General features: G+C 73.4%; 45 protein-coding genes, 2 tRNA genes and 1 riboswitch. Of the genes, 8 read left to right on the top strand and 39 right to left on the bottom strand.

Annotated elements, in window-relative coordinates:
- Nucleotides 1–290 precede the first annotated feature (290 nt).
- The 5 genes from J4709_RS50780 to J4709_RS50760 all read right to left on the bottom strand — a co-directional run bounded on the left by J4709_RS50780 (nucleotide 291) and on the right by J4709_RS50760 (nucleotide 2,656).
- Nucleotides 291–363: transfer RNA gene (locus tag J4709_RS50780), tRNA-Lys, on the bottom strand.
- A gap of 84 nt (nucleotides 364–447) precedes the next feature.
- Nucleotides 448–1,020, bottom strand: coding sequence for a response regulator transcription factor (locus J4709_RS50775; protein ID WP_208252724.1), 573 nt, complete (start codon nucleotides 1,018–1,020; stop codon nucleotides 448–450).
- Between the two features lie 211 nt (nucleotides 1,021–1,231).
- Nucleotides 1,232–1,307, bottom strand: a tRNA-His gene (locus J4709_RS50770).
- A 70-nt stretch (nucleotides 1,308–1,377) separates the two neighbouring features.
- The gene (gene orn, locus J4709_RS50765) at nucleotides 1,378–1,974 is read right to left on the bottom strand and encodes an oligoribonuclease (protein WP_208252723.1); all 597 of its coding nucleotides are present in this window, start codon (nucleotides 1,972–1,974) and stop codon (nucleotides 1,378–1,380) included.
- A 43-nt stretch (nucleotides 1,975–2,017) separates the two neighbouring features.
- Nucleotides 2,018–2,656, bottom strand: a complete 639-nt coding sequence (locus tag J4709_RS50760; RefSeq protein ID WP_208252722.1) for a pyridoxamine 5'-phosphate oxidase family protein — start codon at nucleotides 2,654–2,656, stop codon at nucleotides 2,018–2,020.
- 69 nt (nucleotides 2,657–2,725) lie between these two features.
- Here J4709_RS50760 and pdxR point away from each other — a divergent pair, with 69 nt between their 5' ends.
- A complete protein-coding gene (pdxR, locus tag J4709_RS50755) occupies nucleotides 2,726–4,156 on the top strand; it encodes a MocR-like pyridoxine biosynthesis transcription factor PdxR (RefSeq protein WP_232385329.1) in 1,431 nt (476 codons plus the stop codon).
- Between the two features lie 24 nt (nucleotides 4,157–4,180).
- Here pdxR and J4709_RS50750 read toward each other — a convergent pair whose 3' ends face one another.
- Nucleotides 4,181–4,834, bottom strand: a complete 654-nt coding sequence (locus J4709_RS50750) for a hypothetical protein (protein ID WP_307802156.1) — start codon at nucleotides 4,832–4,834, stop codon at nucleotides 4,181–4,183.
- A 541-nt stretch (nucleotides 4,835–5,375) separates the two neighbouring features.
- Here J4709_RS50750 and J4709_RS50745 point away from each other — a divergent pair.
- The gene (locus tag J4709_RS50745; RefSeq protein ID WP_208252721.1) at nucleotides 5,376–6,461 is read left to right on the top strand and encodes a phosphotransferase family protein; all 1,086 of its coding nucleotides are present in this window, start codon (nucleotides 5,376–5,378) and stop codon (nucleotides 6,459–6,461) included.
- A 37-nt stretch (nucleotides 6,462–6,498) separates the two neighbouring features.
- Here J4709_RS50745 and J4709_RS50740 read toward each other — a convergent pair whose 3' ends face one another.
- The 3 genes from J4709_RS50740 to J4709_RS50730 all read right to left on the bottom strand — a co-directional run bounded on the left by J4709_RS50740 (nucleotide 6,499) and on the right by J4709_RS50730 (nucleotide 12,319).
- Nucleotides 6,499–7,980: an RNA polymerase sigma factor gene (locus tag J4709_RS50740; protein WP_208252720.1), complete on the bottom strand. Its 1,482-nt coding sequence runs from the start codon at nucleotides 7,978–7,980 to the stop codon at nucleotides 6,499–6,501.
- 208 nt (nucleotides 7,981–8,188) lie between these two features.
- The gene (locus tag J4709_RS50735; RefSeq protein WP_208252719.1) at nucleotides 8,189–9,694 is read right to left on the bottom strand and encodes an RNA polymerase sigma factor; all 1,506 of its coding nucleotides are present in this window, start codon (nucleotides 9,692–9,694) and stop codon (nucleotides 8,189–8,191) included.
- A gap of 267 nt (nucleotides 9,695–9,961) precedes the next feature.
- Nucleotides 9,962–12,319 (bottom strand): substrate-binding domain-containing protein, encoded by a 2,358-nt coding sequence (locus J4709_RS50730; RefSeq protein ID WP_208252718.1) that lies wholly within the window; start codon nucleotides 12,317–12,319, stop codon nucleotides 9,962–9,964.
- Between the two features lie 340 nt (nucleotides 12,320–12,659).
- On the opposite strand from J4709_RS50730, the gene J4709_RS50725 reads away from it, so the two are divergent.
- A complete protein-coding gene (locus J4709_RS50725) occupies nucleotides 12,660–13,475 on the top strand; it encodes a TrmH family RNA methyltransferase (RefSeq protein ID WP_208252717.1) in 816 nt (271 codons plus the stop codon).
- A gap of 143 nt (nucleotides 13,476–13,618) precedes the next feature.
- Nucleotides 13,619–14,260: a hypothetical protein gene (locus J4709_RS50720; protein WP_208252716.1), complete on the top strand. Its 642-nt coding sequence runs from the start codon at nucleotides 13,619–13,621 to the stop codon at nucleotides 14,258–14,260.
- An 18-nt stretch (nucleotides 14,261–14,278) separates the two neighbouring features.
- Here the strand turns inward: J4709_RS50720 and J4709_RS50715 are convergent, their stop codons facing one another.
- The 4 genes from J4709_RS50715 to J4709_RS50700 all read right to left on the bottom strand — a co-directional run bounded on the left by J4709_RS50715 (nucleotide 14,279) and on the right by J4709_RS50700 (nucleotide 21,416).
- On the bottom strand, nucleotides 14,279–15,295 hold the full coding sequence (locus J4709_RS50715) for a hypothetical protein (RefSeq protein ID WP_208252715.1): 1,017 nt from the start codon (nucleotides 15,293–15,295) through the stop codon (nucleotides 14,279–14,281).
- A 111-nt stretch (nucleotides 15,296–15,406) separates the two neighbouring features.
- Nucleotides 15,407–15,775: a UCP033725 family protein gene (locus tag J4709_RS50710; protein ID WP_173095910.1), complete on the bottom strand. Its 369-nt coding sequence runs from the start codon at nucleotides 15,773–15,775 to the stop codon at nucleotides 15,407–15,409.
- Nucleotides 15,772–19,968, bottom strand: coding sequence for an SseB family protein (locus J4709_RS50705; RefSeq protein ID WP_208252714.1), 4,197 nt, complete (start codon nucleotides 19,966–19,968; stop codon nucleotides 15,772–15,774). The genes J4709_RS50710 and J4709_RS50705 overlap by 4 nt, the downstream gene beginning before the upstream one ends.
- A 149-nt stretch (nucleotides 19,969–20,117) precedes the next feature.
- Nucleotides 20,118–21,416 carry an aminotransferase class V-fold PLP-dependent enzyme gene (locus J4709_RS50700; RefSeq protein ID WP_208252713.1) on the bottom strand — a complete coding sequence of 433 codons (1,299 nt, stop codon included), beginning with the start codon at nucleotides 21,414–21,416 and terminating at the stop codon, nucleotides 20,118–20,120.
- Between the two features lie 43 nt (nucleotides 21,417–21,459).
- Nucleotides 21,460–21,576: riboswitch (SAM riboswitch) on the bottom strand.
- Between the two features lie 14 nt (nucleotides 21,577–21,590).
- On the opposite strand from J4709_RS50700, the gene J4709_RS50695 reads away from it, so the two are divergent.
- On the top strand, nucleotides 21,591–22,007 hold the full coding sequence (locus J4709_RS50695; protein WP_208252712.1) for a DUF8711 family protein: 417 nt from the start codon (nucleotides 21,591–21,593) through the stop codon (nucleotides 22,005–22,007).
- Nucleotides 22,008–22,072: 65 nt separating this feature from the next.
- On the opposite strand, the gene J4709_RS50690 is transcribed toward J4709_RS50695, so the two are convergent.
- The 24 genes from J4709_RS50690 to lipB all read right to left on the bottom strand — a co-directional run bounded on the left by J4709_RS50690 (nucleotide 22,073) and on the right by lipB (nucleotide 51,997).
- Entirely contained in the window at nucleotides 22,073–24,325 is a 2,253-nt protein-coding gene (locus J4709_RS50690) for a transglycosylase domain-containing protein (protein ID WP_208252711.1), read from the bottom strand.
- Between the two features lie 739 nt (nucleotides 24,326–25,064).
- Nucleotides 25,065–26,186: an FKBP-type peptidyl-prolyl cis-trans isomerase gene (locus J4709_RS50685; protein ID WP_208252710.1), complete on the bottom strand. Its 1,122-nt coding sequence runs from the start codon at nucleotides 26,184–26,186 to the stop codon at nucleotides 25,065–25,067.
- 184 nt (nucleotides 26,187–26,370) lie between these two features.
- The gene (locus tag J4709_RS50680) at nucleotides 26,371–26,982 is read right to left on the bottom strand and encodes a methyltransferase domain-containing protein (protein ID WP_208252709.1); all 612 of its coding nucleotides are present in this window, start codon (nucleotides 26,980–26,982) and stop codon (nucleotides 26,371–26,373) included.
- A 9-nt stretch (nucleotides 26,983–26,991) separates the two neighbouring features.
- Nucleotides 26,992–27,759, bottom strand: coding sequence for a class I SAM-dependent methyltransferase (locus J4709_RS50675; RefSeq protein ID WP_208252708.1), 768 nt, complete (start codon nucleotides 27,757–27,759; stop codon nucleotides 26,992–26,994).
- 99 nt (nucleotides 27,760–27,858) lie between these two features.
- The gene (locus tag J4709_RS50670; RefSeq protein WP_208252707.1) at nucleotides 27,859–28,905 is read right to left on the bottom strand and encodes a hypothetical protein; all 1,047 of its coding nucleotides are present in this window, start codon (nucleotides 28,903–28,905) and stop codon (nucleotides 27,859–27,861) included.
- A gap of 146 nt (nucleotides 28,906–29,051) precedes the next feature.
- Complete coding sequence (locus J4709_RS50665) at nucleotides 29,052–29,873, bottom strand: SAM-dependent methyltransferase (RefSeq protein WP_208252706.1); 822 nt, start codon at nucleotides 29,871–29,873, stop codon at nucleotides 29,052–29,054.
- Nucleotides 29,873–30,391 (bottom strand): ATP-binding protein, encoded by a 519-nt coding sequence (locus tag J4709_RS50660; RefSeq protein WP_208252705.1) that lies wholly within the window; start codon nucleotides 30,389–30,391, stop codon nucleotides 29,873–29,875. The genes J4709_RS50665 and J4709_RS50660 overlap by 1 nt, the downstream gene beginning before the upstream one ends.
- Nucleotides 30,392–30,703: 312 nt before the next feature.
- Nucleotides 30,704–33,490: a DUF5682 family protein gene (locus J4709_RS50655; protein ID WP_208252704.1), complete on the bottom strand. Its 2,787-nt coding sequence runs from the start codon at nucleotides 33,488–33,490 to the stop codon at nucleotides 30,704–30,706.
- Entirely contained in the window at nucleotides 33,487–34,608 is a 1,122-nt protein-coding gene (locus J4709_RS50650; protein WP_208252703.1) for an ATP-binding protein, read from the bottom strand. The genes J4709_RS50655 and J4709_RS50650 overlap by 4 nt, the downstream gene beginning before the upstream one ends.
- 107 nt (nucleotides 34,609–34,715) lie before the next feature.
- Nucleotides 34,716–36,128: a VWA domain-containing protein gene (locus J4709_RS50645; protein WP_208252702.1), complete on the bottom strand. Its 1,413-nt coding sequence runs from the start codon at nucleotides 36,126–36,128 to the stop codon at nucleotides 34,716–34,718.
- Complete coding sequence (locus J4709_RS50640) at nucleotides 36,125–37,507, bottom strand: hypothetical protein (RefSeq protein WP_208252701.1); 1,383 nt, start codon at nucleotides 37,505–37,507, stop codon at nucleotides 36,125–36,127. The genes J4709_RS50645 and J4709_RS50640 overlap by 4 nt, the downstream gene beginning before the upstream one ends.
- The gene (locus J4709_RS50635) at nucleotides 37,507–37,956 is read right to left on the bottom strand and encodes a hypothetical protein (RefSeq protein ID WP_208252726.1); all 450 of its coding nucleotides are present in this window, start codon (nucleotides 37,954–37,956) and stop codon (nucleotides 37,507–37,509) included. Before J4709_RS50635 ends, J4709_RS50640 begins: the two co-directional genes overlap by 1 nt.
- 189 nt (nucleotides 37,957–38,145) lie before the next feature.
- Nucleotides 38,146–40,371 carry a transcriptional regulator gene (locus J4709_RS50630; RefSeq protein ID WP_208252700.1) on the bottom strand — a complete coding sequence of 742 codons (2,226 nt, stop codon included), beginning with the start codon at nucleotides 40,369–40,371 and terminating at the stop codon, nucleotides 38,146–38,148.
- Nucleotides 40,372–40,500: 129 nt separating this feature from the next.
- On the bottom strand, nucleotides 40,501–40,713 hold the full coding sequence (locus J4709_RS50625) for a hypothetical protein (RefSeq protein WP_208252699.1): 213 nt from the start codon (nucleotides 40,711–40,713) through the stop codon (nucleotides 40,501–40,503).
- 133 nt (nucleotides 40,714–40,846) lie between these two features.
- Nucleotides 40,847–41,899, bottom strand: coding sequence for a restriction endonuclease subunit S (locus tag J4709_RS50620; protein WP_208252698.1), 1,053 nt, complete (start codon nucleotides 41,897–41,899; stop codon nucleotides 40,847–40,849).
- Nucleotides 41,896–43,398: an N-6 DNA methylase gene (locus J4709_RS50615; RefSeq protein WP_307802155.1), complete on the bottom strand. Its 1,503-nt coding sequence runs from the start codon at nucleotides 43,396–43,398 to the stop codon at nucleotides 41,896–41,898. Before J4709_RS50615 ends, J4709_RS50620 begins: the two co-directional genes overlap by 4 nt.
- A gap of 54 nt (nucleotides 43,399–43,452) precedes the next feature.
- Nucleotides 43,453–43,827 (bottom strand): hypothetical protein, encoded by a 375-nt coding sequence (locus J4709_RS50610; protein WP_208252697.1) that lies wholly within the window; start codon nucleotides 43,825–43,827, stop codon nucleotides 43,453–43,455.
- Between the two features lie 97 nt (nucleotides 43,828–43,924).
- Nucleotides 43,925–44,338 (bottom strand): DUF1257 domain-containing protein, encoded by a 414-nt coding sequence (locus tag J4709_RS50605; protein ID WP_208252696.1) that lies wholly within the window; start codon nucleotides 44,336–44,338, stop codon nucleotides 43,925–43,927.
- A gap of 13 nt (nucleotides 44,339–44,351) precedes the next feature.
- Nucleotides 44,352–45,944, bottom strand: a complete 1,593-nt coding sequence (locus tag J4709_RS50600; RefSeq protein WP_208252695.1) for an Hsp70 family protein — start codon at nucleotides 45,942–45,944, stop codon at nucleotides 44,352–44,354.
- Nucleotides 45,945–45,969: 25 nt separating this feature from the next.
- Complete coding sequence (locus J4709_RS50595) at nucleotides 45,970–48,861, bottom strand: WD40 repeat domain-containing protein (RefSeq protein ID WP_208252694.1); 2,892 nt, start codon at nucleotides 48,859–48,861, stop codon at nucleotides 45,970–45,972.
- Nucleotides 48,858–50,405, bottom strand: coding sequence for a Ycf46 family AAA ATPase (locus J4709_RS50590; protein WP_208252693.1), 1,548 nt, complete (start codon nucleotides 50,403–50,405; stop codon nucleotides 48,858–48,860). Before J4709_RS50590 ends, J4709_RS50595 begins: the two co-directional genes overlap by 4 nt.
- A 29-nt stretch (nucleotides 50,406–50,434) precedes the next feature.
- A complete protein-coding gene (locus J4709_RS50585) occupies nucleotides 50,435–50,998 on the bottom strand; it encodes a 4Fe-4S single cluster domain-containing protein (RefSeq protein ID WP_208252692.1) in 564 nt (187 codons plus the stop codon).
- Nucleotides 50,989–51,186 (bottom strand): DUF2997 domain-containing protein, encoded by a 198-nt coding sequence (locus tag J4709_RS55310; RefSeq protein ID WP_208252691.1) that lies wholly within the window; start codon nucleotides 51,184–51,186, stop codon nucleotides 50,989–50,991. Before J4709_RS55310 ends, J4709_RS50585 begins: the two co-directional genes overlap by 10 nt.
- 106 nt (nucleotides 51,187–51,292) lie before the next feature.
- A complete protein-coding gene (lipB, locus tag J4709_RS50575; RefSeq protein ID WP_232385326.1) occupies nucleotides 51,293–51,997 on the bottom strand; it encodes a lipoyl(octanoyl) transferase LipB in 705 nt (234 codons plus the stop codon).
- A gap of 69 nt (nucleotides 51,998–52,066) precedes the next feature.
- On the opposite strand from lipB, the gene J4709_RS50570 reads away from it, so the two are divergent.
- Nucleotides 52,067–52,444 carry a DUF6221 family protein gene (locus tag J4709_RS50570; protein WP_208252689.1) on the top strand — a complete coding sequence of 126 codons (378 nt, stop codon included), beginning with the start codon at nucleotides 52,067–52,069 and terminating at the stop codon, nucleotides 52,442–52,444.
- Here J4709_RS50570 and J4709_RS50565 read toward each other — a convergent pair.
- A complete protein-coding gene (locus J4709_RS50565) occupies nucleotides 52,441–53,070 on the bottom strand; it encodes a nucleoside/nucleotide kinase family protein (RefSeq protein ID WP_208252688.1) in 630 nt (209 codons plus the stop codon). The genes J4709_RS50570 and J4709_RS50565 overlap by 4 nt on opposite strands.
- Before the next feature lie 89 nt (nucleotides 53,071–53,159).
- Here J4709_RS50565 and J4709_RS50560 point away from each other — a divergent pair, with 89 nt between their 5' ends.
- Complete coding sequence (locus J4709_RS50560) at nucleotides 53,160–54,344, top strand: PQQ-binding-like beta-propeller repeat protein (RefSeq protein WP_208252687.1); 1,185 nt, start codon at nucleotides 53,160–53,162, stop codon at nucleotides 54,342–54,344.
- Between the two features lie 487 nt (nucleotides 54,345–54,831).
- On the top strand, nucleotides 54,832–55,455 hold the full coding sequence (locus J4709_RS50555; protein WP_208252686.1) for a TetR/AcrR family transcriptional regulator: 624 nt from the start codon (nucleotides 54,832–54,834) through the stop codon (nucleotides 55,453–55,455).
- A gap of 316 nt (nucleotides 55,456–55,771) precedes the next feature.
- On the opposite strand, the gene J4709_RS50550 is transcribed toward J4709_RS50555, so the two are convergent.
- On the bottom strand, nucleotides 55,772–57,132 hold a 1,361-nt coding region (locus tag J4709_RS50550), incomplete at its 5' end, for an HNH endonuclease signature motif containing protein (protein WP_208252685.1).

Below are 57,132 nucleotides of genomic sequence, written 5' to 3'. Positions count from 1 at the left end.
GGCAAGAAGCCCGCCAGCAACTACGACACCGGCACCTCCGTCGGCCACCTCAAGGGCGTCAAGTACCAGGTCATCTCCTGGGGCCACGGCGCCGGCACCAAGGGCACCCCCAAACCCCTCGGCTAACCCAAACCCACCCCACACCCCCCAAGCACGGACCCCGCTCCCGCCCCCAGACGAGAGCGGGGTTCCGTCGCTTTATGAGAGGCCCCCGCCCCAGCGGGCGCCCGTCCGGCGGGCATGAGAAAAGGCGTACACCGATCTACGGTGTACGCCTCGTTCATTGCGGGTGCGCCGTCAGGGACTTGAACCCCGAACCCGCGGATTAAGAGTCCGCTGCTCTGCCAATTGAGCTAACGGCGCTTGCCTCTCAGGGGCTCCGGCCTCGGCCGGTGTCCCTGGCGACAGGAAGAACAGTAGCAGGACCCGCGGACCAGTGCGAATCGGTTAGTCCCTGCCCGGCAGGACGCTCACGATGCCGCGCCAGAGCGCGATCGCGGTGGCGCGGGAGCTGACGCCGAGCTTGCCGTAGATGCGGTTGACGTGGTTCTTCACCGTCTTCTCGCTGAGGAACAGCTGCCGGGCGATCTCGCCGTTGGAGCGGCCCGTGGCGATCAGGTCCATCACCTCGGCCTCGCGCGCGGACAGCCCCAGCGACACCCGGTTGGCGTCGCGGACGCTGCGGATCACGTCGTGGACGGTGAACGCGCCGGGCACCAGGTGCCCGCAGGCGCCGCCGCGGATCGCCGTCTCGACGGCGGGGCCGTCGTCGGCGGCGGCCAGCACGAAGACCCGGGACGAGCGGCTGAGCGGGGACGCGTGCTGCGCGGCGCCGGCGTCCAGCAGCACGATGTCGGGCCGCAGCCGTTCCGCGAGCGGCACCGCCGCCGCCGCGTCGTGGGTCTCGGCCACGACCTGCAGCTCGCTGCTGCCGTCGAGCAGGGAGATCACATCCGCCCGCACGTGGGCGTCGCCGTCCACCACAAGTACGCGCAGTGGGGCGGTCTCATCGACACTCATCCGTCGCCCTTGGGGTGTCATTGGCGTTTATAAGGACGGAGCATAACCGTCCGATCATCCAGAGCCAACGAATGAACACGCGTGCCGCGGCGCCGGACCCGCCCGGAACGCGCCGATCCGCACCCGCCGGGCGCCCCGCCCCGCGGCTTCCGGAACACCCCGCACATGGAAGAAGCCCTGGCCATCTCCGCGATGACCAGGGCTTTTCGCCTGGGGTGAGTGAGGGGACTTGAACCCCCGACATCTTGGACCACAACCAAGTGCTCTGCCAGCTGAGCTACACCCACCGCGGCCGGAATCGCTTCCGGCTCCAAGTAGTGTAGCGGCTCCCGGGGAGTGGGTCAGCCGCGGAGCGCGTCAGCGGGCGGAGATGTCCGCGGCGAGGGCGCGGGCGGTCTCGGAGTCGGGGCCGGGCTGGGGGACGAACACGGCGGCGCGGTAGTAGCGCAGTTCCTGGATGCTCTCGGTGATGTCGGCGAGGGCGCGGTGCCCGCCCTTCTTCTCCGGGCTGGCGAAGTAGACGCGGGGGTACCAGCGCCGGGCCAGCTCCTTGATGGAGGAGACGTCGACCATGCGGTAGTGCAGGTGGGAGTCCAGGGCGGGCATGTCGCGGGCGAGGAAGGAGCGGTCGGTGGCGATGGAGTTGCCGCACAGGGGGGCCTTCTTGGCGTCCTTGACGTGCGAGCGGACGTAGTCGAGGACGGTCTCCTCGGCCTCGGGGAGCGTGATGCCGCCGGGGAGCTCCTCCAGCAGGCCGGACGTGGTGTGCATGTCACGGACGATCTTGGTCATCTGCGCCACCGACTCGGGCGGCGGCTTGATGATCACGTCGACGCCCTCGTCCAGGATGTTCAGCTCGCTGTCGGTGACCAGGGCGGCTATCTCGATGAGCGCGTCGGCGCGCAGGTCGAGTCCGGTCATTTCGCAGTCGATCCACACGAGCCGCTCGTTCATGGGTTTCACCCTACGACCATGGACGACTGCGCGGGGCATCGAGTTACCGGCCGGCCAGGTGCGGGGGGACGGAAATGCCCGGGCGCAGCGCCGGGTCGGGGACGGGGGCGCCGAACGCCTGCCGGACGGGCAGGACGCCGGCCCAGACCGGCAGGGCGTAGTCCTCGTCGTCGTCGCCGGGCGGGCCCTGGCGGACCTTGACGGACGCCTCGTCGAGGGGGAGGGCGAGGACGGCGACGCCGGCGAGCTCCTTGCGGGTGGGCTGCCGGGCGGCGTCCCACTGGCCGGGGGCGAGCTGCTCGGTGATGACGCGGAGCGCGTCGGACTTGCCGTCGTCGGGGACCAGGGACGGCACGCCGTAGATCATCGCGCTGCGGTAGTTGATCGAGTGGTGGAACAGGGACCGGGCGAGGACGATGCCGTCGAGGTGGGTGACGGTGACGCAGATCTCCTGCGACGGGGCGGTCATCATGCTGGACGCGCCGGTGGAGCCGTGCACGTAGAGGGTGTCGCCGAGGCGGCCGTAGCAGGTGGGGACCACGCGCGGCGTGCCGTTGACGACGATGCCGAGGTGGCAGATGAGGCCGGCGTCGAGGATCTCGTAGAGCGCGGCGCGGTCGTCGGTGGAGCGTTCCGGGTAGCGGCCGAGGCTGGTGCGGGGCGTTGCGGAGAGCGGCTTCATGTCCGTTTACGCTAGAGCGCGAGTGGCCTGGTCAGTAGGGCCACTTGGACGGGAAAGCCGGAGACCACTTTGTCGATCGATCTGCCGCTCAGCATTGACCGGGACGCCGCGGAGCCGATGAACGCCCAGCTCGTAGCGCAGTTGCGGGCCGCGATGCGGGAGGGGCGGCTGGCTGCGGGCGAGCGGCTGCCCGCGAGCCGGGCGCTCGCGGGGCTGCTGGGCGTCAGCCGGACGGTGGTGACGGAGGCGTACGAGCAGCTGTACGCGGAGGGCTGGCTGGAGGGCCGGCACGGGTCCGGGACGTACGTGACGGACGGCGTCGCTGCGGACCCGGCGCCGCGGCCGGAGGAGCCTCGGAGCCTGCCGGGGAGCACGCGCCGGCCCGCGCGGCCGGGGGAGATCGACCTGCGGCCCGGGATGGCGTGGGTCGGTGCGCTGGACACCCCGGCGTGGCGGCGGGCGTGGCGGCTCGCGGCGGGCATGCCGCCGCAGCAGCGGCAGGAGCCGCACGGGGTGCCGGGGCTGCGGGTGGCGCTCGCCGACTACATCCGGCGCAGCCGCGGCGTGGCCTGCCCGGTGGACGGCCTGCTGATCACGCGCGGCGCGACGAACGGCCTGGACCTGCTCGCGGCGACGATGCTGCGGCCCGGCGACCGGGTCGGTGTGGAGGAGCCCGGGTACCGGCGCGCGCGCTCGGTGCTGGCGGGGCGCGGCGCGGAGATCGTGCCGTGCCCGGTGGACGAGCATGGCCTGATCGCCGACGACCTGCCGGACGATCTGCGCCTGGTGTACGCCACGCCGTCGCACCAGTACCCGATGGGCGGGGTGCTGCCGGTGCCGCGGCGGCAGGCGCTGCTGGCGTGGGCGCGGCGGACCGGCGCGCTGATCGCCGAGGACGACTACGACGGCGAGTTCCGCTACGACGTCGCGCCGCTGCCCGCCCTGTACGGGCTGGACCCGGACGTCGTCGTCTACCTCGGCACGTCGGCGAAGATCCTGACCGCGGACATGGGCGTCGGCTGGCTGGTGGGGCGTCCCGACCTGGTGGCGGCGATCGCGCTGCGGCGCGAGGAGCTGAACGACCGGACGGCGGTCGTCCCGCAGCACGCGCTCCGGCTGTTCCTCGAACGCGGCGACCTGGACCGGCACGTCCGGCGGATGCGCGGGGAGTACGCGCGGCGCCGCGAGGTGGTGGTGCGGGCGCTGGACGGGCTGCGGCTGCGGGGCGACACCGCCGGGCTGCACCTGGTCGTCGACCTGCCGCACGCGGTGGCGGAGCGGGTCGCGCGGGACGCGGCGGACCGCGGCGTCCTGGTGGACCCGATGGAGCGCCACCACGCGGGGCCCCGGTCGTTCGGCGGGCTCGTCGTCGGCTACGGCTCGGCGGGCAGCGCCGCCGAGCTGCGGGCGGGGTGCGCGATCGTCCGCGAGCTGGCGTGCGCGGCGCTGTCCGAGGACGCGGCGCGGTCCGGGGACGCGGCGTCCGGCGCCGCGCGCTGAACCGGGCGCCGGAGGTCCGGCCGGCTAGTTCGACAGGGCCGACGAGCCGACCGGGACCGGGTCGCCCTGCGGCGGCGGATGGTCCGGGGTGGACGGGGCGGTGGGCAGCGGCGCGGTCCGCGCCGGACGCGCGGGCGCGTCGGCCGGATCCGCCCGGACCGGGTCGTGGGCGCGCGGCGGGCGCGCCAGCAGCAGCGGCGCGGCGGGCGGCTCGGGCAGCGGTGCGCGGGGCGCCGGGATCGGTGCGACCGGGGTGTCCGGGCCGGTGATGCGGCGGATGTCGATGCCGCCGGGGTCCGGACGCTCGGCCAGCGGCACCTGCGAGGCGCCGAAGTGGCCGCCGCGCGCCCATTCCCGCCGGGACCGCTCCGCGTGGTACGACTGCGGCGACGGCAGCGGGGGACCGGCGGGCCAGCGGCGCGCGACGCCCCAGGTGTCCAGCCACGCGACGATCGCCTCGACGCCGATCAGCAGCGAGCCCGTGAACGGCACCCGGGACTGCCCCACCACCATGATCTGCACGCAGGCGCGGCCCTCGCGGCCGGCCGGCATGCCGAGCAGGCGGGCCGCCCGGGTGACCGGCACGAGCTGGACGACGTCCCCGGAGCCGGGGTGCCAGACCAGGTGCGGCGGCCGTTCCTCCTTGAGCAGGTCGGCGGCCGCCGAGCGTGCCGACACGCTGCGGGGGTCGCACTCTCCGGACAGCCATACGGCTCGGGGCGCACCTCCCCGTAGCGCTCCACCGTCCTGTCGTGCCGGCATGCGGCCGGCTCCCGGCAGCCATGCGTCTGCCACGGTTGCGTCCCCCCAATCGGGCGGTCTAGCCCCGAATGGTCTAGTCCTCTTCTCTTAGCCCAGCGGGACCCAGAGGTCCAGCTCGCCGCCATGGGCTGGGAACAACGGCCGGCCCTGCCGACCACGGCGGAGCCCACTCTCCGCGGCAGTCGAAGCAGAGGCGTACCCAGGCGCTCTTGCGAATCCACCCGTGCAAACCCGTTTTCTCCGCAAGTTTCAGCCGCTCGGAGGTTTAGTGGCATTTCGGACATCATTCCCGCAGGTCACCACCGTGACGGGGGTCCGGTTTACCGCCTCCGGGTGGTGTCCGGATGTGGCCGAAGGGTTACCGAGCGCACAGACCGGCCCCGCCGGGACCCTCCCGCGGCCGCACTCCGGGGGTCGGCTGCGCGGCCCGCACCGAGCCGCGTTCTAATGGTGGGTCATGACCGCTGACGCTGACCTTCCGGCCGGGGTGCCCGGCATCGACGTCCCCCGCCTCGCGGCCTGGCTGGCCCGCGAACTGCCCGACGCCGGCCGCATCGGCGCGGTCGACCTGATCGCGGGCGGCCGCTCCAACCTGACCTACGGCATCACCCTCGCCGGCGGCCGCCGCATCGTGCTGCGCCGCCCGCCGCTCGGGCACGTCCTGCCGACCGCCCACGACATGGGCCGCGAGTACCGGGTGCTGTCCGCGCTCGGCGACGCCGGGTCCGTGCCCGTCCCGCGCACCCTCGCGTTCTGCGACGACGAGGACGTCATCGGCGCCCGCTTCTACCTCATGGACTTCGTCGACGGCCGCGTCCTGCGCACCCGCGAGGACGCCGACGACCTCACCCCCGAGCAGGCGCGCGGGCTCAGCGAGGCCCTCGCCGGCGCGCTCGCCGCCATCCACACCGTCGACGTGAAGGCCGCCGGCCTGGAGGACTTCGGCCGCCCCAGCGGCTACATGGCCCGCCAGCTCAAGCGCTGGGGCAAGCAGTGGGACAGCTCGCAGGAGGCCGTCAAGGCCACCGGCAACACCCACGACCTGCCCGAGTACGACCGGCTCGTCGCGCGGCTCGCCGAACGGCTCCCCGCCGACGCCCCCGCCCGGCTCGTGCACGGCGACTTCCGGCTCGACAACGCCCTCGCCCGGCTCGAGCCCCGCCCCGAGATCGCGGCCGTCGTCGACTGGGAGATGTCGACGCTCGGCGACCCGCTCTCCGATCTCGGCCTCACCCTCGTCTACTGGGCCGAGGCCGGCGACGCCGAGCAGCTCCCCGTCGGCGCCACGATCACCTCCGCGCCCGGCTTCTTCACCCGCCGCGAGTTCACCGAGCGCTACGCCGAGCTGACCGGCTTCGACCTCGCCGACCTCGACTTCTACGTCGCGTTCGCGTGCTTCAAGCTCGCCGTCATCCTCGAGGGCATCCACGCCCGCTTCCTGCAGAACGCGACCGTCGGCGAGGGCTTCGACCAGATCGGCGCCGCCGTCCCGCTGCTGCTCGGCCGCGCCCACACCCTCCTCGACACCGGCTCCCCCTGGTAGACCCGCCCGCGGCGGGCCGCGTCAGCAGTACCCGGCGTCAGCAGTACCCGACGGACGCGGACCCGCCCGGCGCGATCGAGACGGAGCCGTCCTGCGGCCACCAGCACGTCCCGTTCGTCCGCGACACCGTCACGCCACTGGACTGGCCGGCCGCCAGATGCCCGGATCCGCCCGCCCTCAGCTCGCCGGAGGTCCCGGTCACCCGCCAGTTCACCGGCCCGCCGACCGCCGTCACGGTGACCGTGCAGGAGCCGTGCCGGCCCATGTCGCACCCGCTCACCGTCAGGTGGCCGGGCCGCGGGGGCGCCTGCGTGGTCGGACGGGACGGCGGGCGGGTCGTCGGGTCCTTCGTCGCCGACTCCGTGGGGGACGGCGACTTCGACGGGGACTTCGACGGCGACGGGGACGAGGACGTGGGCGACGCGCTCGGGGACGGGTCGCTGGGCATCGGCTCGGTGGGAGTGCTCGGGTCGCCGGAGCCGCCGCTCGGACCGGTCGACGCCGAGGACGGCGTCCCCGCCGCGTCCGGCTCCGACTCGCCGCCGAACGCCGTCATCGCCCCGGCCACCACCACGATCGCGGCCACGGCCGCCGCGGCGGCGCCGATGATGGGGCCGCGCCGCCGGCCGCCGGTGCCGCGGTCCTTCGCCCGCGCCGGCGTCGGCTCGTAGGGCAGCGGCCAGCCGTACTCGTCGAACGGCTCGGTCCACGCCGCGATGGCGCGGCGGTTGCCGGCCCGGTCCTCGGCCGTCGCCGCCGTCAGCACGTCCAGCCGCAGGTCCGCGGGGATCGCCGCGATCGGCAGCACCGACAGCAGCCGGTCCGCGGGCAGCGGCGGCGTCTCCAGCTCCGCGCACACCGGGCAGCTCGCCACGTGCCGGACGAGCGAGGACGCGGTCTGCGGCGCCAGCGGCCACGACTCGGTGAGCGCCGAGACGCTCGGGCAGTCCTTCCAGTGGTTCTGCGCGATCAGCGCCGCCCGGATCGCGGCGTCCAGGCCGATCCGGGACCGCTCCACGATCTCGAGGGTCTCCTCGAGCGGGATGCCGAACACGCCGGACAGGTCGACCTCGTCCAGCTCGTGCCGGACCGACAGGTCGATCGCCTCGCGCTGGCGGCCGCTGAGCGCGGCGAGCGCGCTGTGCGCGAGGAGCCGGCGCTCCTCGCGGCGGGCCAGCTGCTCGGCGGACAGGTCGTCGTCGGCCTCCGGCGCCTCCTGCCCGACATGCCGGTTCGGGCTGTCGCGGCGCCGCATGCACTCCTTGCGGGCGATCGCGTACAGCCAGCCGCGCAGCCGGTCCGGCTCGCCGAGGCGCGCGGCGTGCTCGCGGGCCGCGATGATGCAGTTGCGCAGCGCCCCGGCCGCCTCCACGCGGTCGCGCAGCAGGCCGTGGCAGTAGTCGAAGAGGAATGGAGCGTAGGCGTCGTACACCTCGGTCAGCGCGATGACGTCCCCGGCCCGCAGCGACTCCGCCAGCCTCAGGTCGTCGTTGTGCCCGGACCCCGGCTCACCGGCCACGGAACCCTCCAGTCGAATCGGTGTCGTCGAACGTGCCCCCGGTGAGCGCAGGCGTCGTGACGCCCCATGGCGCGCTCTGGTTGCCCGATCTTGCCACCAACTTGCTGGAATTTCTCCCGTTGGTCCGAATTTTGTGACCGTGACGGTACGCGGCGTGGCCGTATCGCCTTGTGGATCGGTGTCTACACGATCGAATGTGATGTGGGTCTCACTGTGTGGACGCGCCGCTTCCGCCGTCCTGGGGAGCGCAGGTCAGGGTGACCGTGGCCACGCCGTTGGGCGAGAACCGGACGGTGCCGCTCCCGCCGTTCGGGTCGCAGGCGCCGGTGACCGTCGCCGTCCCCGCGCCGCCCTCGGCGAGGCTGCCGCCGCCGCTCGCGGTGACGCCGGAGGCGCCGGCCACGGACCAGGTGACGGGGCCGCCGACGGCGTGGACCGGGATGGAGCAGGTGCTTGAGCCGGGTGTCGAGATGCTGCACGAGCCGACCGACAGGGTGCCCTTGGCGGGCTTGCTGTGGGTCGGAGCGGGCTGGGTGCTGTGGGACGGCCGGCCGTGCGTGCGCGTGGGCGTCGGCGTGGCCGTGGTGTGCGTCGGCGTCGGAGTCGGAGACGTGCTCGTCGCCGTGGGCGACGGCGACTCCGAGGGCCGCAGGGACGTCGTCGACTCCGACGGGTCCGGCGCCGAGGACGACCCCGACGGCGTGGACTGCGCGCTCGTGTTCCCCGGCGACCCGCCCGGCATCAGGAAGAACGCCCCCGCGACGATCAGCACGACGGCCGCCGCGGCGGCGAGCGCCGGCCACAGGGCGCGCGGCGCCCCCCGCCGGCGCGGCTCCTCGGCCCCCTGGCCGGGATGCTCCGGCCAGCCCCACGCGTCGAACGGCCCGGCGCGGTGCGCGATGGCCGCCATGTCGGCGGCGAGCGCGGCGTCCGTCGCGGTCGCCATGACGTGCCCGCGCAGGTCCGTCGGCATCATCGCGACCGGCAGGACGTTCAGCAGCCGCGCCGCGGACACGTTCCGCTCGCGCCGCGCCGAGCAGACCGGGCAGCCCTGGATGTGGTGGACGAGCCGCCGGACGGCGGGCGGCGGCAGCGGCCGGTCGCCGTCGGCGGCGAGCCCGGCGACCTCCGGGCACTCGTCGCGGCCGGAGTGCGCGACGTGCGCGGCGGCGAGCGCGTCGTCGAGCCGGGCGAGGGCGGTGCCGGTGAGGTCGGTGGCCTCCTGGGCGTCCAGGCCGAGGACGGCGCCGATGTCGGCCGCGTCCAGGCCGTGCCGCAGCATGAGGTCGAGTGCCTCCCGCTCGCGACCCTTCAGCCCCGCGAGCGCGCCGTGCACCAGCCGCCGCGCCTCCAGCCGGCGAGTGAGCTCCTCGCCGTCCAGGAAGCCGTCCGCGACCTCCGGGGCCTCGTGCCGCTCGGTGGGGCGGTCGGGGTCGCGCAGCCGCCGCATGCACTCGTGCCGGACCAGCGCGTACAGCCAGCCGCGGAACCGCTCGGGCTCGCGCAGCACCGGCACCTGCGCGTACGCGGCGACGAGCGCGTCGTGCAGGGCGCCCGCCGCGGGCTCCTGGTCGCGCAGCAGCGCGTGGCAGTAGTCGAAAAGGCGGGCCGCGTAGCGATCCATGACCTGGATGAGGGCGCCGGGATCGCCGGCCGCCAGCTCCCGCGCGAGACGTTCGTCGTCCGCGCGGTCGAGGGTGGGCCAACCGGACACAGGGTCCTCCCGCGGGATCAGGGTGCTGCCTCTGGGGCGGTCCTCGTCCTCGGCGTCAGGGACGGGCTCAGGGAAGTCAGGGGAGCGGTTCCGCTCTCCCGGGCCCGCGCACCGGGCGGCTCCCCGTCGCGGGCCGGGGAGGGAAGAAGGTCGGAGGCCCGACGGCCCCGCTCCCCGTCGGGCCTCCACAACAATGACGGCCGACTCCCGCGCCCGGTTGACGCCGATTCCAAGAAAATCCCGGAACTACCGGGCGCGGTCGGAGGACTACGAAGTGATGCGCCGCGACAGCATCTTCAGGAAGATCTTGGAGATCTCCTGCGGCGTCATCGCGACCTGCACGTTGCCGTCGGTGGCCGCGGCGATCTTGTCCAGCTCGCCCCGGTCGACGCCCTTGCCGAAACCGATCATGTTGACCTGGATCGGCTTGTTCGGGTCCTTCAGCTGCTTCAGCTCCGAGAGGGTCTGGTCGAGCGTCGGCCCGTCCGGGTCGTCGTTCTGGCCGTCGGTGAGCAGCAGGATCGAGTTGCCGAACTCCGGCTTGTAGGTCTTGTTCATCAGCTTGTACGCGTCGAGCATCGTCCGGTACAGGCCCGTGTCGCCGCTCGGCTTCGGCTTCATCTGGTTCAGTACCGACAGCACCAGGCCGCGCCGCGTGGTGGACCCGATGCGGTCGCCGAGCGCGCCGATCGGCACCGTCTGCTTGTACGGCACCTTGCCGTTCATGTTGGTGGAGAACAGCCACTGGCCGAGCTCGGTGTCGTTCGACATCATCGCCAGCCCGCCCTGCGACACCTGCGCGATCGCCTGCAGCCGGTTGGTGTGCGGGGCGACCTGCTCGGCCATCGAGCCGGACACGTCGATCAGCGTGAGCATGCGCAGCCCGAGCGTCAGCTTCGACCACGCCTGCATGACCTGCGCGACCTCGTCGCTCTTCGGCGTCGGCAGCTGCCGCGGCCGCGCCGGGCTGACCCCGGTGGCCGCGCTGAAGCCCTCCGGCGCCTTGCCGTCCGGCGTGCGGAACCCGAGCCGCCGCAGGTCGCTGCGGGTCGCGTCGGTCGTCATCGCCTTCTCGAGCAGCCGCGCGGCCTTCTGCTCGTCGGTGTCGCGCGTGGTGACCGTGAACGGGTAGTCCATCGACAGCGTGCCCTCGGTCGGGTACAGCGCCACCGCGGGCTGGGCCGGCTTGGTCTGGTTGTAGGTCCACAGCGCCTGCTCCGACGACAGGGAGATCGGCTGCTTGCCCGTCCGGTCCTTGCTGAAGTGGGCGAACTCCTCCGCGGTTGACGGAACGAGGTTCTCCCGGACGGTCCGGACTATGCCGGTGAAGATCGAGTCCTTGTTGGGGTCGTTCGCCAGCAGCATGCTCGTGATCATCAGTGAGCCCATGCCCGCGGCGTTCTTGCTCGGGTCGGGCACCACCATCCGCACCGAACCCGCAGGGATCATCTGGTTCTTGGTCACCGCGCCGCCCGCGACGCCGCCCGCCGCCTTCAGCAGGTTGTCCCAGGACGGGCTGGCCGTGACGCCCTGCTTCTTCAGCTGGACGGCCAGCGACTTCGGCAGCCCCACCACGATCGGGCTGCTCGCCAGCGAGGTCTTGGCCGACTCCAGGTTCTTGTCGCCGCCCTCGCCGCGGGCCAGCGCCGTCCACAGCGAGGAGTCGGGGATCCACACGTCCGGGCGCTGGTTCTGGGAGTCCGCCACGCCCTGCCCGGACAGCAGCGTCGCCGCCGACGCCGGGTCGACCTTCTTCACGTCGGCGCGCACGCACTTGCCGCCGACCTTGTGCTTGGCGTCGTTGAAGCGGCCCGCGGCCTTCACGATGGCCGGCTGAATGTCGGGCGCCGCCGCGACGGACAGGCTCATCGCGTCGTCGCCGGAGCAGCCGCCGCCGCTCTCGGCGAACGCGTACACGCCGACGCCGAGCAGCAGCGCCAGGCCGACGGCGCCCGCCATCGGCCCGATCAGCGCGGCCTTGCTCCGCTTCCGCTTGCGCTTGCCGTACTCGTAGCCGCCCGTCCCGCCGCCGTAGCCTCCGGAACCGCCGTTGCCGCCATTGCCGCCGTTGCCGCCACCGGAACCGCCGGATCCGCCGCCGTAGCCGCCGGACCCGCCCGCGCCCGCGGCCCCGCCGCCGAAGAACCCGGCCGGCTGCTCGTCCGAACTGCGGATCGAGTCGTACTCGCTGTAGCCCGTCCCCGCCAGCGGGGACGAGGAGCGGCCGGGCGGCGGCTCCTGCGGCGTGGGCGCCGCCATCGGCTCCTGCCGTCCGGCGCCGTACCCGCCGGACCGCCCGAGCCCGTACCCGCCCGCGTCCGACGCGCCGGTGAACCCGCCCGCGCCGTACACCGGCTCCTCCGACGAGCGGCGCGGCGTGAACCACTCGGGCGTCTCGCCCGGCGCCGCCCCGGGCGGCGCACCGCCGGGCGTACTGCCGGGCGGGCCGTCGGGCGCGCCCGGCGGCGGCCCGGCCTGCGGCTCCTGCGTCAGCGGGCGGCTCTGGGAGTCCCTGGTGCCGAACCAGTCGGAGGACCCGTCGTTCGCGGGACCGAACACGGGAGTGGACGGGTCGTGCCCGCCCTCGTCCCCCTCAGGGAAGTCATTGCGATGACGTCCGCTCATGGCTGCCCTCGATTCACCAGAAACCCGCCGATGTTCCACGGCACTGTAGTAGTACGAAGTAGAGGTTACAAAGAACTCAAAATCGATGATGACGCAGGTCATCAGCGTATGTCCGGACGATCCTGGCAATCGTCCCCGCCGTCACGCCCCGCGTTCGGGGCGTCGCCGGGCGGCGCCACGTCCGCGATCATGGGTGGACCGGGCCCGTTCCGGGCGCCCGGGACCGAGCGTGATCCTCCCGCAAACCGGACCGCCGCGCGCGGCCGGAACCGGCCGGAACCGGCCGCCGCACCCCCTTGCCCCGGCCCGGCCACCCCGCCCGGGCCGCCACAATGAGGGCATGGCCAGCTTCCTCACCGTGACGTCCGCGACCGACCCCCGGCTGGCCGACTACACCCGGCTCCGCGACGTCAACCTGCGCAAAAGCCTCGAAGCCGAGCACGGACTCTTCCTCGCCGAGGGGGAGAAGGTGATCCGCCGCGCGATCGCCGCCGGGCACCCCGTCCGCTCCCTGCTGATGGCGCGCCGCTGGACCGAGCCCCTCACGGACGTCCTTGACAGCGTCGACGCCCCGGTCTACGTGGCCGACGACGCCACCCTCGAAGGCGTCACCGGCTTCCCCGTCCACCGCGGCGCCCTCGCCTCCCTCGAACGCCTCCCGCTCCCGCCGCTCGCCGCCGTCCTCCGCGACGCCCGCCGCGTCCTCGTCCTCGAGGACCTCGTCGACCACGCGAACGTCGGGTCGATCTTCAGGTGCGCCGCGGCGCTCGGCGTCGACGCGATCGTCCTGTCCCCGCGCTGCGCCGACCCCCTCTACCGCCGCGCCGTGAAGGTGTCGATGGGCGCGGTCTTCGCGATCCCGTACGCCCGCATGACCAACTGGCACGACGACCTCGGCGAACTCCGCGCCGCCGGCTTCACCCTGCTCGCCCTGACCCCCGACCAGGCGGCCACCCCCATGGACAAGGCCGCGATGGGGGACCGCGCGGCCCTCCTCCTCGGCTCCGAAGGCGACGGCCTCACCTCCCACTGGCTCGACGAGGCCGACGAGCGCGTCTGCATCCCGATGAGCCCCGGCGCGATGTCCGCCGGCGTCGACTCCCTCAACGTCACCGCGGCGGCCGCGATCGCCTGCCACGCCCTCCTCCGCCGCTGAACGAAGGCCCGGCCGAAAAGGCGCGCGGAAAGGCGGCCGTCTCCGTTCGGCACAGGGCGTGGACCGTTCGGCCTGCGGCTTTGCCGATATGTCGGCGCGGGCTGATATCGTCCCAGGCCGCGCCGCCACGAGGAGCCGCCCCCATGGGACGAAAGACGGAACGATCCCGCCGGTCCCGGAAACGCCGGGAACTCGCCCGCCGCATCGCCAATCCGCCGAACTGGGTCTTCATGGCGATGCTGTTCTCGTCCTTTGTCCTGTCCATCGAGTTCCTGCTGGCGCCGATGTCGTTCGTGCGCAACGGCGGCGAGACCATCGCCGTCGACACCGCCACGGTGACGTCCTGCCACCGCACCGTCATCACCGGCTGGGCGCAGTACGGATGCGCGCTCGAGAAGGACGGTGAGCCGTACCGCCCCGTGTACATCCACAGCCCCCTGCTCAAGACCTTCCGCCCCGTCCACGGCAAGGTCAGGTTCGAGGTCCGCGAAGACCACGGCAAGAGCGGAACGTCCTACGAAATAGTCAAGGAAGGAACCTGGCGTCCTTCCTTCGTGCTCCTCATCCTGGTGGCGCTCTTCTACTTCGTCATGGGCGGCGTCATCTTCTCCCTGCTGAGGCGGGCGATGAAGGGATGCGCGGCGTTGCTTTACCGCTCAGCGGACCGCATTGCCGCTGAAAACGCCGAAGCGGGAGCCCGGGCCGGCGAACCCCGGACGAGCGGTCGAAAGCCGAACCCCGCGAATTCGGAAACGGCCGAACCCGGGGCCCTCGACGGGCCTTGAAAAGGGCGGAGCGCCCTCTTACCTGCCGAACATGCCGCGGCGGGTCCGGCGGTGCACGCCCTTCGCGCGGCGGGCGATGGCCGCCGCGCCCGCGGGCGCACGGCGCTTGCCGAGCCGCAGCTGAGTGAGCAGCACCGCGATCGCCACCATCAGCGCCGCCAGCCACGCCACCTGCGTGCTCGCGACCCGCTCGAACGTGAGGTCCTGGGCGACGGGCGTCTTGTTCCCGCGCAGCCGGCTCTCCGGCGTCACCGCGACGGTGCTCGGCGCCACCGACGGGCTCGGAGCCGCGATCGGCGGCAGCGCCACCTGCGGGTTCTTCGCCTGGAACGAGGAGTTCGGCGACGGCGGCACGTAGCCGGTGCCGGACGTCGTCCCGGACGCGGTCCCGCCCGTCGAGCCGCTTCCCCCGCTGCCGCTGCCGCTGCCGGACGACGACCCGTGCTTGCCCCCGGTCGCCGACGCCGACGGCGAAGCGCTCTTCGAAGGAGAAGGCGACTTCGTCGGCTTCTTCGACGGCGACGAGCTCGGGACCACGAGCTTGACCGCCGTGGACTTCGTCACCGACGTTCCGCCGGCCGCGCCGACCGTGATCGTGAAGGTGAGCTTCCCCGACTTCTTGATGCTCTTGGGCACCGTCACGGTCGACTCGACCAGGTCGCGGTGGCCCTTCGTCAGCTCGCCGACGGTACAGCCGGTCGAGGTGTAGGGCGACTTGCAGTCACCGCCGACCGCGGCCACCGGCGACGTCTTGATGCGGACGACCTTGATCCCCGACACCGTGCCGCCGTTCGCGATGACATGCGTCCGCACCTGGACGGTGCCGCCCGGGTGCACGGTGCCCGAGAGGGCGCCCACGTCCACCGCGAGCGTCCCGGGCGTGGGCGTCGGGGTGGGCGTCGGCGTCGCGCTTCCCGAGTTGGACGGGGTCGGCGCCGGTGAGTCCTCGGCGGAGGCGGACGCGCCCCCGGCGGCGAGGATGGCCGCCGCACCGAGCCCAACAAAGATCGGTTTCACCGCCGGTCGGCAGTACACCGCCCCAGCACCTCCGTCGCATCGCCTTTGAGCGCCTGTGCCCATACCCGGGAGATCGTCCCAGGAATCATGCGAACACGGATCAACGGGCCAAAGCAACCCCGGGGACGCTCACATGACGTCCTCTCGGACGTCCTCTATCTCCGTGGCGGGCGCCCACGCCTGCCAAACGCCCTGGTCAATGCGCTCAAGGCCGAGCGACTCGGCCACCGGGGCGCGGCCGCCGACATATTCGACGCGCAGCCACGTCTCGTGCTCGCCGACGATGACGAACCGCTCCCCGCGCCACCGGCACGTCGTCCGGACGTACCGGAGCTCCTCCACCTCCGACGCCGGGACGATCCGCCGGAACCGTCCCGGACGCAGCTCCTCGAACCCGTCCGTCGGCCCCGGCGTGTACAGCCGGATCTCGCCGTCCGCGCCCGGCGCCGCCTCGAAGTCGCGGCCGAGCCAGCGCGCCACGTACCCGTCCCTGATCACTTCGCCGCCCCCGCCCGGCCGTCGCGCCCGTCGGACCCGGTGGACGCGTCGGGCCGCAGCCACGCGAGCCGGTCGGGGTCGTACATCGCGACGAACCTCTCCGAACGATCCATGCCCAGGTAGTACATCTCCGCGCCGTACGGGAGGCGGACGCTGTCCACCTTGTACTCGCGGATCGAGCCCGCGCTGCCCGGCGCGAACCCGCCGCCGACGAACGGGGGCCGCTCGATCACCCAGCCCGCGTCGCCCCAGGACGACATCTCCTCGGCGTCGCGCCCGCCGAACGGGATCCGGTACAGCTCCGGGCAGTACGCGGGCCACCGGATGACGTACACGCCCTCGTCCGCGGGCGAGAACGGAGTCTCCTCGTAGAGCAGACCCAGCGCCTCGTACAGCTGGACGGGCGTCTGCAACTCCCCGACGTCGCCCGTCGGATGCACGAACCCGCCGACACGGTCGTAGCCCTGCTCCAGGTACCAGCCGACATGCCCGTGCGGGACGACCTTCTGCATGATCGTCGGCTGGGACACCCGGTCGTCGAGGTCCTCGGCCCGCGCCGGCTCCGCCCCGACGACGTCCTGCACCGTCATGTCCGCTTCGGGCTCGCGCGGCGCCGGCGGGGCAGGCGGGGCTGGCTGCCGCGCCTGGACGAGCCCGACCCGCACCGCCCACTCGCTCAGCGCCCGCACCTGGTCGCCGCGCAGCGACGCGCCGATCCGCGTCCCCGGGTTCAGCAGCAGCGCCCAGTCGTCGCGCGGCCACGCACCGATCAACTCGCGGAAGTCGGCGTAGACGAACCGCGACTCCGGCAGCACCTCGCGCAGCCGCACGAGCGAGGTGAACACCCGGACGGCGGTGCCGTCGCGCAGCGCCGCGTCCCACCGGAACTCGCGCTGCACCGGCGTCACCTCGAGCGGCGCGTCCGGCGGGATCGGCACCAGCACGTTCGCGTTCAGCAGGACGCGCAGGAACGCGTCGGAGTCACCGCCGAGCGCCGCCTCGTAAAGCTCCTGGTCGATCCGGTTGCCCGGCTCGAACACGGCCTCGGGACCCGCGACGGGCCGCAGCCGCCGCTCCGCCGTCGCGTCCTCGTCGGACGGTCCCGTCTGCGCCGGAGACTGCGGAGCGGGCGACTCGCCGGCGCCCGCCGCCCCCAGCCCGACGATCGCGTGACCGCCCGTCACGGTCGACGGGTTGACGGCCGGCGCCGCAGGCTGCTCGCCGCCGCGCTCGTATCCGTACTGCCCCGACGCCCCAGGCTGCGGCCCGGTCGCGTCCGGCACACCGGGATACCCGTGCGGCCCGGTGTCGCCGGGTTGAGTGCCGGACGGGACCGACGGCTCGCCGGACGCGCCCACCCGAGGCTGCGGCCCCGTGGACTCCGGCGCCCCAAAACCGGGCGGACGCTGCGGCCCGGTCGCGTCCGGCACGCCGGGATACCCGTGCGGGCCGGTGTCGCCGGGGCGAGTGCTCGACGGGACCGGCAGTTCACCGGTCGCGCCCACCTGCGGCTGCGGCCCCGTGGACCCCGGCGCACCGAAGCCAGGCTGTTCCGCCGAAGGCGCCGGGGGCGCGGCATGTCCGCCGGCGGCGATGGACGGCCCTTCTGGGGCACCGACCTGGTTCTGCGGGCTATCCCCCGGCGCGTCGAAGCCGGGCTGCTCCGCCGAGGGCACGGTGTACCCACCGGAGGTGGTGGACGGCCCTTCCTGCGCGCCGACTTGGTTCTGCGAGCCGTCCCTCTGCGCACCCGCGTGCTTTGGCGCATTGAGGCCGGGCTGATGCTGGGGCCCGGTGGACTCCGGTGAACCGAAGCTGGGCTGTTCCGCCGAGGGCAACGGCGGCGCGGCGTGCCCGCCGGAGTTGGTCGGCGGTTGGGGGGCGTCCTCGGGTGCGCCTGGCTGTTCCGGCGAGGGCGTCGAGAGCGGCGCTTGCGGCCCGTGACTCGGCGTCCCGGTGACGCCGGGCGCACCGAAGCCGGGCTGTTCCGCGGACGGCGTGGGGAGTGTGGCGTGTCCGCCGGAGGTGGTGGACGGTCCTTCCGGGGCGTCGACCTGGTTGCGCGAGCCGGTTCCGGTGGCGTCCGGCAAGGCGGGGTACCCGTGCGGGCCGGTGTCTCCGGGGAGAGGCGTGTTTCCCATGCCGGGCGGCACCGGCGGCTCGCCGGTCGCGCTCACCTGCGGCTGGGGGCCGGTGGATTCCGGCGCGGCGAAGCCGGGCTGGTCTGCCGAGGGCGTGGGGAGTGCGGGATGCGCGCCGGAGGTGGTGGACGGTCCTTCCTGCGCGGCGACCTGGTTCTGGGAGCCGTCGCCGGGTGCGTTCGTGGGCTCGGGGGCGTTGAGGCCGGGCGGGTGCTGGGGTCCGCTGGATTCCGGCGCGGTGAAGCCAGGCTGGTCGGAGGGCGTCGGGAGTGCGGGGTGTCCGCCGGAGGTGGTGGACGGGCCTTCCTGCGCGGCCAGCGGGTTGCCGGGTGCGTCCGTGGGCTCTGGTGCGTTGAGGCCGGGCTGGCGCTGGGGTCCGGTCGGTTCCGGCGCGGCCGGGTACGCGTGCGGGCCGGTGTCTCCGGGGAGGGGGGTGGACGGATGCGGCGCCGTGACGTCGTCTCGGCTGAGTCCGCTGGTCGCGCCCACCTGCGGCCCAATGGGGTCCGGCGCGCCGAAACCGGGCTGGTCCGCGGAGGGCGTGGGGTGCCCGCCGGAGGTGGTGGACGGGGCTTCCGGGGCGTCGGTGGACGGGACGGGCGGGGCGACCGGGACGGCCGGGGCGTCCGGGGGAGGGGGCGTCGCGGCGGACGGCGGGGTCGCGGCCTTCTCGGGGGCGGTGCGCGGCGGGCCGCTGAGGGCGCGGACCTGCTCGCCCGGCATCGTGGCGTCGATCGGGGTGCCGGGGTTGAGGACGAGGGTCCAGTCGGCGTCGGGCCAGGCGGACACGACGTCCAGCAGGCTCGGCATCACGAAACGGGACGAGCCGATGGCCTCGTTCATCCACTTCAGGGACGTGAACAGCTGCACGGAGGTGCGGCCGTGGACGGTGACGGGCCGCCACGGGAACGCCGGGTCCTCGGGCGCGATGCCCCACGGGGTGTCGGGGTCGGCGGGGACGAGGACCTGCGCGCCGAGGAGCACCTTGAAGAAGGTGTCGGTGTCGCGGCGGCGGGCGGCGTCGAAGAGGCGCTGCTCGATGTCGTTCTGCGGTTCGAAGCGGTCGGTCATCCGGGCGGCGGCGCGCTGGTCGGCCCAGGTGGCGAGGCCGGGGAGCTGGGCGGCCATGACGGTGCCGCCGGCGGGGGAGCCGGAGTTGATGGCGAGGAGCCAGCCGTGGTCGGGCCAGTAGCGCAGCGCGACGGTGAACGGCAGCGTGATGTACTCGGTGCCGGTCCCGTTGGCGCGGGCGGCCTCGATGAGGCGCTCGGGTGAGGTGAAGACGGGGACGACGGTGCCGCCGTCGACCTCGCGGGTCCGCCACGGGAAGCCGGGGCGGCCGGGGCGCAGCGTGTAGTCGGTGTCGTCCGGGACGGGCAGCAGGATCTCGGTGTCCGCCATCGTCTGCAGGAACAGGTCGTGGTCGTTGTTCGCGGCGGCGCGCAGCAGTTCGCGTTCGACGTCGTTGGCGGGCTGGAACTCGGGCCGGGACGGCTCGGGGGCCGCTTCGCGGGGCAGTTCGCGGTGCTGGCCCTGCAGTTCCTCCCACGGCGACTCGTCCGACGACGGCGGCGGCGCGGCCGGAGCGGGTGCGGGTGCGGACGGGACATCGGGGCGGCCGACCTGCGGCGGGCGGCCGTCGCCGTCGGCGACCTGGCGGACGAACCAGGCGGGCATCCGCGCCTCGATCGGCAGCGGGGCGGCGCCGGGGTGGCCGGGCGCGTCGACGGCGAGCCACCAGCGGGCGTCGGGCCAGGTCTCGGCGAGGTCGCCGAAGCGCAGCGTCATGAAGTGCCGCCAGGACGGGCCGAGGCAGGCGCGCATCGCGGCGGCGGAGGTGTAGGCGAGGATGTGGACGCGGCCGTCCTCCTCGCGGGTCGGCCAGGCCGGTCCGGCCCGGCCGGCGAGGACGCCGTCGACGGCGTCGTCCGGGACGGGCACCACGAGCTCGCTTCCCGCGAGGACGCGGAAGTAGCCCTCCTGGTCTCCGGCCCGTACGCTCTGCTCCAGTCGGCGTTCCAGTTCCGACGTGGGTCGCCACGCGTCGGCCACCGCCGCCACCCCCTGTTTTCGTCCGTGCTCGTCCCCGCCCCGCCGGATCCCGGTGGGAGGTCCGGCGGGAAGTAGCGCGACTGCCTACGCTACAGGGGCGAACAGGACCAAAGGCCATAAACGTCTGTGCTCGCGGGCGAGTCCGCAGGTCAGCGGGGTGCCAGTCGCGCCAGTGCGGTGCACAGCCGGTCGATGTGCTCCTCGGTCGTGCCGATCCCGAAGCTCGCGCGGACGGCCGCCCCCTCGCCGCCGCAGCCCGCGGCGCCGTCGCCGCCCAGCAGGTGCCGGACGAGCGGGTGCGCGCAGAACTTTCCGTCCCGCACGCCGATGCCGTGCTCCCCGGACAGCGTAAGCGCCACGTCGCGCGCGTTCCAGCCGGTCACGGTGAAAGACACGATTCCCACGCGCGGCGACCGGTCGCCCCACAGATTCAGCTCGCGGACGTGGGGGAGTGCGGCGAGTCCGGTGCGGAGCCGGGCGAGGAGCCGCTCCTCGCGGGCGGCGAGCGCGTCCCAGCCGGCGGCGGTGAGGGCGTCGCAGGCGGCGGCGAGGGCGATGACGCCGAGGACGTTGGGGGTGCCGGCCTCGTGCCGCTGCTCGGCGGACGGCGCCCACCGGACGGTGTCGGCGACGGACGCGCTGGCGCCGCCGCCCTTGAGGTAGGGGCCGGCGGCGCGCAGCCAGTCGGCGCGTCCGGCGAGCACGCCGGCGCCGAACGGGGCGTACAGCTTGTGGCCGGAGAAGGCCACGTAGTCGAGGCCGAGCGCGGTCATGTCGAGGGGCCGGTGCGGGACGAGCTGCGCGGCGTCGACGGCGATGCGGGCGCCGTGCCGGCGGGCGACCTGCGCGAGCTCGCGGATCGGCCACAGTTCGCCGGTGACGTTGGACGCGGCGGTGACGACGAGCAGCCGTGCGCCGACGGGGGTGGCGGCGAGCGCGCGGTCGGCGGCGTCGATGGCCTCGGCGGGCGTGGCGGGGGCGGGCAGCCGCACGGGGCGCTTCCACGGCAGCAGCGACGCGTGGTGCTCGGACTCGAAGACGACGACGCTGGTCCCGGACGGGACGGCGTGCGCGAGCAGGTTCATCGCGTCGGTGGTGTTGCGGGTGAACACGACGGCGGCGCGGCGCCACGCGCCGACGAACTCCCGGACGGTCTCGCGCGCGCGCTCGTAGGCGTCCGTCGTGACCTGCGAGGCGTAGCCGGCGCCGCGGTGAACGCTGCTGTAGTAGGGCAGCGCGCGGGTGACGGCCTCGTGCACCGCCTCCAGACACGGGGCGCTGGCGGCGTAGTCGAGGTTGGCGTAGGGGACGGTGCGGCCGTCGTCCAGGGGGACGGGCGCGTCCGCGCCGATGACGCGCGGGAAGGCGCGAACTTCCGGCGCGGTGCCGGGCGTCTCAGCAGGAGTGAGCGGGGAGCGGGACGGTGCGGGGGCGAGCGTGGCGGGCATGCCGGTTCCTTCCGGGGTCAGGGACCCCGGGGCGTGCCTGCGGGATCCGCGCTTGCCGGAACGCGGTCCCGCGTCCGGCCAGGTCCTCACCCGGGGCACCCCATCGCGGACGAAGGGTTGCCGGCCAGCGAGCCGGGGCTTGGCGCTGGCGCTCATGACCTAGTGCGGAAGTATATGCGGAGCCTGTGGCAGATCAAGTGGGAGGGTGCGATGCGGTACGGGGTGGTTCGGGCGCTGGCCGGGGGAGTGCTGATGCTCGGCGTGTCCGGCCTGCTGGGCGCGTGCGGGGCGCTGGGAGGCAACTCCGGCCAGGTGTGCACCGACACGAAGAAGGCGTTCCAGCAGTACATCACCCAGGTGCGGAGCGTGCCGGCGGCGGAGCCCGCGCAGTGGGGGCAGGCGACGCAGCGGCTCGCGACGCGCATCGACGGGCTGGCGAAGAAGGCCGACGACGGGACGCTGAAGAAGGCGCTCCAGGCCGAGTCGCAGCGGCTGAACACCGCCGCCGCGAACGTCGGGACCGGGGACGCCGCGCAGCTCAGCGCCGTGATCAACGACACACCCGCGCGCATCGGGAAGGCGTGCGACTAGCGGCGGGATGAGACGCGAAGGGGCCCGGCGGCGAACCGCCGGGCCCCTTCGTGTTCGGTGCGTGCTCAGTTGAACATCTGGCCGGTGCCGCCGCCGTCGTTGCCGCCGCCACCGTCGTTCCCACCGCCGCCGTCATTGCCGCCGGTGCCGCCGCCGTCGTTCCCGCCGTTCCCGCCGCCGGTGCCGCCGCCGTCACCGCCGCCGGGCAGCGACGGGATGATGGTCGGCAGGTCGGACGGCGGCTTCGGCCCGTGCGACCCGCCCGTCCCGCCGGACGGGCGGTGCGTGGGGCCGTCGGTGCGCGGCCCCTCGGTGCTCGGCGAGCCGCCGCCGGGGGTCGGGACGCCCCAGCCGCTGCCGGGCGTCTCCGACGGCGACCCGAACGACTTCTGGTCGTAGCCCTTGATGTCGACCGCGTCGGTCATGTACGAGCGCCAGATCTGGGTGGGCAGCTGCCCGCCGTACGAGCCGTAGCCGGGGATGTCCAGCGCCTTGTTGTCCTCGCGGAACATCGCCACGCTCGTCGCCATCTGCGGGACGAACCCGTTGAACCAGATCGCGCGGCCCTCGTCGGTGGTGCCGGTCTTCCCGGCGACGTCGCGGCCGTCGGGCAGCTGCGCGCCGGTGCCGGTACCGCCCTGGACGACCTGCTGCATCGCGTACGTGGCGTCCCGCGCGACCTGCGTGCCGAACGCGCGGCTGCCCTTCTCGCTGAACTTGCGGGCCTGGCCCTCGTTGTCGGTCACCGACTTCACCACGTACGGCTGCCGGAACACGCCCTCGTTGGCGAACGTCGCGTACACCCCGGCCTGCTGCACCGGGTGCAGCGACACGACGCCGAGCGGGAACGACGCCGCGGCGCGCTGCGCCGGCGTCATCTGCGAGGAGGAGATGCCGAGCTTCTCGGCCATCGCGGCGATCTTGTCGTTGCCGATGTCCTGGCCGAGGTTCACGTAGGCGGTGTTGACCGAGTGCTCGGTCGCGGTGACGAGGTTGATGTCGCCGAAGCTCTCACCGCTGTCGTTCTTGATGGAATGCCCGCCGAAGTACTGCGGGGAGCTGCCGTCGTAGGTGTCGGACAGGCTCTTGCCGTCCTCCAGCGCGGCGGCCAGCGCGATCGGCTTGAACCCCGACCCGGCCTGCGCGGTGTCGTAGAACGCGCTGCTCGCCGCCTCCGTCAGGTAGTTGCGGCCGCCGTAGAAGGCCAGCACCTGCCCGGTGTTCGGGTCGACCGAGACCAGGCCGGTCCGGATCTTCTTGCTCATCCCGGCCGGGACGTTGTTCTCCACGGCCTGCTTCGCCGCGTCCATCAGCCGCTTGTCGAACGTCGTGGTGATCCTCAGCCCGCTGCGGTTGATCTCGTCCTCGGTGTAGCCGCGCCGCTCCTCCAGCTCCTTCTTGGCCAGGTTGACCATGTAGCCCTTCTGGCCCTTGAGGACGTCGGTGATCTTCTCCTTGCCGGGCATCGGGAACTTCATCGCGGCGGCGTCGGCGGGCGACAGCGCCCCGTCCCGGACCATGTTGTTCACCACGGCGTGCCAGCGCTGCTCGGCGTACACGCGGTGCTGGCCGGTCGGGTCGGCGAAGTTGCTCGGCTGCTGGATCGCCGCCGCCAGGTACGCGGACTCGGCGGGGGTGAGGTCCTTGACGTCCTTGTTGTAGTAGGCGTGCGCGGCGGCCTGCACGCCGTAGGCGTCGCGGCCGAAGAAGATGGTGTTGAGGTACTGCTCGAGGATCCAGTCCTTGGACTTCTCCCGGCCCACCTTCAGGGAGACCATGATCTCCTTGAGCTTGCGGGTGACCGAGCGCTCCTTGCCGATGCCGCCGTAGTAGTTGCGGACCATCTGCTGGGTGATGGTGGAGCCGCCCTGCAGCTGCCCGCCGGTCGCGGTCGACCAGAACGCCCGCGCGGTGCCCTGGACCGACACGCCCGGGTCCTGGTAGAAGCTGCGGTTCTCCGCGGCGATGACCGCGTCGCGGGTGCTCTTCGGGATCTGGTCGAGCTTCACCGCGTCCCGGTTCATGCCGGTCTTCGCGATCAGCGTCTTGCCGTCGGAGTAGTAGAACGCGGGGCCCTGCGCGAGCGCCTGCTGCTGCGGCGAGGGGACCGGCGTGAAGACGTAGGCGATCGCGAACGCCGCGACGAAGAAGCCGAGGATCCCGAGCAGCGTGAACAGGATGCGCCGCAGGTAGCGGACGCGGCGGCTGCGCGGCTTCTTCGGCCCGCGGTTCGGCCCCCGGCCGCCACCGCCGCCGCCGGAACCGCCGCCGGGGCCGCGCCCCGGCGGGCCTCCTTGCCTCGACGACGCAGCCGGCATGGTCTTGGTATCTCCGGCGGGAGAGCCGCTCACACCAGCGTCCGCGGAGCCGTCCGGAAGGTCCCGGCCGGTGCGGGGGGTATCGGGGGAGGTGCCCTTTTCGGCGGGCGAAGATCGCACTCCCGCATCGGGAGAAAGCGCGGGCTCGGCGCTCGCGGAGCCCTCCTCGGGCTCCTTGTCGCCGTTCTGAGATATGTCGCCGTCGGGGGAACTCTCCGGATCCGGGGTGGATTCTTCGGAGTCCGCGGTGAGCGTCGCCGTCCGGGCCGCGGGCTGCTGCGCCGCGTGCCCGGCCGCCGCTTCCCGCTCCTGGTCACGGGCCTGGTCGCCGGTCAGGGGCGGCTCGCCCGCCGGCTCCGGACGCGGCGTGTCGCCGTCCGATCCGCCCGCCGGAACGGCCTTCGCTCCATCCTGCCGGAGATCGTCCGCAGTGCCCGGCGTGCCGTCTTCCTGACCTTTTTCCCTGCTGCTCACAAGCCCCCCGTGATTATTGCGTTACCGACGATACCTGAGGGGATCCATGCCATGGGCCGCCCAATGCGCATCCTTGGGTTCCCGTTAGGTTGACGGTCCACGGGCCCTCCGGGTTGACGTGACGGTCGTCGCAGCCCCGCCGGGAACTCCGCGGCGGCGGGCCGCCGCGGCCGCGGGACCGGGCCGCGAACGCCGAGCGGCGGGAGCCCCGGCCAGGGCGCCCGCCGCTCGTCTCCGCCCGCGCGCCGTCACGCGGCGCGCGCGGTCACTTCTGCACCTTGGCCAGGATGTCCACCACGAACACCAGGGTGTCGGTGCCCTTGATCCCGGCCTGCGCGTTGCCGTTCTTGCCGTAGCCCTCGGCCGGCGGCAGCACCAGCAGCACCCGGCTGCCGACCTTCGCGCCGGTCAGGCCCTTGTCGAAGCCCGGGACGGTCTTGCCGACGCCGATCGGGAACATCGCCGGCTGGCCGTTCTTGAAGCTGGAGTCGAAGACCTTGCCGCCCTTCCAGATCTGGCCCTGGTAGTTGACGACCGCGTCGTCGCCCTTGGCCAGCGCCGGTCCGGTGCCCTGGACGAGGGTCTTGGCCTGCAGCTTCGACGGCGCGTCCGTCTTCGGGACGGTCACCTTGGGCGCCTTGCCGGCGCCCTGGTCCTCGACCTTCGGCAGGCTCTTGTCGTCCAGCTTCTGCGGGGCGCCCTGCGGGCCGGCGTTCTTCTTCACGACCGCCTGGACGTCCACGACGAACACGACCGAGTCGTTCTTGCCGAGGCCGAGCTGCGAGCCCTGGTCGCCGAAGCCCATCGACGGCGGGACCTCCACGAGCACCCGGCTGCCGGCGGTCTTGCCGAGCAGGCCCTTGTCGAGGCCCTTGACGCCGCTCTTGCCGACGGTGAGCGCCTGCGCCTGCTGCCCCTGCTCGTAGGACGAGCCGATCTTCTTGCTGGTGCTCTTCTTCCGGGAGTCGTCGGCGTCGGTCTGCTTCGCCCACTGGTAGAAGGAGTACTGCACGAACATCGTGTCGCCGTCGGCGATCGCGGGGCCGCTGCCCTTGATCAGCGTCCGGGACTTCAGGCCCTTGCTCGGCGCGAGCTTGGTCGGGATCTTCACCTTCGACTCGGCCCCGAACTTGCCGGACACCTCGATCTTCGGCCCGGGGCGCGTCACGTAGTAGGTGACGCCGCCGGCGATGGCGAGCACGGCCACCACGATCCCGGCGATCGTCGCGATCCGCCGCTTGCGGGCCTGGGCGGCCGTCAGCGCGGACGGCCGGTTCAGCCCGCTGCCGCGCCCGGCGCTGATCCCGTGCGGGGTGAACTCCGGGCTGCGGATGTTCTTGGCGTTAGGGATCTTCGCCTTGACCGCCGGCTTGTCATCCTCGGCCATGGTTCCTCACTCGCTCCGGGGTCGACGACATCACGAAAGTGACCACCCTTCCAGCCCCGGCCTAAGAACAGCGTGAAAACCGAGCAAAGGAGGCCGACCTGCAATCTACCGGTCACTCGTCGTGGAAGAGCGCTCCCGGCAGGGGCCCGCCCCGGGGGCGGGCTCTTCAGGACACAGGGACTGGTCAGGATACTGCCGCGGGCCCCCGGGCGAGCAAACGCCGCTTCTGGCCGTCCGGCAGGTCGACCTGCTCCAGCACGGTGAAGGCGCCGTCCAGCAGCGACGCGGGCTCGCACTCGCCGAGGCACCACTCGGCCGGCAGCGCGTCGCGGACGCGCCGCGCCTCCGTCGTGAACGCCTCCCAGGCCAGCAGCCCGCCGGGGACGACGGCGCCGGCGGCCCGCCGGAACACCTCCCGGTCCCAGAAGCCGGTGCACAGCACGAGCGCGTACGACGCCGTCCCGGGCCGCCACGCGCCGAGATCGTCCTGGACGAGCGTGATCAGCCCGTCCAGCCCGCGGCGGCGCGCCTCCGCGCCGAGCCGCCCGAGCGCCACCTCCGAGACGTCCACGGCGGTGACGTGCCGCCCCGCCCCCGCGGCCAGCAGCGCCGACCCGGCCGTCCCGCACGCCAGGTCCAGGACGGGACCGTCCGGCAGCGGGCCGTCGAGCGCGTGGACGGCCAGCGGGTGCGGCGCGAACGACGGCTCGGGAGCGCTCTCGTACTTGGCGTTCCACCGGAGCCTGTCGGGGTGCCCGGCCAGCGCCGCCGGCACCCCGTCCTCACCGGATTCCATGCCACGACCCTAGCGGCGCTCCGCGATCAGGAGCATGAACAGGGCCGTGGGGAAGCCCTCGCGCCACCACGGGTCGTCGCGCAGCTGCTCCGGCGTCGGATGCGGCTCGCGGAGGTCCGCGATGACGAAACCGTTGTCTCGGAGCGTTCCAGAGTAGAACTCCAGGGGCCGGAGCCACGACGTGATCATCGACGGCGACTCCAGGCCGTCGACCAGGAACCGCTGGTCGACGCCCCGGGACGCGAAGTACCGCGCCGCGGGCACGCTGTCGGTCGCGCCGTGCTCGGAGTTCTCCACGTAGAAGCACGGATGCAGGGTCAGCGACACCAGCCGGCCGCCGCTCTTCAGCACCCGGCCGAACTCCGCGATCGCGCGTGACGGGTCCTGCAGGTGGCTGAACAGGTGGTTGCAGACGACCAGGTCGAACCCGCCGTCCTCCACCGGCAGCGCGTCCACGCTGGCCCGCGTGAACGACACCGAGCCCGCGCCACCGCCCGCCGGCACCGCCGACGCCGCGTCGATCAGGCCCTGGCAGGCGTCCACGCCGACCACCTCGGCGCCGCGGGCGGCCAGCGTCCGCGCGATGTAGCCCTCGCCGCAGCCGGCGTCCAGCACCCGCAGCCCCGCGCACGGCCCGACCGCGTCCAGCATCGCGGCGTCGGTGAGCTCGGTGCGGTACCGGTCGCGGCCCTCCCTGATCACCTTCACCCAGTAGTCCGCGTTGGCCTCCCACCGCTCCCTGGTGAGATTCGCGATGGCTTCCGCCGTCTCTTCCACCGGCTCCCCATTCCCCGGCCCGCTCGCGGGCCTTTCACCTCAACGACCTGCACTGCGCGGCCTTTGCCCCGCGCGGCACCCCCGAGAACGCAGCACCCGCTATGGCAGCTCTTTCAGCCGCCGCACCAGGGTGTTGCACGTCTCTCTGACCCTCCGGTCATCGCAGTCGGCGGCGCGCAGCTCGAGCGCGTCCGTCAGCTCGGCGCGCCGGCCGCCGAACGCGGGATCGCGTTTCAGCGCCAGCGGAATGTACGTCGACGCCAGGTAGTACACGTACGCGTCGTTGTAGTCGGCGATCTCGCGCAGCACCTCGTTCGCGGTGTTGCGCAGCGAGAGGGAGCTCGGCAGCGTGAAATCGGAGCTGATCCGGCCGTCCCGCATGTAGGTCGGGAACGACCATTCCTCGAGCGCGGCGTACACCGGCGTCGCGTCCAGTTCCCGCCGGTACCGCTCGGCGAGTTCGATGTCGCCGGAACTGATCAGCGAGCCCATCACCACGCCGCGCATCATGAACGCGGTCTGCCGGCCCGGCACCTCGAAGCCGAGGTCGGCGTCCAGCGCGCCGGTCACCTTGCTGACCTGGTGGGTGAGGATGTTCAGGGCCAGGATGGAATGGAAGGAGTAGGTCTTGCGGTTCAGCTTCGGCGCCAGGTCGACCGACGACTCGAAGAGCGGGGCGGGGTCGGCGAGCAGCCCGTGCCCGCGCTCGGTGGAGTAGAGCGCCGTCAGCGCCGTGTCGGGCTCGCGGCCCCAGAACCGGGCGATGAACGACGACGTCCGCTGGTTCGCCTCGCCCCGGACGATGCGCAGCCCCGCCTCCAGCGCGTTCAGCAGCAGCGGCTGCGGCACCGCGGACCCTTCGAGCGCGTTCAGATCGACGGCGAGGCCCTCCGCGCCCAGATCGGAGACGAGCCCGTCCAGCCGCTTGCGAATCGCGTGCGCCCGGGAGTACTCCGCGATTCCCGGAATGGACGACATCAGGCTCTGCAGGGACCGCCCGCTGACCCGGTCGAGCCATTCCGCGTTGTCCCACAGCCGGAACACCGTGCTCTCGTCGAGCCCCGAGAACGCGGCCACGTCGGACATGTTCAGGCCCATGTCCCGGGTGATTTCCGAGAGGGACTTCGGCTCGCCGTCCGCTGTCATCACTCGCCCTAGAGCCGGCAGTTCTCGACTCCCCGATCGTAGCGAAGGGCGCGGCGGTGAGGACGGTTCCCGCCGATATGCGGCGGCCCGGCGGACGAGGGCGGCGTCGTGAACGGGCGCGGCCCCGCGGGCGAGGGTGGCGGGCATCAGACCGGTTTGCGCCCGATGCAGCCGACGAGCGGCAGCGGGCCGTCCGCGCTCACGGCGTCCGCGAGCGGCAGCGCCGCCGGGTACGGGCCCGCCGGCTCCAGTGGCGCGCAGATCTCCGCGATCTCCGCGCGGTCCCGCGGCGTGAACGCCAGCCCGGCGCGGCGCGCCGTCGCCGCCAGCGACTCCAGCTCCGGCGTCCGCGCGGTGTGCGTGATCACCATGTGGCTGCCGGCGGGCAGCCCGTCCAGCAGCGTCCGGACGATCCCGCGCGGGTCGTCGGCGTCCGCGACGAAGTCCAGCACGCCGAGCAGCAGCAGCGCGACCGGCCGGCCGAAGTCGATCAGCCGGCGCAGCCCCGGATGGCCGAGCAGCGCCCCGGGGACACGGACGTCCCCGCCGAACGCGCCGGTGCCGCGGCCCGTCGCCAGCAGCGCCCGCGCGTGCACGAGGACGAGCGGGTCGTTGTCGACGTAGGCGATCCGGCAGGACGGCTCGACGCGCCGGACGACGTCGCCGACGTTGCGCTCCGCGGGCAGCCCGCACCCGACGTCCACGAACTGCCGCAGCCCCGCCTCGGCGAGCAGCGCGGCGGCGTACTCCAGGAAGCCCCTGTTCACCTGGGCGAGCCGCGCGACGACCGGCGCCCGCTCGAGCGCCTGCTCCGCCATCTCCCGGTCGGCCGCGTAGTTGTCCTTGCCGCCGAGGAAGTAGTCGTACATGCGGGCGGTGCTCGGCGCGCCCAGGGGCGCCGCCGCGGCGCCGGCCTCCTCGTCGCCGACCTCCGCCCACCGGCTGAGGCTCTGCACCGGCCCCGCCATCACGGGCGCCTCCAGCGCTCCCCGACCGGCACCCCGAACCACGACGTGCACGTCCCGCTGCGGTTGCGGTGGCAGCCCTGGTCGGCGGCGAGCGCCTGCATCAGCACCCGGCCCCGGCCTCCGGCGGAGAACTGGTCGTCGGGCGTCCGCGGCGGGCCCGGCCGGGCGCCGCCGTCGGTGATCTCCACCCGGACGAACCGGTCGAGGTGCACCACGGCCACGGTCACGGTGCCGTCCCGGCGCGGCCGCGACCGCAGGACCGACTCCGTCATCGCCTCGCTGGTCAGCAGCTCCAGGTCGGCCAGCTCGGACCGGCCCGCGCCGAAGCACTGCCCGACCAGCTCCCGCACGTAGGTGCGGGCGAGCCGGACCGCGGCGGGCGTGGCGGCGAGCTCGATCTCGCCGAGCAGCCGCCCGGCGGCGGTCCCGTTGCGGGCGGCGGTGCTCCCGAGCTCCAGGGAGGGGGCGGGGGAGGGCGCCGGGAGGAGCGCGGGCGTCCCCGCGTCGGTGGCGTTCATGGCAGCGACGGCTTCACGTCTCCGTGTCGGGCTGTAAGCGAACATGTGCTCTCGGCCTGGTGGGAGTCGGCTGTGGACGTGGAACGCGCGAGGGGCCACGGCCTTCGAGCGCCATGACGCCGCTCACACGACAGACACTCTTACGCAGGGAGCGGTGGGCAGTCACCGTCGCTTGCATGCGCGCAAGGGCCCTGTGCCACGCTGCGGCCCGTCACCGTCAGTCCAAGATCCGCCACAACACGCCCGAGATCCGCCGCAGCACGCCCGCCGGTGTCCGAGGGCGGCGGCGCGGTGCCGCCGCCCTCGGACCCGCTAGCAGGACGCGACGAGCGCCGGGGCGAGCAGGACGGTGACCGCTTCGGCGGTGCCGGGGTGCCGTTCGAGAAGGCCGCGCACCTCGGCGTCCCTGGCCGGGGCCGCGGGCGCGTCCCACTCGACCGGGTGGCCGAGCAGCGCGGCGACGGTGCCGCAGGCCTGCGGGTGCGCGGCGAGCAGGTCCGCGACCGGGCCGGACGCGGCCGGCACGGCGGGCCGCGCCGGTGCCGCCGACTCCCACGGCGGCGTCCACGCGTCCAGCGCCGGCAGCGACGCCGGGAACGTCCGCGCCGCCTCCCGCACCAGCGCCGGGACCAGCTCCCGCGCGTGCTCGCGCAGCGTCGCGACGAGGTTCGGCAGCCACGGCAGCAGCACCGCGTCCGGTAGCCGCCCGAACGCCTTCGACATCGCCTCCACCACCAGCGGCGCGAGCGCGGGCGCCGGGTCGAGCGCCTGCACGAACCCGCTCATGTACAGCGGGAACGACGGCACCACCAGCGGGTTGGCGAGCAGCTCGTCGCAGCGGGCGCGCAGCTCGTCCCGCGTCAACAGGCCGAGCTGCGCCTTCGCCGCCCACAGCAGCGCCACCTTCGCGGGCGCCTCCGGATGCGACTGCCTGACGGCCAGTTCCAGCTGCGCGTGGTCGCAGCCCAGCGACAGCGCCAGGCTCTCCATGCCGAACAGGAACCCGAGCATCGCCGCGACCTGCCGGACGCCGCCCGCCTCGTCCGCGAACGCCGTCGGCAGCAGCGTGCAGTAGTGCGCGTACCCCTCGACGACGAACGCCTGGCACCAGCGCGGCAACACCGGTTCCGTGGCGCGGTAGTGCGTGAGCAGCCGCCGGATGCGCCGCACCACCTCGGGCGCCTCGTCCACGGTCCGCTCGGCGGCGAGCAGCTCCACCGCGCGGGCGCCGAGCTCGTCGGCGAACCGGCCGCCGCCCAGGTAGAGGACCGCGTCCTCGACCGCCTCCAGCGCCTTCACCGCGGACGCGTCCGGACCCCACGCGGCGCGCCGCAGCCGCTGCTCCAGCACCTGCTCGACGCTGACGCCCTCGTAGCCGAGCTCGACGAGCGCTCGCTGGTGCCGGCCGATCGCGAGGTCCCAGCTCTCCTGGATCGGCCGGTCGCCGAGCTCCCGCGACCCCATGATCGGCCGGGCCGCGCCGTCCGGCAGCAGCCGCCGCAGGATCCACAGCAGCTCCGAGCACGGCAGCAGGTCCGGCTCGGTGTGCAGGTCGAGCAGGGCCCGCTGGACGGTCCGTTTCTGCAGGTCCAGGCCGAGCGGCTGGAGCCGGTCGTGGACGTCGCGGGCCAGCGGCGGCAGCGCGTCATAGCCGACCGCGCCGATCCGGTCGCCGCCGAGGAGGATCTCGCAGAGCCGCGCCACGTCCCGGCGGCCCGGCACGCGGTCCTTCTCGATGCAGGTGACGGCCGCGTCCTGGAAGTCGTACGGGGTCGGGCGCGCCCGGCCGCGCATCCCCGCCAGCAGCACCGACGTCTCGAACACCGCGATCGCGTCGGCGGTGCTGGCGAGGTAGCCGTTGCGGCGCGCCAGCCGGACGATGTCGACGCACCAGCCGAGCAGCTCCGCCTCGTCCAGCCCGTCCAGGGCGGGCGCGCCGGACAGGAACCCTGACAGCCGGTCGGCGGGCGGCTCGTCCTTCGCCGCGCCGCCCTTCACCGGCAGGGCCTTGCGCCCGCGCGGCGCCTTGCCCGCCTGCCCGCTCAGCCGGAACGGCTTCACGCCGCTGCGCTTGACGGCCTTCTCCCACGTCGCCGCGGCGATCGACACCGAGCCGGGCGCGAGCCCGAACTGCGCCTCGATCGCCGAGTGGCTGGACGGGATCAGCCCGTACTGCCAGCGGGTGCCCGTCCGGGGGGTGATCTCGAACGGTTCCGCGTCGGAGGCGAGGCCGAACTGCTCGACGCGGCTCGCCGCGTGGAACGCCCCGCACACGTACAGGCAGTCGGCCGGGTCGGCGCCGGACGCGGCGAGGTGCTCGCGCATCCGCGTCCACATGTACCGCTCGCGGTCCTCGTCGCGCTCGCGGCGGGCCGCCTCCGACGGGCGCAGCCGCCGGAACAGGCTGCCGATCATCACCATGACCTGCCGGTACGTGGCGTGGTCGGCGCCCGCGAGCGGCTGCTCGACGTACTGGTCCCACCATTCCGACCAGTGCCGCACCTTCCCGTGCCGCAGCAGGTGCTCCTCCAGTTCGGCGAAGCCGGGCCGCAGCTCGCCGATCTCGATGCCGACCGCGTCGCCGTGCAGCGCCTCCTTCGGCTCCTCGCCCTCCCCGGGCGCGCGCGCCGCGGCGTCGCGCGGCTCCCACTGGAACACGTGGTCGGTGGACCGGTCGACGAGGACGATCTCCACGCCCGGCGTGTCCAGCGCGTACGCGATCGCCTGGTACTCCGCCGACGCCTCGGTGATCGGCGCGACGACGCTCAGCGGCGCCCACGCCGCCGGGAACCCCTCGACGCGGCTCGCGAACGCCTGCAGCGCGACCGGCAGCCTGCAGTTGCGCAGCTCCGCCAGCAGCGGCGCGAGGTCCTCGCACAGCTCCAGGTAGATCACCGACGGCCGCTTGCCGCGCAGCCGCCGCGCCATCGCCAGCGCCGACGCCGGCGAGTGGTGGCAGACCGGGAAGATCTCCAGCTCCTCGGTGAGCGCCCGGTCCACGTCGTCGACGATGCCGGTCAGGATCCCGGCGACCGCGTCCCCGCCGAACGCGCGGGCCGCGTCCGTCAGCTGCTCCCGCAGCGGCTCGAAGACGGTCACGACAGGGTCGAGATCGCCTGGCGGCCGCCGTCGAGGAAGCCGCGCCAGGGGCCGTCGCCGTCGTCGTCGCGGCTGCGCGGCTCCACCACCCCGTGCCAGAACTTGTTGAGGATCGCCAGGTCCTCGGGGCTGCGGCGGGCCAGCGACCCGACGAGCGAGCTGCCGAGCGTCTCGGACTTCAGCGTCCGGTCGCCGAAGAACCGGCTGTGCAGGATCGCGTCCTCCAGCACGCCGATCTGCTCGGCCGTCGACAGCGCCGACTCCAGCCGCTCGTCGTCGCTGGTCGCCGACGACGCCGCCGCCCGCAGGTCGGCGAAGCTCTGCAGCAGCACGTCCAGCAGCGACGGCGGCACCTCCAGCTCGATCGCGTGCCGGCGCAGCAACTCCGCCGTCCGGAACCGGACGATCTCCGCCTCGCTCTTCTTGTTCGTCACCACCGGGATCCGGACGAAGTTGAACCGCCGCTTCAGCGCCGATGACAGGTCGTTCACGCCGCGGTCCCGGCTGTTGGCCGTCGCGATGATCGAGAACCCGGGCTTGGCGAACACGATGTTGTGCTCGTCCAGCTCGGGGATCGAGACGTACTTCTCCGACAGGATCGAGATCAGCGCGTCCTGCACGTCGCTGGTCGAGCGGGTCAGCTCCTCGAACCGGCCGATCACCCCGGCCTCCATCGCCGTCATGATCGGGGACGGGATCATCGAGTCCCGCGACTGCCCCTTCGCGATCACCATGGAGACGTTCCAGGAGTACTTGATGTGGTCCTCGGTGGTGCCGGCGGTGCCCTGCACCACCAGCGTCGAGTTCCGGCAGATCGCCGCGGACAGCAGCTCGGCGAGCCAGCTCTTGCCGGTGCCGGGGTCGCCGATCAGCAGCAGGCCCCGGTCGGAGGCGAGCGTCACGATGCTCCGCTCCACGAAGCTCCGGTCGCCGAACCACTTCTGCGGGATCTCCCGGTCCAGGCCGTCGGCGCGCTCGGAGCCGAGCACGAACAGCCGCACCATCCGCGGGCTCAGCCGCCACGAGAACGGCTTCGGCCCGTCGTCGATCGACTCGAGGTAGTCGAGCTCCTCGGCGTACTTCACCTCGGCCGGGGCGCGCAGCATGTCGTCGGTCATCGCTCTCCTCATCGGTCGCCGGCGCGCGCGGCGGGGACCGTGCGGCCGGAAGGTCGTCGGGGGGCTCGCGCTCGGCGCGCGAGGTTCGTGCATCGGGCTCGCGGTCGTTACGCGAGGAAGGTCTTCAGCTCGACCACGAGCTTGCGGATGTGGCCGGAGATCACCGGGGTGCCGAGGCTCTTCAGCCGGTCGCGGAACCAGCCGTCCACCATGCCCTGCCCGGAGCTGTTCACCGATCCGACCGGGATGAGCTTCACCCCGGACCGGTGCAGCGACTCGAAGTCGGTCATCAGCGCCCGGTTGTCGTAGAAGTCGGAGATCCACACGACCACGGTGTTGCGCGGGTCGGTGACCTTCGGGCGGGCCAGCGCCATCGCGGCCGTCCCGTCGGTGCCGCCGCCGAGCGTGGTGCGCAGCAGCACCTCGAACGGGTCGTGCACCCAGGGCGTCAGGTCGAGCGCCCGCGTGTCGTAGGCGACCAGGTGGACGTCCACCTTCGGCAGCCCCGCGAAGATGGACGCGAGGATCGTGCAGTTCACCATCGAGTCGACCATCGAGCCCGACTGGTCGACCACCACGATCATCTTCGCGGGCGTGGTGCGCTTGGCGGTGTGCTTGTAGAAGAGCCGGTCGACGTAGAGGCGCTCGTCCTCCGGGCTCCAGTTCGTGAGGTTCTTCCAGATCGTCCGCTCGAGGTCGAGGTTGCGGTACACCCGCTTCGGCGGCACGGACCGGTCGATCGTGCCCGCGCTCGACTGCCGCACCTGCGTCCGCAGCACCTCGGCGACCTCGTCGACGAACCGGCGGATGAGCGCCTTGGCGTTGGCGAGCGCGACGCCCGACAGGTTCGCCTTGTCCCGCAGGAGCTGCTCGATCAGCGACATGCTGGGCGACAGCCGGCGGGCGAGGCGGTTGTCCGACAGGACCTCCCGCAGCTGCATCCGGCGGACGAGGTCGCCCTCGATCTCGGCGAGGACGGGGCGCAGCCCGTTCCCCGTGCCGACCCCGCGCCCGGTGCCTCCGGTACCGGGGCCGGTGGCACCGGCGCCCGCGTCCCCGGCTCCGGGTGCGCCGCAGGCTCCGGCTCCGCCGTCGTCGCCGAGCGCTCGCCGCAGCCACCCCGCATCGCGCTGCCATTCCGACAGCTGAGCCGCGGTGACGTTCCCCGGCTTGGCGGCGAACACGTTGAGCAGCAGCTTCGAGACCAGTGCGGCCCGCCGCACCTGCTCGCGCCCGTCCTCCGCGCCGGACCCGGGAGCGGAGGGGACGCCGTCGGCGGTCGCCTCGGCGGAGGAGAGGAGGCCGTCGAAGTCGGCGGCGAGCTCGGGGAAGCGCTGGACGAGGGCGTCGACGGAGACGGACGGGTCGAGCAGCGCGGCGGGCAGGCCGAGGGCGTCGACGACGGCGACGCTCACGGCCTCCAGCGAGGCGTGCTCCTCCGGGTCGAAGAGGCGGGCGAGCAGCCGCCAGTACAGGGCCTGCCGCCGGTTTTCGTGGGCCTTCGCGTCGAGTGCGGTCATTTGCGCAGCAGCCGTCCCGCTCGTTCCTGGAGGACCAGCACCGTGTCGCCGGATCTCGCCATCGCCTTCTCGACCTTCGGGTCGGTGGGGCCGAGGGCCCAGTCGCCGTTGTGCGCGTCCACCTGCTTCTTCTTCACCGTGGCCTGGACGGCGAGGGGCTGCAGCGCCCACCGGCCCGCGTCCCAGCGGACGAGGCCGATGCACGCGGACGACGCGGTCACCAGCTCGGGGGTGAGGGGGCCGCACGCAGGGAGGCGGTCCATGTCGATCTCCAAGGCGTGCTCGCCGAGCCGCAGCGCCGCCCCGTCCACGGTGTAGCCCTCCAGGAAGACGGGTTCGCCGATGCGGGCGGGATGCCGTTCCAGAGGAGGGACGGCCGCGGCGACCGCGCCGGACAGGTGCAGCCGGGCCGTGGCGAACGGGTCGGCGACGAACCCGAGGCGGGCCTTGTCCTCCTCCCACAGCAGGTCACCGCCCATCAGCGTGAGCCCTTCGACCTGCACGGCGCGCTGCTCGGCCAGGGCCCGCATCAGCACGGGACGGTCGGCGAGGACCCGCCAGACGGCCGGCCCGACGATCGTGTCGACCTTGGCCGCGGCGGCGCTGGTGCGGACGAGGCGGGGCGGCCCGTCGCCGTCCGGCTCCAGCAGCCAGTGCGCCTGCACCTGGACGGCCGTCCCGTGCTCGTGGACGTCGGTGCCGAGCAGCAGCAGCCGCCCGGAGACCGTCTCGCGTGCGGGTGTGGTGCCGCCCGGCTGCGCAAGCAGCACGCCGCGCGCCCACAGGTCGGCCCAGCGGCGGACCGGGATCTCCGCCATCGTCGCGACGGGCGAGCAGGCGCGCAGCTCGGCGGCGAGACCGTCGAGCAGGACGGCTTGGCGGCGCAGCGCGGGCTCCGCGAGCAGCGCCTCGATCGCCTGGTCGGACGCGGACACCAGGTCGTGGTCGACGCCGCGCCAGCCCGCGATGGCCAGCTCGCCGAGCCAGGACCGGCAGCCGGCGAGCAGGTTCGCGGCCGCGTCCGGGACGTCGCCGCCCGGCTCCCAGCCGGCGCGGTCGCGGCCGAGCGCGGTGTCGAGGTGGGCGAGGAGCGCGTCGTGGACGGCGCCGAACAGCGCGGTGCGCCCGCCGGCGAGCGCGGCGAGGTGCGAGTCGGAGACCGAGCCCGCCGCGACCTTCTCCGCCGCCTCGGCGGCCGGGCCGCCGAGCGGGGACCCGCCCAGCGCGCCCGCCAGCGCGGCCAGGGCCGCGGCCCCGTCGTCGCCGAGCCGGCCGAAGCCGTGCACGAGCGCGCCGTCGAACCCGGCGGCGACGCCGAGCGCCTCGTCCACGCCCGGCGGTGTCGCGCCGAGCAGTTCGCCCAGGTGCGTGGCCAGCATCAGTGGGCCGCTCCCATCGCCGGGAACCAGTGCATCTCCGGGAGCGGCTCGGCCGCGCCCGGCACCTCCAGGTAGGACAGGTGGCGCAGGAACCGGCTGAACACCCCGGCCGCCGGCGCGGACGCCTTGGTCCCGTTCAGCACGCCGGCGAGGTCGCCGCCGTCGCCGGGCTCGGCCTTCAGGTAGCGCGCCACCCGCTCCAGCCCGTACTGGGTGACGGCCTCGTCGACGAGCGACCGCAGGTGCTTGCACATGAACGAGCCGCCGAGCCCGCCGCACGGCCGGTTGTTGTTGGTGCTGCAACTGAAGTCGTGGGTGCCGGCCGCGATGGACGACACGTACACCCGGGCGAGGTCCGAGCCGCTCGACACGACGCCTTGCAGCCGGCCCTCCGCCAGCTCGGCGAAGGGCACCTTCGCCAGCTTGCGCGGCCGGACCGGCCGCACCACCCGCACCACGCTGCGCCGCTCCCCGCCGCTCGGGGAGGGCTCGGCGGCCCGCTTTGGATCCAATGCATCGACCTCCGCCGCCGGCACGGATGATCATGGTCCGTGCAGCTTTTCCCCGCCCTGTCCGGGTCGGTGGTGAAAGCCTTGCACCGGCCACCGACATTCCGGTGACGCTGGCGAAAGTGCAGGTCAGGCGGCCTTGATCAGCCAGTGGCCGCCCGGTGCCCAGCCGGTGAACCGGCGCGCGCCGGGGGCCGTCATGTCGTCGAGGCTCCCGCCGGTGAGGACGTGCCGGAGCCCCGCCAGCACGGGGGCGAGGCGCGCGGTGGTGTGCGGCGGCTGGCGGTCCAGTTCGTCCTGCATCCACGCGACGACGGCCACCTGCTCCTTGAGCCCGCACAGGGCGAGGAAGAAGACCGCCTGGCGCCACGCATAGGCGGCGTCCTTGACCGTGCCCAGGGGACGCGGGTTGCCCTGGACCTGCCGGACGAGGCGGCAGGTGACGCCGAACGCGCGGCGCGCGAGGTCGTCCCAGCCGGGCGACGGGCTCACCCCGACGGGGTGGACGAGCGCGGCGAGGTTGTGGGTGGTCAGGATCTGCGCCTGCTCGATGACCTTCCCGTTGGCGGCGACCCACGAGCGGCCCGTGAGGTCGCCGGCGCGGGTCCGGCACAGCGCGTCGAAGGCGTCGGACGTCTGCCGCCCGACCTTGAGCGCGCGTACGGCCGCATAGTCGATTCCGTAGTAGCGCTCGTAAAGGGTGCCTTCGAGAACGTCGGCCGCGATCTGTGCTGCCCGGAGGTACTTGGTGGAGAACGTGCCCATGAAGATGTCGGCGGCCAGTTCCTCCACGAACGGCACGCGCAGGCCCGCGCGCTTGGCGAGGGCGCCCAGTTCGCTCAGCAGCGGGTTCGGCAGGACCGTGCCGGGGAAGCCCTGGAGCGCCAGCTCGCCGAGCTGGACGAGGACCGCGTGCGCCTCGCGCTCACCCGTTCCGTCCGTGCGGCGGTAGCGCTGCACTGCGCCCACCCAAGGCAGCTCCTCCATGCGCACCTGGCTTTCCAGGTTCAGCAGGAGAAGGCTGCGCCGGTTGCGGAACGCGGTGTACTGCGCCGCCATGAGACGGCGAAGCGCGGGGTCCGGATAGGAGGACGCGGTGGTCGCCGCCACGAGTTGCGGCGTGAGCTCCGCGAGTACCTCCGCCGACGGGACGATCCCGCGCTCGATGAGCGTCGGCACCGGTGCCCGCAGCGCGTTCTTGACGGTGTCGTGCAGCCAGCCGGGCAGTGCCGCGCCCACCTCGACGCCGGTGCGGCGGGACTCCTCCTCGGTGACGGGCGCAACGAACGGGTCGATGGACGGCGCACCTGAGTCCTGCCGGGCGTCGGCGAGGCGCGCCATCACGATCTGCGCCAGCGTGTGGTGCGCGGGACGCGCGCCGTCGGCCGCCTGCCGCGCGCGCAGCGCCGCGTGCTCCGGCGACCCTGGCCGGCCGCGCCTGGCGACCATCGAGTCGACGGCGTGCTGGAGCAGCCCCGACACGCCCTTGCCCGCGAAAAGGGTCTCCAGCGACGACCGGAGAATGGCGAGGTTCTCCTTGGGGTTGCGGTGCTTTCCGCAAAGGGCGTGGGTCCGCGCCAGCCGCCGGTACCGCGCCAGGAGTTCGGCGCCGCGCTCGCCCCAGCCGTCCGGCAGCACCGCGAAGACCCGCCCTTCCTCGACGGTCTCCAGCCAATGCTCCAGCAGTTCGTCGGCGAACGGGTTCCACACCACGAGCGCTTCGTTCATCGCGGCGACGGCCTTGTTCGTCGGCTTGTCCTCGATGCGCTTGCGCACCTGGCCGACGGTCTCCCGGTGGACGAGCGATGCGTCGCCCAGCGGGACACCGGGACGTGGAAGGAAACGCAGCCGGTCCGCGAACGGGCCGATGGCGTCCAGGATCTCCAGCGCGCCCGCGCGGTCGCCCGCACGCAGAAGCCAGGCGACGGTGAGAAGCGCGCCCTCTTCCGGGACGACGATGTCGTATTCGCCGCTGTCCAGCAGCGCGTCAAGCTCGGTGAGCCCCGCGTCGGTCAGGTAATGCAGGAACAGCGAGCGCCGGCCGCCCGCCACACCGGTCCGCCGTGCCGCGTCCTGCTCGTGGGGGAGCGCCGGGCCGCCCGCGGCGGCCGCACCGGTGGCGAATCCGCCTCTGACGACCTCGGGCGTCACCCATGCGGGGAATCCCTTGACAGGCGTCCGGGAACCGACGGTGAGGGACCCGTCGGCCATTCCGGAAAGGACGTTCCGCCACCGCTCCAGCCGCTTCTCCGCGCGCTCGCGCGCCTCCCCGCTCTCGTGCGTGAGCGCGGTCGTGAATGCCTTGGCCATCTGCCACGCGGCGTAACCGGGGTTCGCCTTGACGTCCTCGTTCATAGCCAGCGTGGCGGGTTCCGCCCCCGCGCCCTTCGGGTCTGAAGCCCGATGCTCTACTGCTGAGCTACACGCTGTCGGGCCCCAGGCTACGGAGAACCGCCATTGCGGCGCAAAGGGGTTTCGCCCTTCTCAGCGCGCTGTTTCCAGCTTCATCGAGACGAGCCGCTGGAAGGCGGTGAGGTTCGGGACTTCGGCGTCCGGGGCGAGGCGCAGGAGACCGAAGCGAAGCGTCTCGCCTTGCCGTATCCGCTCGACCATTCCCGGCAGCTGGCAGCGCGTGACCAGCGGGTCGACGAGGTCGGCGAACCCCTCGACGCCGCTGCGCCGCGACGGGGTCGACACGCCGATGACGTTCAGGCGAACGCCGATTACGTCGCGCTTACACGCGCGGCGTGCCAGGGTTCGCGGCCCCACCCGCCTCGGCATGCCGGTTGTCCAGCAGGTATCCGCGCTCATCGGTCATGGGGTGCCTTGGTCATGGGGTCGCCTCGATCCTTCCGGCCAGCAGTTCGGGGAGCAGCGCGTCCCGCTGCGCGGCGAGCGCGGCGCTCTCGGCGGTGGCGGCCGCGATCCTGTCCGCGAGCGCGTCGACGAGGCCGCCGAACTCGCGGGCGCGCGGCTCGCCCGGCCACGGCACCTCGTGGCGGGCCAGGTCGGGCCATTTCACCCGCGGCATGCGCGTCCCGTCGCCGAGCGCGGACGCGTGCGCCACGACCCCGTCGCTGGCCAGCGACGCCAGCAGCCAGCCGCGGTGCCGGCCGTCCATCGGGCGGACGACGTGGACGTCGGTCGAGGCGACGCCGTCCACGAACGCCAGGCCGACCTTGTGGAAATAGGGCCGCAGTTTCCCGAAGAGCACATCGCCCGCGCGGAACCGCTTCTTCGTGCTCAGCACGGCGGACGCGTCCGCCCAGCCGGAAAGCCACATGTGCCGTTTCGCGATGTGCTCCAGGCCGATGTAGTTCTCGCCGGGGCCGATGCCGGCGGCGGGGACGCTCGCCGTGACAGGACGGCCGATCTCGGCCAGCCGGACGGAGCCGGGCGCGGCCGCGGCGAGCTCGGCGTACCGGGCCCTGACCAGGTCGTCCGCGGAGGCGGCGAGCTCCGCGTTGGCGGCGATCTTGTCGTCGAGCGTGCCGAGGACGTCCGCGACGGCGTCCTGGCGGGGGCGCGGCAGGTCCTCGACGGGGAGCCCGTTGAGGATCGCGTGGGTGAGCAGCGGCTGCCCCGACCCGATGCGGTGGTGATTCAGGCCGAGCCCTTTGAGCAGGTAATAGACGTACCGGGGATTCACGCCCTCGCGGGCCGTCGCGATGATGGCGTTGTCGGTGACCCAGCACCGTTCGCGGGCGAAATGGACGATGCCGCAGTACGACCCCACGCGCCCGACGATGCTGCACTCCCGTTCGGCGTTGAACCGCCCCGCCGTCCCGATGACGCCGTTGGCCCCGTACGTCGGAAAGCCGGTGCCGGGAGAGGGCCGCGCCTTGCCGTTGGTGAAGGCGACGACATCGCCGAGCCGGATCATCCCTTCAGCCGGTCCAATTGCACCCGGACGACGTCGTCCAGCCGCGCCGACTCGTCCAGCCGGGCCAGCAGTTCCTTCGTCAGCCGCTCGACCCGGTCGCGCACCGGTTCGGACGCCTCGTCCGCCGTTTCCGCCGCGCCCGCGTAATGCCCGGGGGTGAGGACGTGGCCGCGGCCGCGGATCTCCTCCAGCCCTGCCGAGCGGCAGAAACCGGGCTCGTCCGCGTACGGTCCGGGGGCGCTCGGCCCGCCGCGCCAGGAATGGTACGTCCCGGCGATCCTGGTGATGTCGTCGCCGGTCAGGACGCGTTCGGTGCGGTCGAGCAGCGTCCCCATCGAACGGGCGTCGATGAAGAGAACCTGTCCCCGCCGGTCATCGCGGCCGCCGTCCGGGCCCTTGTCCTTGGCGAAGAACCAGAGGCACGCGGGGATCGGCGTCGTGCGGAACAACTGCGGTGGCAACGCGACGACGCAGGAGACGAGGTCGGCCTCGACCATGGCGGCGCGTATCCCGCTCTCCGCCGACTGCCGGGACGACATCGAGCCGTTCGCCATCACCACTCCGGCGCCGCCCCGCGGGCCGAGTTTGGCGATGATGTGCTGCATCCAGGCGAAATTGGCGTTCCCGGCCGGCGGAACGCCGAACCGCCACCGCGGGTCCTCAGGATCGCGGTACCAGTCCGACATGTTGAACGGCGGATTGGCCAGGACGTGGTCGGCGAGAAGGCCCGGATGCGCGTCCTCGTAGAACGTGTCGGCGTGCCGCGCGGAAAGGTCGCCGCCGATCCCGTGGATGGCGAGGTTCATCCGGGCCAGCCGCCACGTCCGCGCGTTGGCCTCCTGCCCGTGCACCGCGATGTCCCCGCTGCGGCCCCGGCGGCTCAGCACGAACTTCTCCGCCTGGACGAACATCCCGCCCGAACCGCAGCACGGGTCGTACACCCGCCCCTTGTACGGCTCCAGCACCTCGACCAGCAGTTTCACCACGCTCTTCGGGGTGTAGAACTCGCCGCCGCGGCGGCCCTCCGCGCGGGCGAACGTCTCCAGGAAGTACTCGTAGACCTCGCCGAGCAGGTCCCGCGCCGCGCCCCCGCCCGCTCCGCCTTCGCCGCCGTCCGCACCGTTGCCCGTGAAGCGGGCGTCGCCGATGACCGCCGCCAGGTCCGCGAGCCGCCGCTGGTCGACGTTCTCCGCGCCGAAGATCAGCGGGAGCGCGCCGTCCAGCGACGGCTCGGCTGCCATGACCGCGGCCATGGCCGCGTCGATCCGCGCGCCGATCGGGCCGGGGCCGGAGACGACGGCGGGCCACCGGGCCGATTCGGGAACGCCGCCGAACGCGGACGAGGCGTACTTGAGGAAGACGAGCCCGAGCACGAAGTCCCGGTACTGGGAGGAGTCCATGGATCCGCGCAGTTTCGCGGCGGCCTTCCACAGGACGTCCTGCAGGTCCGCGACCCCCGACCCCGCCCCCGCCCCGATGCCCGTGCCCGACTCCGTCACATCGGCGACTCTAGGGAGTCGGCGCCCGGGCCGCGAGCACCGGCCCGTTCCGGGTCAGGGGCAGAGGACGGGCTTGCCCTCCCGGATGACGACGGTCGGCCGGGTCTGGAAGTCGGCGGGCACGGTGCCGCGCCCGTTGCACAGCACGTACTCGGTGCCCTTGGTGTTGACGAGCACGGCCTCGCAGCCGGTCAGCGGCTCGTTGTCGTAGGAGGTATAGGTCCCGGTCGTGAGGATCTTCGCCGGGGTGGCGCACGACTGGTAGACGAGGCTCTTCATCGGCCCGGACATCGAGCCGAGGATCAGCCGTCCCTGGGCGACGGGCCCGGGGTCGCCGGAGGCGGGGGACGCGGCGGACGCCACACCGGGAGCGGTGGAGACGGTCGCCAGGGCGAGGGCCGCGGCAGCGAAGAGCGTGCGTTTGCGCATGAGCGCTCCTTTCGTCGTGCACACCGTAAGAAGCGCGAATTACACCCCACTTACAAGCCCGGTCAGAAAGGCCGGAGCCGGTCACGTGGGCGGGCGTTCAGTGGACGGACCGCCGGAGCGTCAGGCGGATCTCGCCGGTCCGCGCGTCGGTCTCCTCGGACGCGACCTCGAATCCGTGCGTCTCGGCGTAGGCGAGCGCGGCGAGGTGGCCGTAGCGCTGCGCGAGCCGCTGCAGCCATTCGCCGCCGTAGCGCCGCCGGTCGTAGCCGCTGATGATCGCCTCGAACGTGCCGTCCTCGGCGCGCCGGAAACCGATGTCGTTGCTCGCCGAGCCGACATGCCGGCGCCGGACGACGACCTCGGCGCGCTCCGGCCGCGCGTCGCCCTGGTACCCGTACAGCGGCACCGCCTCCAGGTGCGACTCGACCTCCGGGAACCCCACGGCGCGCAGGGCCTCGACGAGGCGCTCCTGGTCGGTGATGGCGGTGCGGACCTTCGTGTAGTGCGACATGGCGGTGCCCCTCTCAGGAGAGCCGGACGACGGGTTGCCGGTCGAGGACGAGGGTGTTGCGGTGCAGGTCGAACGCGGACACGGTCAGCCGCTTCTGCGCGTCCACCCGGAAGTCGAGGCGGAACCGGGGCGCGCCCGCCTCCGCCGGGGGATCGGCCTCCAGGAACGTGGGGCTGTCCTCGTTCAGCCACAGGCGGGAGCGCTCCTGCAGGCGCTGCGCGGTGACGGCGGAGGTGCGGGCGCCGCCGTCCGCGTCGAACACGATCTCCAGGTCGGTGCCGCCCTCCCGCTGGCTGGCGTGCGCGAGTTCGTACACGGCGATCCCGAGCCGCCGCTGCCCGTCCCGGATCGCCTTGATGGTCAGCATCTTCACCGGCTCGGGCGTCGGGTACTCGGTGCCGGCCTCGACCAGCGTCTCGAACTCGTAGGCGCCGGTGGCGGCGTCGACGTGCCGGATCGCGTAGTCGTGCTGGATGTGGTCGCTCAGCTCGTAGCCGCCGGCGATGCTCGCGGCGCCCGCGGCGACGGCCTCCAGCGGGCGGTCCAGGTGCAGCGCGTCCGGCGGGAACTGCAGCCGCAGCACGTCCTGGACGGTGGGGATCAGGCTGGTGCCGCCGACCAGGAACACCTTGGCGATCACGTCGGCCGGGTAGCCCTTGGCGGCGGCGCCGTCCAGGGTCCTGCGCAGCGCCCGCGAGACCCGGCCGAGGACGTCGCGGTCGCGCAGCAGCGCGTCGAACTCCGCGCGGGTCAGCTCCGTCCGGTGCCCGTCCGCCTCGATCACCGCCCTGTCCCGCACGGTGAGGGCGATCTTGGCCTGCTCGGCGGAGCGCAGCAGCGCGCGGAACAGCCGGTTGTAGCCGGCGGTGTCGCCGAGCGGGATCCCGGCCCGCGCGGCGGCGTGCTCGGCGAGCAGCGCGTCGATGTGGTCGCCGCCGAGGTCCAGGCCCGCCTTCGCGATGGTGCGGACCGCGGCCCCCGCCGCCGCGTTCGCCGGGTCCATCACCTTCACCACGGACGTGTCGAGCGTCCCGGCGCCGAAGTCGAACACCAGGAACACCTCGCCGGGGTTGAGGCGCGCGCTGTAGCCGACGGCCGCGGCGGTCGCCTCGTCGACCACGCGCAGCCGGGCGCCGCCCGCGCTCTCCCCGACCTCGCGGACGAGCCAGTCCCGGTAGGCGTCGAACGACTCGACCGGCGCGGTCGCGACGATCTCCAGGTCGGCGGCGTCGACGGCGAGGACGGCGGCGGCCATCACGTCGCCGAGGAACCGGGTCGCGGCCTGCCGCCCGGTGACGGCCCGGTCGCCGAGCCGGCGCGGCACGTCCACGGCGCGGCCGGTGACGGCGCTCTTGGTCGACTGGAACACCTCGGTGGCGGGCGCGTCCTCGATCCGCGGCGTGACCTGCGCGCCGACCCACCGCCGCTCGCTCGTCGCGGAGAACGCGATCCGGGACGGGACGACGCGCTGCCGCACGCCGTGCGCGCCCTCCCGTTCGAGGTCGAGGCCGGGCAGCGGGACGGGCTCGGCGCGGCCCGCGCCGTGGTCCCAGCCGGCGACGACGGTGTTGGCGGTGCCGAAGTCGATGCCGATGCGGGTGGTCATCGTTCCCCTCTCACGGCCGGCTCCCTCACAGACCGATGTCGTAGTCGCCGGCGGTGAGCGTGAGGGCGCCGCCGATCTCGATGTCGAACCGGAACCGGTGCTCCAGGCAGGCGTGCAGCAGCGCGACGGTGCTCGCGACGTGCGGCGGATGCCCGGCGGCGGCGACCGCGCGGGAGGCGGCGACGGCGTCCAGGTCGCGGGGGACGAGGCCGGCGAGCGCCCGGCCCACCAGCGACGGGAGCCGGCCGGCGCGCAGGTCGAACAGGTCGGTCTCGCCGTTGTCGTGGCCGACGGCGAGGAGGTCGCCGGCGGGGGAGGCGTGCACGCTGGTGGCGTGCCGGCCGCCGGACGCCCGGTGCGTCCACACCGGCGCGAGCGTCGCCGCGTCCAGGAAGAGCAGCCGGCGCAGGCGGTCGGCGACGGCGAGCCGGCCGGTGCCCGGCAGCGTCGCGATCCCGCCGAGCCCGTCGACGCGCATGCGGGCGGCGCGGGCGAGCGCGGCGCCCTGCCGGTGCAGCACGGTGACCGTCCCGCTGCGGCCCGCGCAGGCGAGGACGTCCTCGCCGACGAACCCGGCGCGGACCGCGAGGTGCTCGGCGGCGCTGGAGGCGCAGCGCTGCCCGGACGGGCCGGTGACGACCAGCGACCGGCCGAGGACGGCGAGCCGCCCCGACGCGGGGTGCGCGGCGATCGAGCGGGCCCAGTCGCCCTTCGGCATCCCGAGCGCGGTGAGCGGCCTGGACGTGACGCGCCCGTCGGCGCCCGTGCCGGTGAGCAGCCGGCCCGAGCGGGTCCCGGCGGCGAACGCGCCGTCCGGGCCGGTCGCCGCCAGCGACGTCACCGAGCCCTGCACCGTGTGCAGCACCGCGGGCCCGCCGTCCCCGCAGCGCAGCAGCCGGCACGGCCGGTCGTGCCGGTTGGTGCGCTCGCCGGCGACGAACGCGCCGCCGCCGACGTGCAGGACCCGCCCGACCGACGCCTGGAAGCCGTCGTAGCGCTCGGCGAGGAAGCCCTCGCGCAGGTCGATCACCCCGGCGCTCTGCTGGTTGCTCGCGACGGCCAGCAGCGGCGCGTCCGGCGCGAACGAGACGTCGTTGACGCGGCCGCGGAACCGGATCGTCGCCTGCCGGACGGCGAGCGGCCAGCGCTCGTCCAGGTACCGGGCGGCCATGGCGACGACGGCCGGCTCGGTCTCCAGGTACATGCCGAACACGCGGCGGGCGTCCTCGTCGCGCGGCAGCCACCCGTCGAACAGCCGGACCAGCTCGGCGCCGGTCCCGATGGGCAGGTCCTGGACCAGCGCCCACAGCCGCTCCCACTCCCGGCGCGCGGCGAGCTGCTCAGCGAGGTAGCGGGCCTCGCCGCGGGTCATCTCGGCGATGCGGGCGCGCCGGTCGTCGCCGGCGACGACCCGGACGAGGTCCAGCTCGCCCGCCGCGAGCATCGCCTTCCGGATCCGGTCGCGGGTCGCGTCGTCGGCGGCGGCGTAGCCGAGGGAGAGCAGGCCGCCGTCGGGGTCGAGCGCGCGGTACTGCTCGGGCTGCCCCGTGAGCAGGAAGAACACCGCCCGCGTCGCGGTGTCCTCGGGCGCCAGCCCGTGCTTCACGCAGACCCAGGTGAGGGCGGGGTCGGCGGCGGCGGCCGCGCACACCTCGTCCACGAGCCGCCGGTCGCCGAGCGCGGTGACGCGGCGTTCGGCGATCTGCGACAGCGGATGGTCGCCGAGCCCGAGCGCCGTGACCAGCGCCGCCCGGACCGGCGGGCGCAGCAGCACCTTCGCGGCGGCGGTCAGCGGGATGACGCTGAGCGACTCCAGCTCCTTCTCGGCGGCGGAGGCCTGGGCGGGGAACAGGGCGGGCCGCCCCCACCGCACGAGCGCGTCCGACAGTTCGGGCGACGGCGCCTCGAGCCAGGCTCGCCACAGCAGGTTCACGGTCGCGGCCGGGGGCTTCGCCGGGTTCTGGAGCAGGAGGCGGCGCAGCGGCGTGTCGCGGCGCGGGGACTCCAGCGACCAGAGCGCCTCCAGGTGGCCGCCGACGGCGGTGCGGCAGAACCCGGCCATCCGGTCGCGCAGCTCCGGGTCGTCGTCGGCGAGCACGTCGCCGACGGACCCGAGGTCGGAGCCGGGCCGCAGCTCTCCGAGCCGGTCGAGGAGGGCCAGCGTCAGCACCCGCTCGGACGGGGCGACGGCCACCGCCCCGAGGTCGAGGACGAGCCGGCGCAGTTCCGGCTCGCGGGTCCGCGCCCACAGCCCGCCGATCATCGCCTCGTGCTCGTTGCGGACCGGCCAGCGCAGCAGCGCCGCGAGCAGCTCCGGGTCGCGGTCCACCGGGACGGGGCCGCCCGCATCGAGGTACACCCCCCACAGGCGGAGGTGCGCCTTCCGGTCCGGCGGGGCGGGGTTCGCGAACATCGCCCTCCGCAGCACCGGGTCGTCCGGGCCGCTCCGCCACAGCCGGTGCACCATGTCCCCGCGGACCTGCGCGCAGAACAGCGCCGCCGCCTCCCGCACGTCCTCGTCCTCGTCGACGAGCAGGTCCCGCACGGCAGCCGCGTTGCGGTCCAGGCCGGCTTCGCCGACGCCCTCCCACACGATGTCCTCGAGCCGGCCGGCCAGTGCCGCGCTGGCCGGCCGCGCCGGCGGGAGCACCGCGATCCCGGCGGTCTCGACGACGACGGCGCGCCACTCCGGGTCGCGCGTCTCGTACCACCACGCGGCGACCGCCTCGCCCGCCACGGCCCGAAGCCGGTGCAGCGGCGACCTCGCGATCTCCGCCACCGCCTCCCGCGCCGCCCGGTCGCCGCCGTCCGCGTCGTGCAGCAGCCGCCGCGCCGCCCACCGCGCCCGCGCGCCCTTCCCCGCGGCGCGGGACGCGCGCCGCGCGGCGCGCCGCCCGGCCCGGTCCCGCCCGCTCACGCCAGTTCCAGCCGGACCTGGTTGCGCGCCGCCTGCGCCGCCTCGGCGAACGACGCCGACTGCGCCCGCCCGTCGCGCAGCCACGCCCGCAGGTCCTCGACCCGTTCGCGCTGCGACTTGCTGAGCGGGACGAGCCGCTCCAGCGCCCGCGCGACGTCGTCGGTGGTGATGTCGCGCGGCCCCTCGGAGAACGCCCGGTACATCGCGTCCACCACGGCCTGCTCGATCTCCGCGCCGACGTACCCGTCCGCCATCCGCGCCAGCCGCGGCACGTCGAACGCCGCGGGGTCCCGCCGCCGCTTGCGCAGGTGGACGGTGAAGATGTCGCGGCGCTCCTCCTCGGTCGGCAGGTCCAGGAAGAACACCTCGTCGAACCGGCCGCGCCGCAGCGTCTCCGGCGGCAGCGCGCCGACGTCGTTGGCGGTCGCCACCACGAACACCGGCTCGGTCTTCTCCTGCATCCACGTCAGGATCGTGCCGAACACCCGCGCGGACGTGCCGCCGTCCAGCCCGCCGGACGCCATCGACTTCTCGATCTCGTCGATCCACAGCACGCACGGCGACACCACCTCGGCGACCTTCAGCGCGAGCCGCAGCCGCTCCTCCGACTCACCGACCAGCGACCCGAACAGCGCGCCGACGTCCAGCCGCAGCAGCGGCAGCCGCCACAGCCCGCCGATCATCTTCGCGGTGAGGCTCTTGCCGGTGCCGGGGATGCCGATCAGCGCCATGCCCTTCGGCGCGGGCAGCCCGAACGCGGCGGCCTCCTCGCCGAACGCGTCCTCGCGCAGCCGCAGCCACTCCTTCAGCAGCTCCAGCCCGCCGACGTCGTCCACGGTCTCCTCGGCACCGTGGAACTCCAGCGCCTGCGACGCCCGGATGACGGCCTTCTTCTCCTCCAGGACGGCCGGGATGTCCAGCTCGTCCAGCACCTTGTCCCGGACGATCGCCTTGGAGAACGCGCGCCGCGCCTGCGCCGCCGTCAGGCCGAGCGCCGCCTGCGCCAGCCGGGCCCGGCCGTGCGCGGTCAGGTCGCACTCCACCCGCGTCTGCTCGATGAGCCCGTCGAGGTCCGCGCGCAGCGTCGCCAGGTCGGGCAGCGGCATGTCCAGGACGACCACGTCGTCGGCCAGCTCCGGCGGGACGTCCGCCGAATGCGTCGTGACGACCAGCGACGCATAGGTCGTCACCAGCGCGTGCGCGAGGTTGCGCAGCCGCCGCTTCACCGCCGGGCTCCGGTGCCAGAACTCGTGGAAGTCCTTCAGCACGTAGATGTCCTTGCGGTCCGGGTGCGCCCGCGCCAGCTCGGCGATCTTGTCCAGGGCCGTCTCCGGCGTCGGCGCGGCCGGCAGCGACCGGCCGTCCCGCGACGCCAGCCCGCCGCCGAAGTCCCACACCACCAGGTCGGACGAGGCGGAGGCGTCGCGGCCGACGCGCACCTCGTCCAGGATCTCCACGGCGCGCAGCTCCTCGACCGTCACCAGGACGATCATCGGCACGCGGGCGCGCAGGTACAGGTTCAGATCGTCGTGAACGGCCGTCATCTCGCTCCCCGCGCGTCCGATTCGGTTGTCTAGAGCATGCCGGTCACCGGGTGCATGCCGGTGATCGTCGCGGTGCCGTCGGCGGCGACCAGGATCTCGCCCTCCGGCACCGCCCGGAAGTCCTCCGCCGAGTACCGGGCCGTGATCGGCCAGTACTCCTTGTTGGACGACCCGCGCAGCCCCGCGCCCAGGTGCAGCCGGGCGTTGTAGCGGCCCGCGACGACCATGTCCGCGTCCGCGACGGCCACAGCCAGCACCGGGTCCCGCTCGATCTCCGCCCGCGCGAACCCGGTCAGCACCACGATCCCGAGGTCCGGCCCCCGCCGCAGCGCCGCGCAGAACGCGGCGAGCGCCTCCGGCTGCTCGAGCGGTTCGCCGCCGCTGACCGTCACGCCGTCGAGCGCGCCCGCGGCCAGCACCTCCGCAACCACCTCCGGGATCGTCCGGACGGGCCCGGCGGGCGCGTGCGTCTCCGGGTTGAAGCAGCCGGCGCAGCCGAGCGAGCAGCCCTGCGTCCACACCACGAACCGCGACCCGGGGCCGTTCGCGGAACTGCGCGCGAGCGTGGCGTGCACCCGCCACGTCAGTGCCACAGCCGGTCCTGCCGCTCTTCCCCGGTCTCGTTGTAGGCCTCGGCGGTCAGCTCCTGCGACTCGACCCGGCCGCCGAGCGAGCGCACCAGCTCCTCGGTGGTCTCCAGGCAGCCCATCCCGTCGACGCCGCTGACGTGGATCTCCACGCTCCCGTCGGCCCGGACCGTCACCTCGACGACCTCGTCCACCGGCAACACCCCCACATGGATCGGGCAGGACCCCGCCTTTACCCAATCACACGCATTCCCGGCAGGCGCCGTACCGGCCCCTCCCGGACAGGCCCCTTCGCGGGGTTCAGGCCTCGCGGCGCCAGGCGTCCACGATCAGCCGCCGCACCTCCGCCTGCGTGACCGGCGCCAGCCCGCGCCGCTCCCGCTCCCGGCACACCGACGTCATCTCCACGTCCGGCATCCCGCACGGCACCGCCCACGTCCACGGCGCCGGGTCCGCGTCCACGTCCATCGAGAACCCGTGCGCGCTCACGCCCCGCGAGATGTGCATCCCCAGCGAGACGATCTTGCGGCCCTCCGCCGTCCACACCCCGGTCAGCAGCGGGCTGCCCGGCGGGGTGTCGCGCCGCTCCGCCGCGATGCCCAGCTCGCCGAGCACCCCGACCAGCAGCACCTCGATGTCGCGCAGCAGCCCCACCACGTCCCGCGGATCGGCGAGCTTCAGCACCGGATACCCGACGATCTGCTCCGGCGAGTGGTAGGTCAGCTTCCCGCCGCGCCGCACCTCCACCACCGGGATGCCGTGCGCCGGATCGGGCCGCTCCTCCGGCGGCGTCCGCCGGCCCACCGTGTACGTCCGCGGATGCGACAGGACCCACAGCGTGTCGTCGACGGCGCCGGCCTGCCGGTCCCGCACCATCGCCTCCATGGCCGCGATCGCCTCGGCGTAGTCGACGAGCTCGCTCTCGACCACCCGCAGCGGGCCGCCTTCCCGGCGCGCCCGGAGCCCGGTCCGAGCCGTGCCCGGCTCGCCGGGAGATGTCGTCAATGACATGGATCCTCCCCGCCGCGAGTGTATCCGGGCGCCGATGTCGTCCCCGCGAGGCAGGATGGTCGCATGGATCTGGTGGAGTTTCTGCGCGCCCGCCTCGCCAAGGACGAACAGGTCGCCCGGGCGTGCTCCGGCGCGTCCTGGGCCGCCGGCGCGTCCGGCGCCGTCCACCTCGACGCCGACGGCGAGCCCGCCCTCGTCGCGTCGGCCGAGACCGAGGCCTACGCCGAGCACATCGCCCGCCACGACCCCTCCCGCGCCCTCCGCGAGGCCGCCGCCCGGCGGCAGCTCGTCGACGACTTCGAAAAGCACGCCTGGATCATCGCCCAGGGCCGCGCCGCGCCCGAACAGCAGGCCGCCCAGGCCGTCCGCGAACAGACCCTCCGCCTCCTCGCGCTCGCCTACGACCACCACCCCGACTACAGCGAGGAATGGCGCGCCTAGACCGACTCCACGAGCGCAGGGTGGCGCGGGTCATCGGTCTTCAGGACGACGTCCGCGGTCCGCAGCGGCGCGGCCTCACGCTCGTAACGCTCGAACGCGAGCAGCGTCCATGAGTCCTCCTCCGGTGTGCGCCGGGCAAGCGCGCCCGGCGACATCGTCAGATGGACGACCACGTCGAACGGAAGGCTCCGTCCTAGGAGCAGCGCCCCGTCCAGCAACAGGACACCGCCCGGTTGCACAGCCGTGTACCGCGCGCGCGTGGCGCGATCCCTTGCACTGTCCCAAAGGCTCGGCAGCACCTTGCCGGAACCACCCGGCTCCAGCGGCCCGAGCACCTCCCGCATCAGCCCGCCGACATCGAGCCATTCGTTGTAGAACACGTCAGGGTCCTCGCGGCCGAACTCGTACCGCAGCGACGCCGGACGCAGGAAATCGCGCGCCGACGCCCGCACCACATCGCGTCCCGCCGCCCGGAGCGGCCCGGCCAGCGCGTCGGCGAGCACCCACGGCTCCGCCGCCGGCGCCCCGTCCACCGCGACCCGGCGCCACACGTCGCGCGGCGCATCGGCGATCAGGCCGCACACCTCCTCGACCGCCCGCTCGGGCGTGATCGGTCGCGCACGCATGCGTCCCATCCTGCAACACGCCGCCGTGTACCGAACGTGTACCGGCACCTGCCACCCTTCGCCCCGTTATGCATGCAGGCAGAACACCTATGACGCGCCGCACCGTCCTCCAGGGCATGGTCCTCGCCGGCGCCGTCGGCCTCGCCGGCGGATGCGGCGGGAACCCCGACCTCAGCACCAAGGCGACCGGCCGGAAACCGCTGTGGAAACACACCTTCACCACCGCGGACGACGGCTACATCAAGCCGGGCCCCACCGACCTGTTCCCGTATTCGATGACCGCGTCCGACACGACGTTCTACGCCTCCTACGAAGGCAAGCTCTACGCCTTCGACACCGCCGGCCGCCAGCTGTGGCAGTCCCCGTACGGCCACTACGACGCGTCCCCGATGTACGGGCGAACCACACCGCTCGTCATGGAAGGCACCCTCTACACCATCCGCAACGAACCCGGCGGCAAAGGCACCCTCCAGGCGCTCGACCCCGGCACGGGCAGGCTCCGCTGGAGCTTCTCGCCCGGCGGACCGCTGTCACCGCCCGCCGCGTCCGGCGGCCACGTCGCCGTCTCCAGCACCGCCCACCTCCACTGCCTCGACGCCCGCACCGGCAAAGAACGCTGGCGCGCCGGCGGAGGCCCCACCCGCTTCCCCGGCGCCCCCGCCATCGCGGACGGCGTCGTCTGTGCCGTCGACGCCCAGATGTTCCTCGAAGGACTCGACGCCGCCACCGGCCGGACCCGCTGGCACCGCTCCGGCGGCCCCGGCGACACCGCCGGCCTCTTCGAGGCGCAATCCTCGATCACATCGGACGGCGACACCGTCTACCTCCACGCCCCCAGCGGCCTCTGGGCCGTGTCGGCACACGACGGCGAACTCCGCTGGAGCGGCACGGCGGCGGGCGGCCTCACGCGCGTGACCCCGGCCAGCGGGCTCCTCTACGTCGCCGGCTCCGACGGCGTCTCCGCGATCGCCGCAGGCCGGACGTCCTGGACCGTCCCCGTCCCGCACTGGGCCGCAGGCGGCGCCCGCCCCCTCGCCCTCGCGGACGGCACCCTCGCCTACACCACCGACGGCCGCGTCGCCGGCCTCGACACGAGCACCGGCACGCCCCGCTGGACGGCCACCGTCAAGGACTACACCGGCGAGGACGTCCCCCTCTCCAACCCCGCCGCCGCGAACCACGTCGTCTGCGTCCTCGCCAAAGACCAGGCCGCCACCGACGACGCCGGCGACAAGGACGGCCCGGTCAACCATATTTACGCATTCCCGGCTTGAGTCGAGCGCCGTCCTTTTGTGCTCGGACGCCATTCCTGCGTCACATTGCTTCGGGCGCTCGGGTGCTCGGGTGTTCGGGTGTTTGGGGCGGGGCGGGTGTTCGGGTCATGGGGCGAGATGGGTATTCGGGGGGTGGGGCGAGATGGTGTTCAGGGGGTGGGGCGAGAGGGGTGTTCGTGCGGTGGCGTTAACGGCGAGATGGTGTTCGGGTGGTGGGGTGGCGCTGGCGTACGGGGCCGCCCCTCCAAAGTCAAGGGCGCCTTCGGCGTCGCTGCGCGATGGACTTCGTCCACCCTTGACTTTGGAGCCTCTGCGGCCCCTGAGGCAGCGTTAGGGGCAGGCTCCGCCTGCCCCGCCCCGGGTCGCGCCACCCCACCACCCCCTTCCGTAAGGAATGACCGGGGTCATTCGGAGCGGTAGGCGCCGGCCGTCGCATTCGACGATCGCCACGAATTGGCCGGTGCCCTTAAGGCGGAGGCTCAGGGACATGCCCCCTCCTCGGAAGTACGAGCAGCGGCTGCGGGCCAAGGCCGCCGACCAGACCCGGCGGCGCATCCTCGACGCCGTCTACCAGCGCCTCGTCGAAGTCCCGTTCGAGCAGGTCAGCATGGACAAGGTCGCCGAGCCCGCCGAGGTGTCCGGCTCGACGATCTACACCGTTTCCGGATCACGCGCGGGCCTGTTCGACACGCTCGGCATGGACCTGCTCCACCGTGGCGGCTTCACCGACATGGTCAACGCCGTCGTGCAACCCGACGCCCGGCGCGGACTTCGCGACGGGATCAGCGCCAGCGTGCACATGTACGCCGCGCACCGAGACGTCCTGCGCGCCCTGTACTCCATGGCACAACTCGACGGCAACGCCGTCGGCGGCACCGTCCGCCGGCTTGAGGACGGCCGCACACAAGGCATGAACGACCTGGCCCAGCGCCTCCACGGCCAAGGCGTGCTCCGCGACATCGTCACCACCGACCAGGCCGGTCACCTGCTATGGCTCCACACCGGCTTCGACGCCTTCGACCTGCTCTTCACCGGACGATCACTGTCCACCGACACCGTCGCTGCCCTGCTGGCCCACGCCGCCGAACACGCCATCTACCGCCCAGCGTGACCACCCACCTCACGACACCTCTCCGATCACAGCCACCCACCGACACCACCGCAGCGACGAAATCCGCTGTCTGCTGTCCGCTGGCAGGCGCCGTCCCGATGCGCGGGCCAAATGGCACCGTCACCAATGCTCTGAATCCGATCTGCCCAGGCTGGTGTTCCGTCTGCGCTGCCGGGGAGCGGCGGAGGTGATGTCGCGGGTGCGGCACGGCGGTAAGTGCAGTCGGTGATGGTGGATTGTGGGTCTGGTGGTGTGAGGGCATGCCAGCCGCCCGGCGGTGTTGCTGCCGAGCGGCTGTGCGGGGGGTGTGTGGTGGTTATGCGGCCCAGTTGAAGGTGGTGCCGGGTGGTCCGGTCCCGTCGGGTGGGCCGATGTTTCCGGGTGGCCCGTTGCCGTTTCGTTGGCGGGCGTCGGGTGGCGGTAGCAATCGGTAGACGTATCGCCCGTCTGGGTCTTTGGTGATGTGGATCTGGTCGGGGCTGGTGTGTTTGAACCGGTTGTGCCATCCGCAGGTGAGGGCGAGCCGGTCGATGTCGGTGGGCGACTTGCCGAGTGCCCATCCGCCGACATGATCCACTTCGCACAGCGTCCCCGGCGTCTCGCATTCGCGTACCGCGCAGGTCGGGTACAGCGTCTCCAGGACCTGGCGTTGGGCGGCGCTCGCGAACCGTTCCCGGTAGCCGAGGTAGAGCGGGGTGTTCCCGCGTCCCAGCAGGAGGGGTGACACTCCGGCGGCGAGAGCGATGCGGCGGGCTTGGGCGGCGGGGATCGGTGTCCCGTCGGTGAGGCGGGCAGGGGCGTTCCCGCCGGTCAGCGTCTCCAGGTCGCAGATCACGGTGACCTTGGTGGCCTTGTGCCCGCCGGACAGGACGCTGGACAGGGCGGCGGCGGTGCGCTCGCTCACGTCCCGGCGGTCGTCGGGTCCGGCCGGCTTGGCGAGTGGGGCGAGGGTGCCGTCCCAGATCGCGGCGTCCTCGGGGTTCAGCCACCCTTTGACGTAGCGGCCGCCGTCCAGGGAACGGGTGGTGGTGATCCACGACTTGTCGTAGCCGTGCTTGGTGTCTGCGTCCGGCGCATCCTCAGTGCCATCACGTTCGGCGATGACGTCGCGGATCCGCTGCCCGAACGAGGCGACCTTCCCAGCCGAGAAGCCCTGATCGGCCATCTCCAACAGTGTGGCCTCCGCCTGCGCGCAATCGGTGTCGTCCAGGCGAGCCACCGACTCGGCGACGGTGGTGGCGTAGCCGTAGGACAGGTCTCCGGCCGCCAGCCGCTTGGCGACCTGCGGGATCCGGTGCCGTTGGCGCGCGAGGGTCAAGCGCTCTTTGGCGCGGCTTTCGCGCATGCCGAGCTTGGAGCGCAGCCATGCCCGGGTGGAGGGGTATCCCCACCGCTGCTGCTCTCCCGTGGCGTCCACCCGGCCGATGAGAGTCGCGAGGGCGCTTTCCTGCAGATCGGTGGCGGCTGCCAGTGTCTCGGCCAATTCCAGGGACGCGGCTGCCGATTCCGGGGCTTCTCGGGTGGCGAGTTCAGTGGCGATGGTTGAGAGGGCGTTCACCAGTTCCATGGTGGACGCGGCCTCCAATTCGACCGTCACTGATTGCATACGTAAAGAATACCATGCGTGACCGGCAATTGAACCGGTGAGCCGCCATTTCGTGGGTTGGATTTTCGGAC

It is taken from the genome of Actinomadura violacea (genome assembly GCF_017573465.1).
GTDB classification, from domain to species: domain Bacteria; phylum Actinomycetota; class Actinomycetes; order Streptosporangiales; family Streptosporangiaceae; genus Spirillospora; species Spirillospora violacea.
Note: the sequence above shows the minus strand (reverse complement) of the source record. Positions and strands in the feature narration are given on the sequence as shown.

Coding starts and splice junctions, on each gene's coding strand:
- J4709_RS50620 (WP_208252698.1), bottom strand. CDS start 41,899: ATGATCCGGCTCGGCGATGTCGTCGCCTTCACCAACGGCAAGGCGCGG.
- J4709_RS50660 (WP_208252705.1), bottom strand. CDS start 30,391: ATGAACGCCACCGACGCGGGGACGCCCGCGCTCCTCCCGGCGCCCTCC.
- J4709_RS50590 (WP_208252693.1), bottom strand. CDS start 50,405: ATGACGGCCGTTCACGACGATCTGAACCTGTACCTGCGCGCCCGCGTG.
- J4709_RS50680 (WP_208252709.1), bottom strand. CDS start 26,982: ATGGAATCCGGTGAGGACGGGGTGCCGGCGGCGCTGGCCGGGCACCCC.
- J4709_RS50560 (WP_208252687.1), top strand. CDS start 53,160: ATGACGCGCCGCACCGTCCTCCAGGGCATGGTCCTCGCCGGCGCCGTC.
- J4709_RS50630 (WP_208252700.1), bottom strand. CDS start 40,371: ATGAACGAGGACGTCAAGGCGAACCCCGGTTACGCCGCGTGGCAGATG.
- J4709_RS50745 (WP_208252721.1), top strand. CDS start 5,376: ATGACCGCTGACGCTGACCTTCCGGCCGGGGTGCCCGGCATCGACGTC.
- J4709_RS50685 (WP_208252710.1), bottom strand. CDS start 26,186: ATGGCCGAGGATGACAAGCCGGCGGTCAAGGCGAAGATCCCTAACGCC.
- J4709_RS50760 (WP_208252722.1), bottom strand. CDS start 2,656: ATGAAGCCGCTCTCCGCAACGCCCCGCACCAGCCTCGGCCGCTACCCG.
- J4709_RS50650 (WP_208252703.1), bottom strand. CDS start 34,608: ATGACCGACGACATGCTGCGCGCCCCGGCCGAGGTGAAGTACGCCGAG.
- J4709_RS50695 (WP_208252712.1), top strand. CDS start 21,591: ATGCGGAGCCTGTGGCAGATCAAGTGGGAGGGTGCGATGCGGTACGGG.
- J4709_RS50565 (WP_208252688.1), bottom strand. CDS start 53,070: ATGCGTGCGCGACCGATCACGCCCGAGCGGGCGGTCGAGGAGGTGTGC.
- J4709_RS50775 (WP_208252724.1), bottom strand. CDS start 1,020: ATGAGTGTCGATGAGACCGCCCCACTGCGCGTACTTGTGGTGGACGGC.
- J4709_RS50605 (WP_208252696.1), bottom strand. CDS start 44,338: ATGTCGCACTACACGAAGGTCCGCACCGCCATCACCGACCAGGAGCGC.
- J4709_RS50665 (WP_208252706.1), bottom strand. CDS start 29,873: ATGGCGGGGCCGGTGCAGAGCCTCAGCCGGTGGGCGGAGGTCGGCGAC.
- J4709_RS50690 (WP_208252711.1), bottom strand. CDS start 24,325: ATGCCGGCTGCGTCGTCGAGGCAAGGAGGCCCGCCGGGGCGCGGCCCC.
- J4709_RS50570 (WP_208252689.1), top strand. CDS start 52,067: ATGGATCTGGTGGAGTTTCTGCGCGCCCGCCTCGCCAAGGACGAACAG.
- J4709_RS50730 (WP_208252718.1), bottom strand. CDS start 12,319: ATGAGCGGACGTCATCGCAATGACTTCCCTGAGGGGGACGAGGGCGGG.
- J4709_RS50670 (WP_208252707.1), bottom strand. CDS start 28,905: ATGACAGCGGACGGCGAGCCGAAGTCCCTCTCGGAAATCACCCGGGAC.
- J4709_RS50645 (WP_208252702.1), bottom strand. CDS start 36,128: ATGACCGCACTCGACGCGAAGGCCCACGAAAACCGGCGGCAGGCCCTG.
- J4709_RS50600 (WP_208252695.1), bottom strand. CDS start 45,944: ATGACCACCCGCATCGGCATCGACTTCGGCACCGCCAACACCGTCGTC.
- J4709_RS50555 (WP_208252686.1), top strand. CDS start 54,832: ATGCCCCCTCCTCGGAAGTACGAGCAGCGGCTGCGGGCCAAGGCCGCC.
- J4709_RS50700 (WP_208252713.1), bottom strand. CDS start 21,416: ATGCCCGCCACGCTCGCCCCCGCACCGTCCCGCTCCCCGCTCACTCCT.
- J4709_RS50610 (WP_208252697.1), bottom strand. CDS start 43,827: ATGCGCAAACGCACGCTCTTCGCTGCCGCGGCCCTCGCCCTGGCGACC.
- J4709_RS50640 (WP_208252701.1), bottom strand. CDS start 37,507: ATGCTGGCCACGCACCTGGGCGAACTGCTCGGCGCGACACCGCCGGGC.
- orn (WP_208252723.1), bottom strand. CDS start 1,974: ATGAACGAGCGGCTCGTGTGGATCGACTGCGAAATGACCGGACTCGAC.
- J4709_RS50720 (WP_208252716.1), top strand. CDS start 13,619: ATGGGACGAAAGACGGAACGATCCCGCCGGTCCCGGAAACGCCGGGAA.
- J4709_RS50725 (WP_208252717.1), top strand. CDS start 12,660: ATGGCCAGCTTCCTCACCGTGACGTCCGCGACCGACCCCCGGCTGGCC.